The following is a 57,671-nucleotide window of genomic DNA, read 5'->3' on the forward strand; positions in this document are numbered from 1 at the left end:
GCTAAAGTTCGTTTGACTAATAAAATTGAGGTTATTGCTTATATCCCGGGTGAAGGTCACAACTTACAAGAGCACAGTATCGTATTGATTCGTGGTGGTCGTGTAAAAGATTTACCAGGTGTACGTTATCACATTGTACGTGGTGCATTAGATACTGCAGGTGTGAAAGATCGTAAACAATCCCGTTCTAAATACGGTACGAAAAAAGAAAAAGCTAAAAAATAATTCAATTAGTTATTACAGCTGAGTAAAGTTTATTTTAATCTTGAAGTAACAGCCTGTAGTAAATGTAAAAATTAAAAAAATGAGAAAACAACAAGCGAAGAAATTACCTTTGGCTCCAGATCCAAAGTTTAATGATAAATTAGTTACCCGTTTTGTAAACACTTTAATGTGGGAAGGTAAAAAAACAACTGCTTTCACTATATTTTATGATGCTTTGGATAAAGTATCTAAAATAACAAGCGAAGAAGGTTATGAAATTTGGAAAAAAGCATTACAAAATGTAACGCCTGCAGTAGAAGTACGTAGCCGTCGTATTGGTGGTGCCACGTTCCAAATCCCTTCTGAAGTTCGTCCAGATCGCAAAATTTCTTTATCTATGAAATGGTTGATCCGTTTTAGCCGTGAACGTAACGGTAAAACAATGGCCGATAAATTAGCTAATGAAATCGTTGCTGCCGCAAAAGGTGAAGGTGCTGCTTTCAAAAGAAAAGAAGATACACACCGTATGGCTGAAGCAAACAAAGCATTCGCCCACTTCAAAATCTAACTTAAACATTTTTCGGATATATATAAAGCCGTTCTATTTTAGAACGGCTTTTTTCGTGTCGCTATACCAATCACCTTTAGGCTATTTTACATCTAAATACTTCATCGCCAATAGCCAAAAATAAATAGAACATATATAAATTATATACCAATAGTTATAGTATATTTGCGACCACCTTTAACTAATAAATATATGAAAAAAATATTTTCACTCATAATTACGCTGTCACTTTTCCTGTACGGCACCCATGCACAGGAGCACCGCTGCGCCGCTACGGAAGCAAATGAATACCAAAAAAATATTGATCCCCAGTTTGCAAAATCCTTGGAATTACAAAAGCAACAATGGATCAACCATAATATGCAGGGTAAGAATAACCCCGCTGCACTTGTAATCAATGGTCCTAACGGACCGGAATACCAGGTTCCCATTGTATTCCACATCATTCATACCGGCCAGGCGATAGGTACTCCCCAAAACCCATCTGATGCAACGATCCAGGGTTTGGTAGATTATCTGAACGCCGTCTATGCAGCAACGTTACCGGCCAATCCGGCGGTAGGTAGCGGTGGCGTCAATATTCCTATTCGCTTTGTGTTGGCACAACGTACACCCACCTGTCAGGCCACAACCGGGGTCAACAGGGTTGACGGAAGCAGTTTGGCCGGCTATACCACCTATGGTGTACGCATGCAAGGGGCTACACAAGGCGCCCCTGAAACCTCGGTAAAAGCGTTAAGCAACTGGCGCAATGATATGTACATGAATATATGGATTGTAACCGGTATACAAGGTGCCGCTGCCAATGGTGGTAGTGTGGCCGGTTACGCTTACTTTCCCGGAGTTGGTTCCGATATTGATGGTGTCGTACTGCGTTACGACCAGACCCAATGGGCAATTGCACATGAATTAGGGCACTCTTTTGGGCTGTATCATACCTTTGAAGGCTCTTCCGGTCCAACAGTCTGCCCGGGCAACGCAAACTGTGTCGCTGATGGCGATATGGTCTGTGATACAGATCCACATGCTTTGGTATCAGGTTGTCCTACAGGAACCAATACCTGTACAAATAACCCCTATACTCCTGTAGTATATAATATAATGAACTACAGTTCCTGTCCTAACCGCTTTAGTGCAGGGCAAAAAGACCGGCTGATCTTTCAGCTGATCAACTTCAGAGGATCTTTACTGACTTCTTTAGGTGGTCTAGCTCCCGGAAGTTCGCCCGCTACAAATATTGCCGCCCCGGCACTTGCCTGTGTTCCTAATGCCATTACCAATATGAATACCGCGGATGTAGGACCACGCAATGTTAGTTTTGCGAATTTGAGCTATTACAGTACCGGATATACCAACGATTTTCACCAATTCTATATAGATAATACGACTAATGGCTGTATGAAAAACCAGCAGGTAGCCAATGTAACTGCCGGGAATACCTATACCCTCTCCATTGGTACCGGAGCAGCTAACCCGGAAAAGACGTATGCCTGGATCGACTGGAATAATGACGGAACTTTCCAGGCCGGCGAAAACGTTATGGCCATTTTTGCCACCACCGGTGGCGCCTTGGCTACAGCCAATATTGTAGTACCATCAACCGCAGTGTCCTGTACGCCGCTTAGAATGCGGATTGCCTCTGATTTCAACAGCGGCAGTGCTCCTTTAACGGCATGTGCCAACCCTGTCTATGGTCAGGTAGAAGATTTTACCGTAATTGTAGGGTATAACGCACCTGTAGCTACCATCAGTTCCACAACCAGTACCAATTGCTCCGGAAGTGCTCAATCATTTACGGCTACAGCTAGCAATGGCGGAACAGCTCCAAGCTATCAATGGAAAGTAAACGGGACCAACTCGGGCACTAATAACAGCTCTTTTTCTTATACGCCAAGCAATGGTGATGTGGTCACCTGTGTGGTCACCAGCAGCCTGACTTGCCTGACCAACACCAGTGATACCAGCAATGCCATTACCGTAACTGTAACCAATAGTGTAACACCTCTGATTACAGTGGCCGCAACTAATAACAATATCTGTTCCGGTACGACAATGAACTTTACCGCAACCGCGACAAATGGCGGTACGGCACCAAACTATCAATGGAAAGTAAACGGAACAAATACGGGCACTAACAGTAGCACCTTCTCTTATGTGCCGGCCAACGGAGACCTTGTTACCTGTACCCTGACCGGAAATGCTACCTGCGCCACAACAACAACGGCAAACAGTAACAGTATTACCGCGGTTGTAACCGGTAGTGTAACCCCTACGATAAGTATTGCCGCTGCCAATAATAATATCTGTGCTGGTACGACAATGAACTTTACCGCAACCGCGACCAATGGCGGTACTGCACCAAGCTATCAATGGAAAGTAAATGGTGCTAACTCAGGTACAAACAGCAACACATTCTCCTATGTGCCGGCCAACGGAGACCTTGTTACCTGTACCCTGACCGGAAATGCAACCTGCGCCACAACAACAACGGCAAACAGCAACAGTATTACCGCGGTTGTAACCGGTAGTGTAACCCCTACAATAAATATTGCTGCTGCTAATAATAATATCTGCACTGGTACGACAATGAACTTTACCGCAACCGCGACCAATGGCGGTACTGCACCAAGCTATCAATGGAAAGTAAATGGTGCTAACTCAGGTACAAACAGCAGCACATTCTCCTATGTGCCGGCCAACGGAGACCTTGTTACCTGTACCCTGACCGGAAATGCTACCTGCGCCACAACAACAACGGCAAACAGTAATAGTATTACCGCTGTTGTAACCGGTAGTGTAACCCCTAGTATAAGTATTGCCGCTGCCAATAATAATATCTGTGCTGGTACGACAATGAACTTTACCGCAACAGCAACCAATGGCGGTACTGCACCAGGCTATCAATGGAAAGTAAACGGGGCCAACTCGGGTACAAACAGTAATGCCTTCAGTTATGTACCTGCAAATGGCGATGTGGTGACTTGTGTGTTAACCAGCAACGCAAATTGCCTGTCTAGTCCAACGGCAACCAGTAGCAGCATTACGGCGATTGTAAGCAGTAGTGTTACGCCGCAGATAACGCTGGCAGTCACGAATAATAATATTTGTGCGGGTAAAACGATGAACTTTACGGCAACAGCAACGAACGGAGGAACCAGCCCTGCATATCAGTGGAAAGTAAACGGTGCAAACTCTGGCACTAACAGCAATGCTTTTGCTTATGTACCGGCCAATGGCGATGTAATCAGCTGTACACTGACCAGTAATGCCACTTGTGCGGCAACGACTACGGCAAACAGTAATAACATTACAGCAATTGTAAATCCAACCCTAACCGCTGCGGTGAGCCTTACGGCGAACCCCTCTTCCAATGCAACAATCGGCAACCCGATCATATATACAGCCAATGTTACGAATGCAACTGCGTATCAATTATTATGGTATGCAAACGGGATATTGGTACAAACTACCAATAGTCCTGTAAATACGTATACAAGACCGGCAGCAGCCAATCCGGATACAATACGTGCAACGTTAAAGGTAACAGGATGTTATACGGATACCGCATATACCTCAAGCTCAATTGTGGTGTCTAATAAAGGCACGGGTATTGATCAGTTGGCAACCGAATTAGGCTTACAAGTCTATCCTAACCCGGCAAGCCATATCGTATATATTGATGTTTCGAAGGGAAAATTAAGTGATCTGCAACTTATTAATAATATTGGCCAGGTGATGGAGCAATATACGGTCCGGAATAATAAGATGAGCATAGTGTTGCGTCAATATGCTGTGGGTATTTATCATCTTAAGTTGACGATCCGGTATAACGGCATTGATTATGTAATCATCCGGAAGGTCGTAAAAGAATAATTGAAAGTAATAGAAGTGGTATAAAAAGAGCGCGGTCAGATGTTGACCGCGCTCTTTTTATACCTTAATTATAAGGAATTATCTTACCAGACATATTGTTTCTTATTCATCAAAGTGGCTTCACCAGCGATGGTTTGCTCTCCTGAAGCGAGGTCAAATACTTCACATACATAAGTAGCTCTGTTTTTATCCGGAAAAATTTCCTTCACCGTGATCACCCCTTCATATTGTTTTCCAACAAACATGGGTCTCATCCATTTCATACTTTGCGCCATATATACCGTTCCCTCGGCATACCATAATGTTCCGAAAATACGGGTAAAAATACTGGCTCCTAAAAAGCCATGGATTATTCTCGTTCCAAAGATACTGTCCTTTCCTGCTTGCTCATCAATGTGCAAAGGATTGGTATCGCCACTCACTTTTGCATACATGTCTACTTCTTCTTGTGTATAGCTGAAGGGTTGCTTGAATTGGTCTCCTACTTTAAACATAGTTCATTTGATTTAGTGTACAATATTTACTAAATATATAATTTTTGCTATACAAAACAAAATCTGCAATAAATTTATTAAAAGGATAAAATACTACGTCACAGCTTGGCGTAGGTGGGTCATTTCTTTGTATTCTAAATAAAAAAACAAGGATTATGAACGCAACCTTCAATTATAACGCAAGCCAACATATTGGTATTCAAGAAGTACCGCAAATCGATAATTATTCCGATTTGATGAGTACGATTATCAGTGAATTTAATAACGACCTGCTGAGTTATGTGCAAATGCTATCGATTGCGGCGCAAGAAGTGCAGCTATTATTGATTGCCGTACAGAAAAACGGGAATAAAATCAATGTACCCCAACTGGCCAAGCGCAATATCAGGCTTGCCATACTCAACCAGTTAAATAAAATTGCGGCCTAAAGCAAAGAATGCTGTCAGTAGTTAAGCTGCTGACAGGGCCATATAAAAAGCGTTACGAATATTTGTTGCCTAATATTTCGTAACGCTTATATGTGGTATTCAAGAAGAATATTATTGCCGCCAGGTAGCCGGGCTTTCGCGCCATTGCAGCAATTGATCTAATTGTTCTTCTGAAATAATATTTTGTTTAATGCCAACTTCTGTCAAAGCATTATAATTACTAATGGTAAAGAAAGGTACACCGGCTTTTTCAAAAGCGATTTCCGCTTCGGCAAAACCATAGGTAAACAAGGCTGCCAATCCAATCACATCTGCACCCGCCTGGCGTAATGCCTCTACTGCTTCTAAACTACTTTTTCCCGTAGAGATCAGGTCTTCTACAACCACTACTTTTTGTCCCGGTTCTAAGACACCTTCTATCTGGTTGCCTAAGCCATGTCCTTTGGGTTTGGAACGCACGTAGATAAAAGGTAAACGTAACAGGTCTGCCGCTAAGGCACCATGTGGAATACCCGCAGTAGCCACCCCTGCAATAGATTCCGCATCGCCAAACTGATCCAGGATCAAATTGGCCAACTCGCTTTTTACATAATCACGCACATGCGGAAAGGAAAGCAGCTTGCGGTTATCACAATATACCGGCGATTTCCAACCGGAAGCCCAGGTAAACGGTTCATCAGCATTCAATTTTAATGCCTTAATTTGTAGTAGTTTTTCAGCAAAAATAGTAGCAGTACTCATGCCGCAAACTTACGTCAATTAACCGAAATATTTAAATAATTCCGCTTACCTTCGCTATATGTACTATATACAAAAAATATATATCAACAATAAACCGCTTATCCTTACAAACTCTGTAGAGCAATACAGGCAACAGTTTCCCGTAAGTAAAGGCTATGATCTTTTTATCGGTGCTTTTCACCGGAATTTCCGTTTGGCCAAAAAACATCTGGAAAATCCGATGTCGACGGGTATCATTATTGAAGATATAGATATAGATACGATACAAAAAGAACTCAATAATTACTTTCAGCCGATTACTGCCGGCGGTGGTGTGGTCCGTAATCCGGAAGGGGATGTTTTAATGATCTACAGAAGGGGAAAATGGGACTTGCCCAAAGGCAAGCTGGATGAAGGTGAAGAGATCAAGGACTGCGCGATAAGAGAGGTGATCGAAGAAACCGGATTACCAGAAGTATCGCTGGGCAAAGACATTTGCCAAACCTATCATATATATACTGAACGCAAAAAGGACATCATTAAAACGACCTACTGGTATCATATGTCGGTAAAGGATGCTTATGACCTTATCCCGCAAGCTGAAGAAAATATTGTTGAGGCGAAATGGGTACCGGTCGAAAAAATAAATGACTACCTGAAACTTTCATTTAATGGCATTAAGGATGTGCTGACAAGGGCCGAAGTACTTTCATGAATTGGAAAATAAAATCTTTTGAATCGCTCAGTAAGCAGGAACTGTATCAAATCCTGCAAGTAAGAAATGAAGTCTTTATTGTAGAACAGAAAACCTATTATCAGGATCTGGATGATAAAGATTTCGGTGCCATGCACCTGTTTCTGGAAGATGAACAACACGCTATACTTGCTTATTGCAGAATCATGCCCAAGGGCGTCACCTATGCAGAATGTTGTATTGGCAGGGTGCTGACCAAGCCGACTGCAAGACAGCATGGTTATGGCAGAGTGCTGTTTCAAAAAGCCCTGGATTTTATTGAACAGGAATGGCAGGAAAACAGCGTGCGCATTAGCGCTCAATGCTATCTGCAAACTTTTTATGCCTCCTTTGGCTTTGTGCCGATCGGTACCGAATACCTGGAAGATGACCTCCCCCATATCGAAATGCTGAAATCCTGATGGTTTCCCCATTTTAGTTTTATCTTTGCTGCTCAAATACAAATACGCTGAGAAGCGATAAGAATGACTGTAGAGCAATTAAAACTAATGCGGGACCGGCTCGCACACCTGAAACAATTTTTAAGAGTAGAAGACCGTACGGCTAAAGCAGACAGCGATTTTCAACTGTCGCTTGCTCCCGGCTTCTGGGAAGATGAAAGCCGTGCTACAGGCATTCTTAAAGAGATGAAAATTAATAAATACTGGGTAGGATTATATCAGGCTGCGGAAAGCAGCGTGGAGGATTTTGCCGTTTTATTTGATTTCTGGAAAGAACAGGAAGCAACGGAAGAAGAGGTAAGAACTTCTTTTGACAATGCCATACAAATACTCGATGATGTAGAATTTAAATCGACCTTAAACGAACCGGAAGATGAATTGACCGCAATGCTGCAAATCAATGCCGGTGCGGGTGGAACGGAGAGTCAGGATTGGGCAGAAATGCTGGCCAGGATGTATCGTATGTATGCACAAAAGCAAGGCTGGAGCGTTTCTGAAGTAGATTGGCAATGGGGCGACGGTGCCGGTATTAAGACCTGTACCTTACAAATAGAAGGTGCTTTTGCTTTCGGGCTGCTGAAGGGCGAAAGTGGTGTACATCGCCTGGTCCGTATTTCACCATTCGACAGTAATGCCCGCAGGCATACCAGTTTTGTTTCGGTAAATGTATATCCCCTTGTAGATGATACAATCCACATTGAGATCAATCCCGCAGATATTAAAATGGAAACCTCACGCAGTGGCGGTGCCGGTGGACAAAATGTAAATAAAGTAGAAACAAAGGTACAGCTCACCCACATTCCTACGGGAATTGTTGTTGTGTGTCAGCAAGATAGAAGCCAGTTGGGCAATAGAGAGCTGGCGATGCAGATGCTACGAAGCAAGTTGTATGAAATTGAATTGCAAAAACGCAATGCGGTAAGAGATGCGGCAAACGCTAATAAGAAAAAAATTGAATGGGGTTCCCAAATTCGTTCTTATGTGTTTCATCCTTATAAAATGATCAAAGACCATCGCACCGATTATGAGGTAGGTAATGTGCAACCCGTTATGGATGGTGATCTGGATGGTTTTATCAAAGCATACCTAATGTTGGGCAATGAATAAATGGACCAGACACAGTAAGATTGAATATGCCGGTTTAGCGGCACAACAAGACTTTCAGCTGCAACAGCTGAAGGTCTTGTTGCAATATGTATCTGTTCATTCTCCCTTTTATAAAAAACAGTTTAACCAATATGGTATTAGGATTGAAGACATTCAATCCCTTACTTACTTAGAACGAATACCCACTACTTCCAAAGAAGATATCCAGCAATATAACTGGGATTTTTTGTGTGTAGACAGGGCATCCATAGCAGAATATACGGCTACTTCCGGAACATTAGGTACTCCTGTGACCATTGCCTTAACGGCCAATGACCTGGAACGCCTTGCTTATAATGAATACTGTTCTTTTAAGCTGATGGAGGTCGGGGAACAGGATATTATACAGCTGATGCTTACACTGGATAAGCAATTTATGGCGGGCATGGCTTATTATAAAGGGGCACAGGAACTCAAAGCATCGGTCATCAGAACGGGGCCGGGATTACCGCAAATGCAGCTGGAAGTCATGCAGCGGCTACAGTCGGGCACTTTGGTCGCTGTACCCTCTTTTTTACTTAAGATGATCCACTATGCCCAGGAGCATCATATTGATGTGAATGCGCTGAGTGCCCGAAAAGTACTGGCCATAGGGGAAAGTATCCGAACAGAAGACTTAGAAGATAATATCCTGCTTCAACGCATCAAAAAGGACTGGAATATAGCCATATTCGGTACCTATGCTGCAACCGAAATGCAAACGGCATTTACAGAATGTACACAGCATCGGGGCGGGCACTTAAACACCGAATTACTTTATGTAGAATTATTGGATGAAGCTGGTAAGCAGGTACCGGCAGGCACTGTGGGAGAAGTAACAATTAGTACATTCGGTGTAGAAGGCATGCCGCTGCTTCGCTACAGAACCGGTGATCTGTGTAAAGGGTATTATGAGCCCTGCGCCTGTGGCAGAACGAGTATGCGCTTAGGACCGGTTACGGGTCGCAAGCAACAAATGATTAAGTACAAGGGGACGTCCGTTTATCCGCCTACCCTCTTTGAACTGCTTAATGGCTTGGATTTTATCGGGGAGTATGTAATCGAGTTATCGCTGGATGATACGGGACAGGATGACCTGATGCTTCACCTATACTTACCGGTAGCTGAGGCGATGGCCATGAGTAATTTAAAGCAAAGGTTACAAGCTAGCTTAAGGGTTATTCCAAAGATAAACATCTGTGACCAGGAAAGCATCGCCCGTATGCAGTTTCCCAACGGCTCCAGAAAACAACTTAAATTTATAGACCGCAGATATTAAAAAGGATCACCGATATTGGTGATCCTTTTTAATGAACGCTTTAGTTATGTATATCACCTTCATGCTTGTCTGCACGGATGATCAGGCGTATAGTAGGATCGTTGGTAACAAAACTCCACATCCAGCTGAAAAACAGTTTCACTTTATTTCTAAATCCGGCAATGGGCATAATATGGATCAATAACCAAGCCATCCAAGCCAGGAAACCTTTCATAAAGCTTTTGGGCAGGTCTACCACCGCTTTAAATTTGGAGATGATGGCCATACTCCCTTTATCGTTGTACGTAAATGATTTCAAGGCTCTCTGCTGCTTAATATTTTCCAGGTTTTTAGCAAGCAGCTTTCCCTGTTGAATGGCTACCTGAGCCAGTTGCGGATGTCCTTGCGCAAATGCGGCATCTGTCGTCTGATAACAGAGATCACCAATCGCAAAAATGTTTGTCGTTCCCTGAACCAAGTTGTGTTCATTGACTAAAATACGCCGGCTTCTGCCGATACTTTCGGCAGGCAAACCCGGTGCTTCTTTGGCAACCACTCCCGATACCCAAACTAAAGTATAGGTTGAGATGGTTTCTCCATTAGCTAAATAAACGACCTCATCTTTATAATCTTTTACGGCTACTGATAGTTTCACCGTTACGCCCAATTTGGTCAATTGTCTTAAGGCCTCTTGCTGCGATTTTACACTCATGGGGCCTAACAAACTATTGCCGGCATCGATTAAGTAAATCCTGGTGTGAATACCGTTTAATTCCGGATAATCTTTTTCTTTTACATGCCCTTCCATTTCTCCCAGCATACCGGCCACCTCTACACCAGTGGGGCCTCCACCTGAGATGACGATGGTCATGAGCTTCTGCCTTTCTACCGGATCGGTCGTTCTACATGCTTTTTCGAGATTGAGTAAAATGGTATTTCGGATTTTTAGCGCATCATTAATGTTTTTAAGTGGCAAAGCCTGTTCCCGTACATTCTGCATACCGAAAAAATTGGTTTCGGTACCCATTGCCAATACCAGATAATCGTAATCTAAGCGCCCTTGATCTGTTTCAATAAAATTTTCCGCTTGATTGATCTTGGTCAGGTTACCGTTAAAGAACCGAATATTGTTTTGTCCCTGAAACATTTTCCGGAACGGATAGCTGATATTAGATGGTTCTATAAATGCGGTGGCCACCTGATAAATAAGCGGCGGGAAGAAATTATAATTGTTTACATCTACCAATACCACTTCCATGTCTTCTTTTCCGGCAAGCGATTTCGCCAAATTAATCCCGGCAAAACCTCCCCCAACGATTACTACTCTCATAATTATTGCTGTTAATGTCTATGAATATGATAAAACACCAATCCAAGTTTAAAGATTATGTATCCATTTCCCTTAAAACCCGGATCTATGAATATTTATTCAATACCAACAAAAAAAGCAGGCATTCGCACAAATAGAATGTTGATTTAAAGGTGCTTGTATCGCCATTGAATAAACATCGCAAAGTTAGGTAGTCGCAGCGGAGTACGCGTTGATTTTGTACTATTATTTATGTTAAATATTCACTTGTGCCTTTAATTTCAACGATGCAAAATGCCGGCGGAATGTTCCGCCGGCATTTTAGTCTTATTTATTTTTGAAACAGGAATTTAGTGTAAATTGAATCTTATCGGTAAGGTCATGCGTACACTAACGGCATAGCCATTTTGCTTTCCTGCTTTCCACTTTGGAGCACTTCCGAGCACTCTTGCCGCTTCTTCATCACATCCGCCTCCAATGCCACGTATTATTTTTATCTCAGACAAGCTTCCGTCTTTAGCCACTACAAAACTGACATAAACCAATCCTGAAATCGGGGCTTCCCGGGCGGCAAGCGGGTATTTCAGATTTTCACTTAAATACTTTTTCCAGGCAGCAAGGCCACCAGGAAATTCCGGCATTTCCTCGGCAACATTGATCGGCTTTGTTTCCTCCTCTTTTGCAATGACGGTCTCTTTCTTTTCTCCCTTTTTGCTAAAGACTTCACCGGGTTCGCCATCTTTATTCAGGCTTTTATCCAGCGCAATAGCGGTACCATCTTTTAAACCTATATTATCCACCGGTCCGGCCAGGGCATCCTTATCCAGCATCTTCATAACAGGTTTATCAATCAATTTGTCTTTGACAATTGTCGGTGTGCTATGCTCTTGTGTCTTTGCCGTTTTACCGCCACGCGATGTGATTACTTCAGGCTCCTGTATCTTAGGCCGTTCAATTTTGACCTTCTTTAAAACATATGTAGTCGTATCGGTAATCTTGGGTTGCGTTGAAGCTATTGCTATTTTATTATTGCTTTTTATGGTAGACAGAAACACTGCTGTGAATATCATCAAACTCGCGATGGCAGCTGCTTTCAACATGCGTTGATTATAATTTTTACGAAGCTCGTAAGCACCGTATTTTTTATTCCTGTTTTCAAAAAGAAGATCGAGGTATCCATTTTGGTTTTGCGTATTCATCATTTCAGGATTTTATTATAAAACACATTTTTCATTTTTTTCCATAAATATTTTTCTATCTTACCCAAAGAAAATTGCTTTATGTATGCCGAAAACGATATTAACTATTGCGCAAAGCCCCTATGGGTTTACTTCTACGGATGATCAGGGAATCGTGACAAAAATGGATGTGCGACCAGAATTGGGCGGACATAATACGGGGAGCAGTCCCATGGTTATGTTGCTGCATGCCTTGGCGGGTTGTGCCAGTATTGATGTATTGATGATCTTGGGAAAGATGAAGCTGGAAGTATCAGACTATACGGTGACGGTCGAGGGGGAAAGAGAAAAGGATAAGGAGCCTGCGCTATGGCAACAGATACACATAACCTTTTCCCTGAAGGGAGCAGGCCTTGATGAAGCTCCTGTAAAACGAGCTATAGATTTGTCTCTGGACAAATACTGTTCTGTTGCCTTCACGCTAAGAGCTGCCGGCGCTCAGATTAGCTATGAACTCCTATTGGAATCATAATACTAATTGGGCCATTAATTTATCTACTGCATGTCCCATGTCTTGTGCATAACCGGGATGAATAGGTGAGCATTGCACCATCGTACTGCGGGTGGAACTGAGCCATCGAAAACGCAAAGCTTTATCTAGAGCTGCAATAGGCGATTTACAAGACTTAGCCCCTGTGGCAATGCGCTCAAAGCCGAGTAGATGTTGTTGTATTAAGTCTAAGTCCGTTTCGGGATCAAGTGCCTTTAGTTTTTCTATGGATAAATGTGTTTTACAGATCAGTACCTGCTCTTTTTTACAATACAGCAATACACCTGCATTAATGAACTCTCCGCGTTCTACACGAGGTACGATGCGGATGATTGCATACTCATATAATTGCCAGTCTTGCATCAATTGCCTGTTTTACAAATTTATCACTATGTACTAATCGTTGCTGCAGGAAATGATTGTATCCGTTTTTAATCTCTTCCAGGCTTCTTTCCGGTTCAGAAAGGCTGAGCCACTCTTCGGGAATCATATCTATAATTTTCGCAATAACACCTGGATTGATTAAGGATAATGCTTCTGTGGCTGCGGCTTGTAATGCATTGGCCTGGCTGAGCAATACATGGTCTTTGATCATCGCAAAAGGACTCTGAGCAAGGCTCTCCAAGCTATCCCAGTTATGATGAAAATATAAGGACGCGCCATGATCGATGAGCCATATATCTTTATTCCAAACCAGTAAATTAGTATTTTTAGCCGTACGGTCGATATTCATTAATAAAGCATCCAGCCATACAATTTTTGAGGCAACCAGCGGATCGATCTGATGTATTTCAGGATCAAAGGTAATAGAACCGCTTAAAAAATGAACACCAAGGTTCAAGCCAGTACTCGCTTTAAGCAAATCCTGAATTTCTTCGTCGGGTTCTGTACGCCCAAAGCCCTCCGCAAGATCTGCAAAGACCATTTCGGGCATATTTAAGCCCAGAACTCTGGCTAGTTCACCTCCTATAAAATCTGCAATCAGGGCTTTAAGTCCTTGTCCCGCGCCTCTGAATTTTAGCACATACAGGAAATCATCATCTCCTTCTGCAATAGCAGGCAATGAGCCACCTTCCCGCAAGGGGCTTATATATCTGATTACCTTAATATTTCTCATATCTTTTTTCTAAATAAAAACACTCATACGAAAGTACAAGTGTTCCTGATTATTATCAACGCTTAACAAGCATTTATATTACCATCTGTACCCTGCATCCCATAGATCATTAAACAATCTATGAAAAATAAAAGGGATACCCCTCAGGTCAATCACATTGTCAGACATTCTTTCGCCTCTCCATTTCATCCAAGTTTCATAGGCTTCATTGGGATTTATATCTTCACCAGTCTGTTGTATGAACGAAGCCATAATATCGATGGTTACGGTATTACCTGTCGTTTGCTCTGCTGCATAAGAAGAGGTGGCTGTTAGGCTAAGTGTTCCTGTCGTCGCTATAACAGTAAATAGACCCAGGAAAATAATTGATTTTTTCATCATCGTTTTTTTAAATTATAGAATTAACGAATATACAAAATAAATCACTTAAAAAAGAATTATCACTTCAAGGTCAGCATTCTAAATACCTCTTCCAGGCTTTTCGATTCTGTCTGTAAAGACTCTATCGCAATATCGTGCTGTAGAGACCATTGCATTAAAGCCTTACGTAACTGATCCGGTGCGGCAGTTTGTAAAGCCCATCGGTTATCGTCTAAAGCCCGTACTGACTCTAAACCTGATAAGTGTTGCAATTGTGCCGCCTCTATAGTTTTATTGAACTGAACGATTAAAGTATTTTTATTGTGTTGATGCTGTTGTATACTGTCCAGTGCATCATCGGCGACAATTTTACCGTCATTGATAATAATGACACGACTACACATGGCTTCGACTTCCTGCATAATATGTGTAGATAATAACACTGTTTTCTCTTTACCAATTTGCAGGATAAGATCCCTAATATCCGCCAGCTGATTAGGATCCAGACCACTGGTGGGTTCATCTAGAATCAGTACATCAGGATTATGGATCATTGCCTGTGCCAGACCTACCCGCTGCTTATATCCTTTGGACAGCTGTCCTAATTTTTTATTCACTTCCTTGGCCAAACCAGTCATGGCAATCATCTCTTCTACCCTACTGTTTTTATTGCTCAGTTGATGCACCCCTGCAGCAAAATGTAGATATTCCCGTACATACATATCGTAGTATAAGGGATTGCTTTCGGGCAGGTAGCCAACATGTTTCCGGACATCCAATACGTTTTTCTCAATATCAAAACCACATACAGTAGCCATTCCGGAAGTAGGAGGCACATAAGTAGTCAGCATTTTCATCGTGGTGGATTTACCGGCACCATTAGGCCCCAGAAAGCCCACGATACTGCCTTTCCCGATTTCAAAAGAGATATGATTAACGGCTAATTGTTCTCCGTATTTCCGTGTTAAGCCTTTAACAATGATAGACAATGTCTTTTATTTTTATGATATACGATTAATTGGCCAATCCTAATTCTTTAAAAGTATTGCCTTGATTAAGATCTCCTGTTTGGTAGCCTCTCTTGAACCAATACATTCTTTGCTGTGAGGTACCGTGTGTAAATGCATCGGGCACTACATATCCTTGCGCCTCAGACTGCAATTTGTCATCTCCAATTGCATTGGCCGCGGTCAATGCGGTTTCTAGATCGCCGGGTTCTAATATATTACGCATTTTCTGAGCCCGGTTGGCCCAAACACCTGCATAAAAATCTGCCTGTAATTCTAAAGCAACGGAATACTTGTTGTATTGTGCTTCACTAAGCCGGCCTCTTAATTGTTGTACTTTTTCAGAAGTCCCCATCAGGTTTTGGATATGATGCCCTACTTCGTGTGCAATCACATAAGCCACCGCAAAATTTCCGGGTGCCTTGAACTTTGTTCTTAATTCTTCACAAAAACTAAGGTCAATATATACTTTCGCATCTGCAGGGCAATAAAAAGGCCCCATTGCACGGGAACCTTGTCCGCAGGCAGTCTCTTCTGATCCGCTAAAAATACGCAATTTCGGTTTTTGATAGGTTGCTCCCGCCTGGTTGAAGACATCACTCCAAACATCTTCGGTACTGGCCAAAATAACACGTACCATTTTGGTCGTGCTGTCGTTTGGATCGACGGTTGTTGTTTGTTCGTAGCCCGAGCTTTGTTGCGCCTTATTGTTCATTACATCGCCCAGAATATTCGTAGGGCTTTTACCCATTAATAAACCGACAACTACAATAATAATTGTTCCCAAACCGCCACCTATAGCCAATTTCCCTCCTCCACTCATGCCACGGCTGTCTTCTACGTTATCGCTTTCGCGCTCCCCTCTCCAACGCATAAATAATAAGTTTTAATGATTTTTAAATATAGGTATAAATACGCTTATTCCAGGTATTCTGTAATAACTTATTCGTCAATATCGTACTCTTTTATCTTACGGTATAAGGTCCGTTCCGAAATGCCCAATTCATGTGCAGCATCTTTTCGTTTCCCCTTATGTTTTTGCAATGCTTTGGTAATCAATTCTCTCTCTTTATCAATAAGCGATAAGGACTCTTCCACTTCTTCATGAAGATCTAGTCCGTCTGTATTGTTTAGGATAACGGGTGCACCGGATGAAGCAGGATAATTGACATAATTATTTTCCTGTGCAGGCATCGGGTTATTGGCCGTTGCATAACTATGCGGCATGGCAAAACCTTCTGCTGCAATCGGCGCATTTGTTTTAGGCATACTATTACCGGTACCCTGCTGCTGTAGCAGTTCGAATAATAATTGCTTAATATCATTAGAATCTTTCCTCAGATCGAAAAACAGTTTATATAGTATTTCTCTTTCGGTATTACTGCTTGATGCATCGGAAGCATTATAAGATTTTACCGGTGCAGATTCCATTGCACTGGCCAGCATGGGCATTCTATTTCCCTGATTGGCTTTAGGTAAGAAATTACTTAATTTCTCCGCGTTTACAATCTTGTCGGTTGACAGTACGGATATTTGTTCTGCCATATTTTTCAATTCCCGAACATTGCCGGGCCATGGATAAGCAACTAATAGTTGTTTTGCCTCTTCATCTAACTGAATCGGATTGCTTTTATAACGCTCCGAAAAGTCGATAACGAATTTGCGAAAGAGCAAATATATATCTTCAAGACGCTCACGCAATGCAGGCACTCTTATGGGAACGGTATTTAAACGATAGTATAAGTCTTCTCTAAACTTACCTTCCTGTGTAAGCTTTAGAAGGTCTTTATTGGTAGCTGCGATCACACGCACATCTGCTTTTAAGACTTTTGAAGAGCCCACGCGTATAAACTCGCCTGTTTCTAACATACGCAATAAACGCGCCTGTGTACCTAAAGGCATTTCTCCAATCTCATCGAGAAAAATAGTACCTCCATTGACGGTTTCAAAATATCCTTTACGCTGATCGCTCGCGCTGGTGAAGGATCCTTTTTCATGTCCGAACAATTCAGAATCGATTGTTCCTTCCGGTATCGCGCCACAGTTTACGGCAATAAATGGATTATGTTTTCTAGAGGATAGATTATGTATGATCTGCGAAAAAATCTCTTTCCCTACGCCACTTTCCCCCATAATCAATACACTTAAATCGGTATTGGCAACTTGCGCGGCAACTTGTAAAGCGTAGTTCAATGCAGGGTCATTACCTATGATTCCGAATCTATTCTTTATTGATTGTAAATCCATGTTGGTTGGTTTAGAGGTTTATACAGCAACAATTTCGCCAATCAAAGTACCGCTGGTCGCATCGGTAACTTTGACAGTAGCATAATCTCCTTTCTGAAGATTATAGTCACCTTTCGGGAATACAATTACCCTACTTTGGCTGTTACGGCCAGACCAATGCTGATCGCTTCGCTTACTTGTGTTTTCTATAAGTACCTCATAGGTTTTACCGATGTCACTTTTAAATATGGCCGCACTCATCTTTCTTTGCAAAGCAATGACCTCATCCAGGCGACGGCTTTTCACCTCGTCTACTACATCATCAGCATAACGACGTGCCGCCAAGGTACCCGGTCTTTCGGAGTAAATATACATATAAGACAAATCGTAATTGCTATGTGCCATCACTTCTAAAGTCTCCTGATGATCTTCCTCTGTTTCTGTACAGAAACCACAAATAATATCGCAGGTAATAGCACAATCAGGCATTATCTCCCGGATACGGTCTACTTTCTTGATATACCATTCTTTGGTATAAGTCCTGTTCATGAGCTGTAATACCCTTGTAGAACCACTTTGTACGGGTAAATGTATATTCTTACAGATATTATCGTATTGCTTCATGGTGAACAATACTTCGTCTGTAATATCTTTTGGATGCGAAGTACTAAAACGTACCCTCAATTTGGGAGATACCAAGGCCACCATTTCCAGAAGGTTTGCAAAATTGGTTACCTCACTCGCATCGTCATTACTGTAATAGTAACTATCCACATTTTGACCTAAAAGCGTCACTTCTTTATAACCGTTATCAATCAAATCCTGTACTTCTCTGATAATGGATTTAGGGTCGCGGCTACGCTCTCGACCACGGGTAAAGGGTACCACACAGAACGTACACATATTGTTGCACCCTCTCATTATACTGACAAAGGAGCTCACGCCATTACTATCCAAACGAATCGGAGCAATATCGGCATAGGTTTCTTCCCTGCTCAACAATACATTCACCCCTTTTTGCCCTGTTTCTGCATCCGCTATCAGGTTGGGAAGTGTACGGTAAGCATCAGGCCCTATAACCAGATCTACTAATTTTTCTTCTTCCAGAAGTTTGGATTTTAAACGCTCTGCCATACAGCCAAGCACCCCAACCAACATTTCAGGTCTGTTCTTTTTCAGCCCTTTAAAATGTACCAGTCGGTTTCTAACGGTTTGCTCTGCTTTTTCCCTGATCGAACAGGTATTCACTAAAATAAGATTAGCTTCTTCAATAATTTTTGTCGCTCCAAAACCATTTTCATTTAAGATAGAGGCCACAATCTCACTATCATTAAAATTCATTGCACAACCGTAGCTCTCTATATAAAAATGCTTATTAAACGTTTTTTTGGCATCCAGTTGCCCCACAAAAGCCTCGCCTTGACGCGCTTCATCCATTGTCTTCCTATGAGTTTCTAACATATAATACTTTGTAATCGGCAAAGGTAATAAATACTGACAAATTTGCAGATAAATAAAAATTAAAAACCAAAATAAAAGACTAAATTTGTCTTGAATAAAAAAGTCAATAATGAAAAATATTATTAGACAAGCCCGCAAAGACAAAGGATGGACCATGAAAACATTGGCCCAACACCTTGCAATAGACCAGGCCTTGATTAGTAAATATGAGAAAGGCTTAAGAATACCTACAAAAGAGCAGATCCGCAACATAGCAGAAGTACTGGAAATAGACCAGGAAACCCTTCTTATTGCCTGGATGAAAGAACGCATATTAAATGAATATGCTACAGAACCTTATGTATTACAGGCATTGGTTGCTGCAGAAGACGAAGTAAAATATAGAAGTAAACAAGATAAGAGGACAATCTCCCGTAATCTTGAGGAAATTTTGGAGCAGATTGATCAGTTAAGAACTCATTTGAATACCTATAGAAAGTATGACAGTTTCCGCATTGCACAAGCACTGGAATTGGAATACACTTATGAAAGCAATCGTATTGAAGGCAACACCTTAACCTTAAGAGAGACCGATTTGGTGATCAATGAAGGATTGACCGTCTCGGGGAAGTCTATGAAAGAACATTTAGAGGCGATCAATCATCAGGAGGCCATTGTGTACATAAAGGAACTGATGGATAAGAAAACTACAATCACGCAAAAGGTCGTACTAAACATACATAACCTTATTTTACGAGGCATATATCCGGAAGAAGCGGGCAAATACCGCAGTATACAAGTGATGATCAAAGGAAGTACCCATATGCCTCCACAACCCTATCTTGTAGCCAAGCAAATGGAAGAATTATTTTTTTGGTATCATGAGCACAGACGGCAATTACATCCGGTATTGCTGGCTGCTGAAATGCATGAAAGATTAGTAACTATTCATCCTTTTATAGATGGTAATGGAAGAACGTCCCGTTTACTCATGAACCTGATATTATTACAACATGGCTACGTGATTGCTAATATCAAAGGCGATTATGATAACCGGATGGCTTATTATCAATCATTAGAAATGGCTCAGACGCAGCAACAAAAAGAAGATTTCCTAATATTTATAGCCGCCAATGAACAAAAAAGCCTTGAGCGTTATTTATCCATTATACAGCAAGACCAATAGTCATGCTACAATGCCCTCCTTGAAAATTAACTATTTTTCTATGGAGGGCACTTTGCATTTCCTTACTTAAATGTCTTCATCCACTGCCCAATGGTGGAAAATGGCAACTTCGCTTGCTTCAACTCTATAATATAATTATCCAAACGCGTAACCATTTTATCGCCGCAATTTCTGATTATAAATTTGGGTAAGCCATAGGATTTATCTGCAACACGTTCACAAAATTCCCAAGGATGAAAATATATATTTAGATAATTGTCTTTTTTATATGTATTTTTTGACATTTTCGTAAATAATCTCAGAGAAATATTACGAAAAGTAAGCCAAAAGAGGGGGAAACGCATATATGGTGTTACCGTAGAGGGAATCTGCAGGACGTTTTGATCCTGGTAGAAAGTACGGCTTGACTTAAAATGATTATATCTTCCGGGTATGAATGTAGGATTGATGGAACTATTATATTCATAACCGGCTTTTTCCACTTCTTTCTGGCATACCGGCTGCATTCTAGGCATTCTAAATCCCAAAACCTGCATGCCACTTAAGCGCTCCAATTCTTGTTTTGAGCGTAGTAAATCTGTTACATCAAATTTTGAATGATAATAGCTGTGCGATGCCAATTCGTGACCTTCGTTTTTAATCCTTTGAAGAATTTCCGGAGCATGCTGGGCAAAGGTTGCAGTTGTAAAGAATGTTCCTGAAATCTTATTCTTGGCCAAAATATCCAAAATACGATTACATCCTTCTGAAGAAATAGCTATCTGATGTTCAAAAGTAATATCACGCCCGTATTCTAAAGGCAAATCGAATTCTTCAATGTCAAAACTTAATAATATCATTTTGGTCTGTTTTAGTATATTCCGTATGCGTCAGCATTTCGTATATGATCTTAAGCCATATTAAAACACATGGCAGTGCCTTCAGTGAATATTGTCTTACTACAACTCTGGCCGCTTTTGGAAATAAATCTGTTGCAGATAAAGAGGTAAGCAGTATTGCAAAAATAACGAGTATAATATCCAAATTTGTATACTGCCTCTTTGAAACAAACCATACTGCTACACCAACAAAAGCAATAATATAAGTCGGGGATTCGGAACTGCTACTGAATATTACTGTAAAAATTAAAGTAGATGACAGTAATAACAGACGGAAACGCGCATTGCTATATAAACTGGTTTTAAAAAGAGGAATAGCATACAACAACATACCAATAAGTATGAAAGGTGTTTGGGAAATATGCCCGTTTCCCGTAATACGTCTGATCATTCCTACTAAGGAAATATCCTGCATAGTAATCAATGAAGCATTGGCCTCATTTTTATGCGCCAGATCTCCAAACCAAGTAACATACATTTCTGCAACGTAGTCTGCGCCCAGAAAAAGCATAGGCAGGAAAAATAAAAAAATAGCCCAAATGATCCCCCACAAAAGATATTGCCATTTTCTTTTAGTAAAGAGTAAAAAGGCAAGTGCGGTAATGCCATAAATTTTGGTTAGCGTTCCTAATACAATCGCAAAGGTTGTCTGCTTGGGTTTGTCTTGAAGGGTATAACTAAACGCAAGTAAGATAAGCCCTGTAATCGCCACGTTAAACTGGAAACCTAAGATCGCCGTAACTAATTCATTCAAGCAAAGCAACACTATGATTGATTGCCCTGTAGGTTTTATAGGTAGTTTATAAATACCCCATAGTAATATACCTACATTGGCTAGATTCCACAAAGTCATCCCGAACAGGTCGGGTAACAGAGCAAAAGGAGTATAAAGGATTGTAAAGAGAGGGCCGTAGTGAAAACTATCCAGGAATGCTCCCGAGTAGTCACGATATAGGTCATGATGATGTATTGCGTCCCAAAAACTTTTCTTAAATGTCAGGTGATTACCATACATACCGATATAATATTGTTTGCAAGAAACAACAATTGTAATCAGTAAACACAATGGTATGACAAAAGCGGGCTTCAATGCAAAACGGAGTTTTGCGTTGTTTGCTTTCATAGATTTTCTGCGGGTTTTCGGCAAATATATTGAAAATATAACAATAAAAAAAAGCTGTGATATTTGAATATCACAGCTTTTTTTTATTGTTATCGTCGGACTTATTCTCCAACTACATCAAATGTTAATTCCAGAACGTGGTCTTTACCAAAGTCAATTTGTGCTTTGTAAGAACCAGCTTCTTTAATTTCATCCAATATAGAAATACGACGACGATCGATTTCATATTGTTTTTGCTCACGGATAGCGCGGGCTAATTGGATAGAAGTAACTGATCCGAAGATTTTACCATTTTCGCCAATTTTAGCGGTTAATTTAACTGCTCCAGTTTCTAAAGCGGCTTTAACGCTAGCAATGTTAGCTAATAATTTTTCTTCTTTTTTAGCGATTTGTTTTTGACGCTCTTCCTGAATTTTAACGTTAGAAGCAGAAGCTTCGATAGCGTGTTTTTGAGGAATTAAAAAGTTACGAGCGTATCCCGGGCGAACCTCAACGATTTCGTGTGCACCACCCAAATTGTCTACGTCTTTTATTAAGATTACTTTCATTGTTTAAGATTTTTATTACTTTAATAAGTCCGTAACATAAGGTAAAATCGCCATCTGGCGTGCTTTTTTAATAGCATGACCTAATTTACGTTGGTATTTTAAAGAAGTCCCGGTAATACGACGAGGTAACATTTTACCTTGTTCATTTAAGAATTTTTTCAAAAATTCAGCATCTTTATAATCGATATACTTGATGCCTAATTTTTTGAAACGGCAGTATTTTTTTTGACGGTTCTCGATACGAGTACTGCTCAAGTATTTAATATCGTTATTTCTAGCCATTTTAATAAAATTGTGGTTTGAATAAATTTAGTTTACGAATAGCGCAATGTGCTTAATTAAGCTTTATTGCGTTTGCGAGTGTTATACTCCACCGCAAATTTGTTTAAGTGAGTCAACATATAGCGCATTACGTTTTCGTCACGGTTCAATTGAATTTCAATTTTAGCGTTAACGTCCGTAGGTGCTGTATACTCTACTACTGTGTACAAACCTGTGGTTTTCTTTTGAATAGGGTAAGCTAAAGAGCGAAGTCCCCAAGGATTTTCGTGAACCAATTCACCACCATTTTCTGCAATGATAGATGTGAACTTTTTCTGAGCAGCTTTGAAATCTTCCTCTGATAAGATCGGAGTGAAGATAATCATCAACTCATAGTTCTGAATGTTTGATGTTGCCATAAAAATGTTTTTTAATAAATAAAATAACCCGGATTATGCGTAAGGGCTGCAAATGGACATCTTTTAGTCGTCTAAAAGGTGGCCCTTATTTTTTCGGACTGCAAAGGTATTTAATTATTTCTAAATTGACAAATTTAAAATCCGCATTCTTTATGCCGGCTCTACAAGGGGCTTTACCTGTACCAAACCCGAAAAAAGATAATCTTTATTCGTTTTGATTTCTTTACACAGGTATCGGGTACGTCTTTTCTGTAACAAAAGAAAAACCCTCCCCTCTTTGGTCACAAAACGGGTATTGGGTATCAATGCTTCTACCAGTACCAGCCCTTCTATAAGTGGCTCATCAAAAGCCATTAAGGCTTTGTACAGCTTGGGATCGGCACAGGAAGATGCTTTAAGGTTTTTCAAAGAGGTATGCAGCGATTTCTCCAGATCAGCGGGAAACAAGTTTTTCCCGAGGTATTCCACCAGAATATTTTTATAAATATCCTGCCACTCTTTCCCGTGCGGGGCAATCCTGTTCTTGAACTGCACGTAGGCTTCCAAATGAGCCAATTCATGTAATAAAGTAATCAGAAAGGCATACGCATTCAAGTTTCCATTCACCGTTACGCGATGAAAAGGATGCGAAGGGATGGGCTGGCGATAATTACCCAGAATACTTCTTCGCTCCCGGGTAATGATCAACTGAATGGTATATTTTTTAAACCAGGGTATTACTTTTTCTAAAGTACCCTGAGGGAGGTATTTGCCAAAAGAATCAAAAGTTAGCTTTTCTTTAGCCATAGTGCAAACGGATTACTTTCCGCTCTTTCCTTTCCGGGATAGTACCACCGATTCTAAAATAGAATAAATGACATACATCCCTAAAAACATAAATACAGTAGGTTTAATTCCTTCTTTGCCATGCATATAAGCGTAACCGATAAACAATACCACGCACAAAAAGAAGCGCAACATAGTGCTCCCCATTTTGGCACGGATAAAAGCATTCGGATTATCATTCTTCAGGGCTCCGGTCACCATAAAATATGTTACTGCTGAAAGGATGGCCAATACGCCGTTCCCTACAAGCAATGCATTGATATCATAAACATTGGGTGTACTTGCATTAAATGCATAGATTAATCCGCAAATGGCCACAAATATGCCTACAACGATCAATAAGTATTTATTCATCTATAATTTATTTTAAAACCTGAAATACAATAAAGGCACAAATGTACGCTAAGCCAGACATATAAACGAATTGAATTACGGGCCATTTCCAACTTTTGGTCTCTCTTTTTACAATGGCCAGGGTACTCATACATTGCATCGCAAAAACATAGAAGACCAGGAGCGAGCTACCTGCTGCCAGGGTGTAGACGGGTGTTCCGTCTTTATGCTTTGCCTGCGCCATCTTCTCTTTCAGGGTCGATTCTTCTGCCTCGGCATTGCCAACGCTGTATAAGGTAGCAATAGTACCCACATAGGCTTCCCGGGCAGCGAAAGATGTAATTAAGGCAATACCGATCTTCCAATCATATCCTAAAGGTGCTATAAACGGCTCAATTGTTTTGCCCATAATACCGGCATAAGAATGTTCCAGTCTTTCGTGTGCCTGTTCTACCTTTTGTTCGTCCGTCAGTTTTCCATTCTGCGTTACTTTCAGCATTTCATACTTTTTGCTCACCGGATCCATACTCTTACCCGGGCCGTAGCTGGCCAATGCCCAAAGGATAACGGAAATCACCATAATGACCTTACCGGCATCTTTTACAAAAATCATGGCTTTTTCCGCCATTGTCTGTAAGGCATTTCCCCAACGGGGCGCTCTATATAAAGGTAATTCCATTAAAAACAGGCTTCCTTTGTCACTTTTCAGAATGATACTTAACACCTTTGATACGACTAAGGCCATAAAGAACCCGAGTAAATACAGGCCCATCATTACTAATCCTTGTAAGGAAATAAAACCGAGTACATAGCTTTTAGGAATGACCAGACTAATCAGAATGGTATATACGGGCAGCCTTGCAGAACAGCTCATTAAAGGGGTGATCAGTATGGCAATAAGCCTTTCCTTTTTATTTTCGATAATACGGGTCGCCATAATGGCTGGTATGGCGCAGGCTAATCCGCTGATCATGGGCATCGCTGCCCGTCCGTTCATGCCAACAGAGCGCATCAGCCTATCGGTCAGGAAACTGATTCTTGCCATATAGCCACTATCTTCCAGAAGGGTGATGAGGCCAAAAAGAATCGCAATTTGCGGTACAAATATTACTACCCCACCGATACCGGCGACCAATCCGTTTATGATCAAATTGCTCCACCAGGCTTCGGGCATTACCTCTCCTAACCATCCGGTCAGAGCACTAAAGCCACCATCGATCCAATCCATAGGATATGATGCCAGCCAGAAAATACTTTGAAACAGCAACATTAAGACTACAAATAAGATAAGATTACCCCATACTTTATGTAACAGGACCTTATCCAGTTTTGCCGTCAGGGAGGTTCTCCCCGAAGTATTGTCCTGAATTCTTATGGAAGATTGTATCAGGTGATCTATGGTCGCATAGCGATCCATCACCTCTGCTGCCTGTACTTTTGCTTTAGAAAATTGGTATTGCTTTTTAAGCGCCTCCATTTTGTTGTGTTGCTCTTCGGTCAAAAAGCTCAGGCGCTCTGTTGCGCAGGCAAGGTGTAAGGCCGCATAATCGTTGTCAATACCTGCAATTAATTTTAATTCGGGTAGAAATCCGGTGTTGAGCGCCGGAAATTTTACAAAATCCTCTTTTGGAATATGCTTGCCTTGCATAACCCCTAAGATGGCTTCTTTTAAAGGTTTTATCCCTTTTGATTCTCTCGGATTAATGTCAACAACGGGAATCCCCAGCATCCGGGACAGGATGTTTACATCTACTAAAATGCCTTTCTTTTGAGCAATATCCATCATGGTTAATGCCAAAACTACGGGCTTCTTCAAATCCATGATCTGGGAGCAGAACAAGAGGTTTCTTTTCAGATTAGTGGCATCTGCCACCACAATAGTGACATCGGGCACATCTTCTCCAGAAGGATTGATTAAGGTTTCGTAAGCCACATATTCATCTGCACTCTTGGGATATAAGCTATACGTACCCGGCAAATCGATCACCTTAGCTTTCGTGCCCTCGATCAAGCTCGTATAACCAATCTTCTTATCTACCGTTACTCCCGGGAAATTGCCTACCTTTTGATTCAAGCCTGTTAATACATTAAACAAAGACGTTTTACCACTGTTGGGATTTCCTGCAAGAGCTATATTCATTATGGTACTCAATTATTGTGGCTGCAAATATACGGCTTGATTTAGAAGGCAACAGCCGTTTGCTATAATTGTCAGCAAGATGTGACAAACTAAAATTATCTTAATATCACGGACAAAACCTTGATTTAGACTGCTTTTATGTAACTTAGATAGGGTAAATTCACGATCATACCACTTTATATTATGGAACACATTTTCAGAACCTTCCGGGATCTTATCGCACAGGAAAATTATGATGCCTTAGCAAATATGCCCCTCACGAAACCAGAACGTTTTAATTGGGTTAAAGAAGTTTTCGAAGACATCAATATAAAAGACAGTCCTGATGCCACAGCCTTGCTATGGACTGATGGTGTACACACCCACACTTATTCTTTCCGGCAAATGGGCATAGCCTGTAATCAATTACTCAATTTATTACGGGCACATGGATTAACTAAAGGAGATGTTATCCTTACGCAACTCTCCTTGCAGGTGATCAACTGGCAGGCTATTCTCTGCACAATAAAAGGTGGTTTCCGGATGATCCCGGCGGCTACCATACTCGGTACAAATGACATTAGCTATCGTTTTCAAAGACTTTTACCTAAAGCTGTTATTGCCGACCAGGACAATGCGGCTAAGATTGAGGCTGCAGAACAGCAGTCCGGCGTTCATATCAATGTGAAGATTATTGCAGAGGGACAAAGAGCCGGCTGGATCAGTATCAGCGAGATTCTGCAATACGATTCCACAGCTGCTGCTGCAGAGACCAGGTCCGATGATCCTTTATTTTTATTTTTCACCTCGGGCACGACCGGAATGCCCAAAGTGGTTACGCATACCCAATTTAGCTATCCGGTAGGCCATTTGACGACTGCCAGCTGGATCGGCATAAAGGCGGGAGACATTCATTATAATATTTCACAACCCGGTTGGGCCAAATTTACCTGGAGCAGTTTTTTCGCGCCATGGAGTGTAGGCGCGACTATTTTTGCCTATCATACGACCGGGCGGTTTCATGCACAAACGCAACTATCTCTTATTGCACAACACCGTATCAGCACTTTTTGTGCGCCACCAACAGTATTGCGTATGTTGATCGTAGAAGATCTTGGGGCTTACTCCTTTAGTTTCAGGAGTTGTGTGGCCGCCGGTGAGCCGCTAAACCCCGAGATTATTGAAGCATGGAAAAAAGGAACAGGCATACTGATCAGGGATGGTTTCGGGCAGACAGAAAGTACTTGTATGGTGGCCAATATGCCCAATAGCAAAGTGAAATTCGGCTCTATGGGCAAAGCTACTTTTTTATATGAAGTGATTATCGCAGATGACGCGGGCAATGAAATCCCGGTGAGTGAAGAGGGCAATATTTGTGTGCACACCGACAGGGATAAACCGAATGGGATTTTTCTGGAGTATCTTGATGAGCCCGAAAAAATGAATGCGGTCTTTAAACATGGCCTTTACTATACCGGAGATAAGGCTTATAAGGATGAAGAAGGCTATTTATGGTTTGTGGGCCGGGATGATGATGTGATAAAATCATCGGATTACAGAGTGGGCCCATTTGAAGTAGAAAGTGTACTCCTGGAGCATGAAGCCGTACTGGAATCTGCCGTGGTAGGCAGCCCTCATCCGGTTAAAGGATATGAAATCAAAGCATTTGTGGTGTTGGGTGCTGCCTATGAGCCCTCGGCAGAACTGGCTGGCGATTTGTTTTCTTTTGCCAAAGGGCAGCTGGCTCCTTACAAAATGCCCCGGGTCATTGAATTTGTGCAAGATCTTCCTAAAACGATCAGCGGCAAAATAAGAAGAGTAGAATTAAGGGCACTGGAGGCAGAACGCAAAGCAAAAAATACAGTACCGGATAATGAATACAGGCCTTAGACTGCCATACAAATAGCACGAAAGGTTTCTTATCAGGAAATCCTTTTTTGTTTATATAGAAACCGTTTCTCAATCAGATGGAACGACAACCAACCGGCGATCCAGCTGCAGATAAAGGATAGTAGCATGAGTGTACCTACTTCCTGAATGCCGATAGCAATAAGCATTTGTTGGATCGGATAGGCATAAATATAGGTTCCATAACTGATGTCTCCTATCTTTTTCCCGATCTGCAATGAGGGGTTGTACATCAAGCCAAAACTCAAAATAAGTAAAGGATAGAGCCATATGGCAATGGGCGCAATTAAAGTGGCTTTAAAAATACCCAGACCAACAAACAATAATAAGGAAGCAATAAATATCTGTTTGCAGTAAGGCTTCCAGACCTGTTGCCATTGTGCGAGTAAAACGCCGGTATAAAAGAAGGTAGTCAGGGAAAAGAAATTGCTTAAATGATATTGTAAGGCATCGGGTAGTAATGTCGGTTTATAGGTGAGTAAAAGATCGCCGGCCAGTAAAAAGCCATAGGCGATAAGGGTATAGCTTTTATGCCTCTTTAAGGGAATCAAAAAATACAGCAACATGCCTGCATAACACAGTACTTCGTAACGTAAGGTCCATAAAGAGCCATTGATCTCAGGCCGGTGATTTTGTCTAAATACACCAGGCAGAATATTATCAGAGGGAATCAGGAATATATTTTTGATCAGGTAGCTGTAAGTTTGCTTTTGGCTCAGGTAGTCTAATAATGGCAATTGTGTAAAAACAGCTCCTAATATAAAGGTAGCAAAGAGCACTACTGTTACCAATGCAGGAAAGATACGCCAGAACCGTTTCTTCACAAAAATTGCAAGGCTTGCAGAGTTGAGCACACTTTGATAAATCAAAAAACCGCTTAATACAAAAAAACCGCCTACCCCGATACCGGAAAAAATAATGCTACCGGTTAATCTGCGCAGCGGCTCCATGGCCTCGAGTCCCAACAAAGCATAACTGTGTGAGATGATCACGAAGGACGCGAGCAGTAGTCTTAAAAAATCGAAATTATTACGGTGTGTCTGTTGTGGTGCCAATAGTTACAGGATGAGTGCCAAAAATAAAGAATAGTCTTATAAAAACAAATGCCGGCAAGAATTTGCCGGCATTTGTGGATAATCATATAAACGGAAAACTTACGCTTTCATTGTTTTTGAGTATTTGTTACGTTCGTTTTCGTCCAAATAAATTTTACGAATACGAATGCTTTGAGGTGTACACTCGATACACTCATCTTGTTGGATATACTCCATACATTCTTCAAGGCTCAATTGAATCTTCGGAGCGATGTTTGCTGCACCATCGGTACCGCTTGAACGCATGTTGGTCAATTTTTTACCTTCGATAACGTTTACACTCAAATCACCTGGTTTGATGTGCTCAGCCAGGATCTGACCTGCATAAACCTCTTCACCCGGATCGATGAAGAAAGAACCACGATCTTGTAATTTATCGATAGAATATCCTGTAGAAGTACCGCCTTGTTTTGCAATCAGTACCCCATTATTACGACCAGGAATAGCCCCTTTCCAAGGTTTGTATTCAGAGAAGTTATGCGCCATCACCGCTTCACCAGCTGTAGCGGTAAGCATTTGAGAACGTAAACCGATCAAACCACGAGAAGGCATATCAAATTCAAGGTGTTGCATGGTACCTTTAGATTCCATGATCAACATTTCGCCTTTACGCATGGTAACTAGGTTGATTACTTTGCTGGCAAATTCATCCGGAACGTCAACTACCAAATTCTCAAATGGCTCACATTTCTGACCATTAATTTCTTTAGTAATTACCTGAGGTTGACCAATTGTCAACTCATATCCTTCACGACGCATGGTTTCTACCAATACAGAAAGGTGAAGAATACCACGGCCATATACTAAGAATTTATCGGCATCATCCGTGTCTTTAACACGCAATGCAAGGTTTTTTTCTAATTCTTTGTACAAACGATCACGTAAGTTACGGCTCGTTACGAATTTACCTTCACGACCAAAGAACGGTGAGTTATTAATGCTAAACTGCATGTTCATGGTAGGCTCATCGATAGCTATAACCGGTAATGCTTCAGGATTTTCATAATCGGCAATCGTTTCTCCAATCTGGAAATCTTCAATTCCTACTACGGCACAAATATCTCCTGCTTTTACTTCTGTAACTTTCTTTTTACCCATACCTTCAAATACGTAAAGCTCTTTTACTTTACCTCTTACAAGGCTACCGTCAAGCTTACATAATTGAATGTTTTGTCCTTCTTTAATCACACCACGAGCCACACGACCTACCGCGATACGACCCAAGAAAGAAGAGTAATCCAATGAAGTGATTTGCATTTGAACCGTACCTTCAGAAACTGCAGGCTCTGGTACATATTGCAAAACAGCATCCAATAAAGGATTAATGTTTTCAGTTTGTGTCAATGAAGTATTGTACCAACCTTGTTTGGCAGAACCATACAAAGTAGGGAAATTCAATTGATCTTCGGTTGCATCTAATTGGAAGAATAGATCAAAAACCTTATCGTGAACCTCATCAGGACGACAGTTTGGTTTATCTACCTTGTTGATCACAACTATCGGACGTAAACCTAAAGCCAATGCTTTTTGTAATACGAAACGTGTTTGAGGCATAGGCCCTTCAAAGGCATCAACCAAAAGCAGTACACCATCAGCCATTTTCAATACGCGTTCTACCTCACCACCAAAATCGGCGTGACCAGGGGTATCGATAACGTTAATCTTTGTACCGTTATATATAACAGAGATATTCTTACTTAAGATGGTGATCCCACGCTCACGCTCTAAATCGTTGTTATCCATAATCAACTCACCAGTCTCCTGGTTGTCGCGGAATACTTGTGTCGCATGGATAATTTTATCCACCAAAGATGTTTTTCCGTGGTCAACGTGCGCAATGATGGCAATATTACGTATGTTCATTTATTATAAAATTTTCTATTTTAAGGCTGCAAAGGTAGTATTAATATTTAGAAATTTTATGATTAATCCTAAAATATGGATTATTAATAGATTAAATTTGTCGAACATTTCTATTTTACAGACAAAAAACGGAATAAAAACCTAATGATTCCGTACATCGCTTATGAAGGAATCGTATTTCAGCAGGTTAAGAAAACACAGTAAAAGGCTATATATCTTTGTCGTTATATATGCTATAGGTTCTATATTAATGATCCAATCTCGGGTGAACCCTTATATGTTTTTTGAAATGACGCCTGTATTTACCTGGGGTATGTTTTCTACAAATATTGATGCGGCTCCTGAAAAGAATTATGTTTTTTATGATTTGAAATATAATGGCAAAACCTTTAACCTGCCTACGGCTCAGGATCATTGGAAAATTTTCTTTAGCTATACCATTCCAAATTACGACAATATCAAGGCTAACGGTTATGAAGATCCGCTAAATAGCAAATATGCCGCTGTGCTCCAAAAGCTGCATATCGATCCGGCTTTTGCAAGCCATATCAGTAATAAAAGGAATGACGTACAGCGCTATCCGCAATGGCTGAAACGATATATGGAAAATAATACCGGTGAACAAATAACGCATTTGGAAGTAACGAAACGTTGGGTAAAATTTGATGCAGGCGGAATATTACAAGTAGACAGCAGTAAAATAATCATTAATGAGTAAAGAGATACACATCACGATAGAAAAGCAAAGACTGATCATCACAAGGTTTGTGATGATTTATTGCATCTTGTGTTTGCTCTTAAGGGCAATGGCCCATACCTTACCGTCCCAACTTGCGCAACCGGTATTGACAAGGGCCGGCTACAACATTGCCCATATCCTCTACAGAGCCTCCGGCATAGGGGAATGGCTCACACAATATCCTTTTACGGCACAACTGTTCAATGTTTTTCTTTTTGGCGCAGCGGCTTTACTGGCTGTGTTTCCGAGGAAAAATTATTTCGCGGTCTTGTTTAGCATATTGTTGCTTTTATTCATCATTACGACCAATATCTACGTCAATTTTAACCAGCATTATCTCTTTTTGCTATGGCTGGCAACGCTTCCGTTCTGTATGCGTTCCGATCGGTCTTTCGCGCTTTTATGGGAAGGATTACGCTTCTATGCCTGTTGGGTATATGGCTCTACGTTTATTTTAAAATTAATAAACGGTGCGATGTGGCAATGGGATTATGGATTGCAAACCATGAAAGAGCAAGTGGCTGAATATGTATTTTTAAATCCGGGGTCTACCCTGACGATGGCTTACTCCTGGTTAATTCAACATGGCACTCTGGTCAATATCGGGCAGAAATTTGTTTTTCTGGCAGAAGGTATGTTCCTGATCGGCTTTTTCACCCGGAAATATGATCGCTTTTTGATCTTTATGGGACTGTTTATTTTTATCAGCACTGCTCTGTTTGCCAATGTATTCTTTATTGAACAACTGGGCATTTTGATCGTAGCACTGCTACCGCTAAAGGAGTGGGATAAAATAAATAACCGGTTTAGAAGGTCTAAACCGGCTGTATTATAAATATTTCTTTATCATCGCTTCAAAGGACTGTTCGGTTCTTTTGCAAAATGATTGAAGACCATTTTATCTAGAAATCCCGGTAAGAATTTACTTAAAAAGACGGTTAGTTTTCCCTGTCCGGTCATGACGATGGTTCGTTTTCGCTTTTCCACACCATCCAAAATGATACGGGCGCAGGTTTCCGAACTCATTAATTTACTTTCATCCAGAGGTGTTTCTTTCTGTGCGGAACCGTCTGCAGCCAAGGCGGTGTTCCGAATATTAGATGCGGTAAAACCCGGTGCTACCCACATTACATTTACATCTTTATACAGCAATTCTGTACGTAAGGATTCCATAAAGCCCTGCATCGCAAATTTAGAAGACGAGTAGCCGGTACGCCCCGGCAAACCCCGGTAGCCCGCTATGGAAGATACGCCGACAATCGTTCCTTTATGTTTTATGATACTGTCTAAGGCCGCCTTTGTGGTGCACACGGTACCCCAATAATTGACGTCCATTAACTCTCTGAGTACTTTAAGATCGAGGTCTTGAAACAAAGCACGCATACTGCTTCCGGCATTGTTGATCAAGACATCTACCCTACCCCATTGGGCAATCGTGGCCTCGATAAAGGAATTACAATCCGATTCTTTAGAAACATCTGCGGCAAGCAATAACAGTCTTTCATGCTGCGGGAAACTCCCTTTTAGCTTTTCCAAGTTCCGGGCACATACGGCTACGAAAGCCCCTCTGTTTAATGCATCCAGCGCTAAGGCTCTGCCAATACCGGAAGAGGCCCCTGTAATTGCTACTACTTTATCTGTAAACGTCATCTGTTTTATTTGTGCCTCAAAATTAGTTTATTTACGATTTACAGAAAGAGAAATTGTGCTCTTTTGTATAAAAAAAACGTGCAAAACAGAATTGTTTTGCACGTTATCATTAAAGTATATAGATTACTCCGGTTTGCTATTATTTTCGGCTTCGATATGTTGTGGTTTATATTGTTGCCTTTTTTCTTCTTTGTATTGCTCATGCAATTTTTCTTCACGGTCGGTTTCCTGATCGTAGGCTCTGATAATATGTTTAACCAGTCTGTGGCGTACAACATCATCACCGGTCAGTTCAATAAAGCTGATCCCTTCAATATTTTTCAGGATGCGGTTTGCTTTTGCCAATCCTGATTTTTGATTTTTTGGTAAATCGACTTGCGACATATCACCGGTAATAATCGCCTTAGCGGACGGTCCGATACGGGTCAAAAACATTTTCAGTTGCAGATCGGTGGTATTTTGGGCTTCATCCAGGATAATATAACAATTATCCAGGGTACGGCCTCTCATATAGGCCAGCGGCGCAATCTCGATAATCCTGTTGGCCATATAATAGCTGAGCTTGTCCGGAGGGATCATATCATCCAATGCATCGTATAAGGGACGCAAATACGGGTCAATTTTTTCTTTAAGGTCTCCGGGAAGAAATCCCAGGTTCTCACCTGCCTCTACAGCAGGCCTGGTCAAGACGATCTTTTTTACAGACTTATTCTTCAGCGCCCTTACTGCCAAGGCAACTGCCGTATATGTTTTACCGGTACCTGCGGGTCCTATAGCGAAAATTATATCGCTTTTATCCGCTATAGCTACCATCAACTTTTGGTTTTTGGTTTTCGCTTTGATAACCTTACCATTGTTTCCAAAAACAATGATATTATTATCTGAGTCTATATCCAGTATGCTGGTAGGCGCGCCATCATCAACGTTGCCATCTGCATCGCCTAAAATAGTAGAAAAGTAGTCTTCCGAAAGATGTCCGTTTTTTTCAAGGTATTGTACAATCAAGCCAATTTTATCCTTTGCAAGTGCCACTTCATCCGGGTGACCTACAATCTTTAGCTGGGATCCTCTGGATAATATCTTTAACAGGGGAAAACGCTTTTTGATCAGGTCGAACTTGTTATTATTTACACCAAAAAATTCTATGGGGTTTACCGATTCCAGGTTAATGATTTGTTCTGTCAAAGTATTATATATTTAGTTAGTTTAAAAATACAATTTCTTTTTCAAGAATGGCATTAAGTAAATGATAAATTAAAAAGGCTGNNCAGCCTTTTTAATTTATCATTTTGTACCGAGGTTACAATACATCACCGTATCGTTGCTTAAGCCAACTGTATAATCATATATTTTTTGTCTTTCGATCTGATCGCAATAATATATGGCATCCGTTTTGGTTGCTTTTTTTATGGTTGTATCCGCTTTGCTGTAGGTCGCATTGTTAAAACTTACACAAGTACAGGAATAATCTCTCTTACAGGACTGCAAAAAGGTAAAGGCAACCAGGGTTAATATTATCAATAATAGTGGATTTTTCTTCATTGGATAAAATTAAGGAATATCCCTGATATATGAAACACAAAAGCTGCTCAGAAAAGCAGCTTTTGATCAAAAAAGTTTACATCTTTCTATTTAAGAAAACAGGAAGTATTGGCAAAGCCATTGGCAATCATCCTGGTTTGCAGCGTATCGCAGGATGCATCAGCATCTACTTTGGTAATACTGGGCAGTCCAGAATGCACGGTACTTTTTGTTCCGTTCTCGTCATAAGAACATTCACAAGTGAAGATTTTTTTAGTACAAGAAAAGAATCCTATTGTACTCAATACTAAAACGGCAGTAATTACTTTCTTCATGATTAAATATTAAGATTATTGGTTTATAAATATCATTTTTTCACTAAAGGCTAATTACCCTTCACACCACCACTATCTGCCGGAATTCTGTTTCTTTCCCCGCAAAACAAGTGTTACGCCTCCAAACTTTGTGCAATCATTTCGGCTATATCTAATACTTGTACACTATCTTCTTTTTCTGCATTTTTCACCCCATCCATCAACATGGTGGTACAGAAAGGACAGTTCGCCGCGATAATATGCGCTCCGGTTGCCACCGCTTCTTTGCTTCTGTCAAAGTTAATGCGGGTATCTCCCGGCTCATCTTCTTTAAACATTTGGGCACCACCGGCACCGCAACATAAACCATTGGATTTACAACGTTTCATTTCTACCAGCTCCACATCCATAGCCTCCAAAACGGCTCTGGGCGCTTCGTATATATTATTGGCCCTGCCTAAATAGCAGCTATCGTGATAGGTTATTTTTTTTCCTTTAAAAGCACCACCGTCTTTAACTACGATTTTACCTTCGTTGATCAGCTGTTGCAGAAAAGTAGCATGGTGTATGACTTCATATTCGCCCCCTAAGGCCGGATACTCGTTTTTAATCGTATTGAAACAGTGCGGACAGGCCGTGACGATTTTCTTAATCCCATAACCGTTTAATAATTGAATATTATTATAGGCCATCATCTGAAACAGGAATTCATTACCCGATCTGCGTGCCGGATCGCCGGTACACATTTCTTCTTTACCTAAAATAGCAAACTGAATACCTACTTTATTTAATATCTGTACAAATGCTTTTGTTATTCTTTGTGCGCGCTGATCGAAACTACCGGCACAGCCCACCCAAAACAACACTTCTGGCTCCGTTCCTTCAGCCATATATTCGGCCATTGTTTTTACCGTCATTCTCTTCCTAATTTTATATGTAAAATTACTATTCTATTTTATCTGCTATACTAATTTTCGCATAGCGCTTACATTACCTAAATGCAACAGGTCATGATGAGAGCAACATTCTAATACCGTCTCCATATTGTCCATCACAAAACCAAAGGTCATAGTTTGATAAGGTTTTATGGTTTTAAAGACGCCATGATCATAATCTGAACGGATCTCTTCCAGTGAGCGCTGTAATCTGTCCTTCAATAGGTCTATTTCCGCTGCTGTAATCAATCCTTCTGGCTTGCTTCCATTCTTATATTTATCCATCCATTCAATAGACCGCTCTGGTTGTACGCCCGTTCTGTGATAACACAGAATTTCTGTGCTTACTACAATATGCCCTAAATGCCAGGCAATATTATTATTAAAATGGGCAGGTATGGTATTCAATTGTTCAATAGTCAAACTATCTACTAATTGTGCAAATTTTTGTCTGGTTATGGTTGCAAATACAAATAAATCGTGCATGATATGTTTTATCTTTAATTATGTACCCAGGCATCCCGGTCATCCGGACTCATTTTCCATGGGGCCATATTATTTTCAATATTTGTAGACATCTGCATCCATTCCTGAGGCACATCACCTTCTTCCATATATAGGTTTCTACGCAATTCCAAAATGATGTTCAAAGGATTGATACTTACCGGGCAAGCTTCCACACAGGCATTACAGCTGGTACAAGCCCTTAGCTCTTCGGTCGTAATATAATCATGTAGCAAGGCTTTTCCATCTTCTACAAAAGTTTTATTCGCATCCACGTTTTTGCCCACTTCTTCCAGGCGATCGCGTGTATCCATCATGATCTTACGCGGCGATAATTTTTTACCCGTAATGTTTGCCGGACAGTTGGTGGTACAACGACCGCATTCGGTACAGGCATAGGCATCCATGAGGCTTTTCCAGCTCAGGTCCATAACATCTTTGGCACCGAAACGTGCAGGTGCCGCATCAGCAGGCACTTCCGTTGGTGCTTTTTCCGGCTCCATCATGTACAAAACCTCTTGCTGAATGTCGGTCATATTATGCATCTTACCAGCCGGCTCTAAGGCAGCGTAGTAGGCATTAGGAAATGCTAAGACAATATGTAAATGTTTTGAATAAGGCAGGTAGTTCAGGAAGGCCAGAATACCTACAATGTGTATCCACCAAGCACTGCGCTCGATCGCAATTAAAGATGTCTCGCTTAAACCAGAGAATAAAGGTGCAATGTATTGGGAGATCCAGAAAGGACCTGTTTGCATATAATGTTCTGAGCCCATCTGTTGCAGGTTATAATCACAGGCATTCATGATGAGCAGCAAAGACATTAGCACCACTTCTGTAATCAGAATGAGGTTGGCATCGGTTTTGGGCCATCCTCCACTCAATTCACCGGTAGTAAGGCGTTTGATTTTTAAGACGTTTCTTCTGATCAGGAAGATGACGCAGGATACCAGTACGGTAAACGCCAGCAACTCAAAGAAACCGACTAATATGGGGTATATGCTGCTGATATAAGGAGCGAATAAACGGTGGGTACCTAGAATACCATCCAGCATAATCTCCAGCATTTCTACATTGATGATCAGAAAGCCGGCATATACAAAGAAGTGCAGTATGGCCGGGGTCATGCGTTTAAACATCTTTTTCTGCCCCAGGGCAAGCAACAATACATTTTTCCAGCGAAGTCCGGCAGCGCCGCCAAAGGTTTCTTCTTTACCTAAATTGATATTGCGCCTGATCGACATGATCTTTTTGTAGAATATAAAAGAAGCAAAGCCCAATACTATAATGAAAAGAATCTGTTGTATAATGTGCAGCATACGGTGTCCTATTAATTTTATTTATCTATGGATACCGCGTGGGAAAGATACGTAGTAGCCCATGAGACCTTGCGAAAATACATTAGTTTTCTAAACTACAAAAGCATTTGTCACATTAATGTCAAACATTTTACAATGAACAATAATTTTGTAGTTTAGAATTTACCTATACCTTTGTTTCCTAAATTATTTTTTTGAGCTGTGAGCGCACCATCTAAAAAGCTATCGTTAGCAGGTATTATTATTGCATTGGGTATTGTCTACGGAGATATCGGTACTTCTCCCCTTTATACCATGAGTGCTATTGTACGGGGAAGGGTTATTGACGAGTTGCTGGTGGTGGGAGGCGTATCTCTTATTATCTGGACCTTAACGATACAAACGACGATTAAATATGTCTGGCTCACCCTAAGGGCCGACAATAACGGAGAAGGGGGCATCTTCTCGCTCTACGCTTTGGTGCGGCGGCATTCCAAATGGATTGTCATTATCGGGATGATTGGGGGAGCGGCTTTACTGGCCGATGGGCTCATCACCCCACCTATTACCATAACCTCCGCGATCGAAGGCTTAAAACAGTCTCAAAGTACCACAATCAATATTGTCATTGCGATTCTTGCATTGGTCTTTTTCATGCAGCAATTTGGTACCAAATCGATCGGAAAACTGTTTGGACCGGTTATGTTTATCTGGTTTATTATGATGGCCTTGATTGGTCTGATTCATATCGGCGATGATGCGGCCATTTTCAAAGCAATCAATCCATACTATGGCATTCAGTTGCTGATCACAGAACCTAAAGGCTTTTGGATCTTAGGAGCGGTATTCTTGTGTACTACCGGAGCGGAGGCACTTTATTCTGATCTGGGACACTGTGGTAAGGAAAACATCCGCGTATCATGGATTTTCGTAAAAATATGCCTTATCCTGAACTATATCGGACAGGGTGCCTGGTTGCTTCATAACTATAGTGGTAAAGTATTACCCAAAGAGATTAACCCATTTTTCCAGATCATTCCGGAACAATACCGGACTATCGGTATCCTTGTGGCTACGTTTGCGGCTATTATTGCTTCTCAGGCCTTGATTTCCGGGGCATTCTCTCTGGTGAGCGAAGCCATTAAAATGAATTTATGGCCTAAGCTAAAAATCAATTATCCTACTACAGAACGCGGACAGTTGTATATCCCTGCGATTAACTGGGGCTTGTTTGCCGGCTGTTGTATGATCGTGTTTTATTTTGGTAATTCAGAAAGTATGGAGGGTGCCTATGGCCTTTCCATTACCCTGACAATGATCATGACCTCTACCCTGTTTGCCTTTTATCTATATACCAGAAGGGTGTCTATGGTCTTGATTTTCCTTTATCTGGCCATCTATTTTACTATAGAATTCTCTTTCTTTATTGCCAATCTCGATAAGTTTGAGCATGGAGGTAAGGTAACTTTGGTGATTGCTGTTTTTCTGTTTGGGATCATGTACGTATGGTATCGTGCCCGCAAGATCAAGAACCGTTACGTTGAGTTTGTCAAACTGGAAGATTATGTACCTATTATTCAGGACCTGTCTAATGACCGTTCTATTCCTAAATATGCGACGCACCTGGTATACCTGACGAGTGCCGATGTAAAGAAAGAGATTGAACATAAGATTATCTACTCCATCTTATACAAAAAACCTAAACGAGCCGATATCTACTGGTTTGTGCATGTACATGTATTGGATGAGCCTTATACGACCGAATACTCGGTACATACGATTATTCCTAATGAGATCATCCGTATCGAATTCCGTTTAGGATTCCGTGTGGAGCAAAAAGTACAATTGATGTTCCGCAAGGTGGTTGAAGACCTGGTTGCGAACAAAGAGGTGAATATCGTAAGCCGTTATGAATCTTTGAGCAAGAACAATGTACGGGGCGATTTCAGGTTTATCGTATTAGAAAAATTCTTATCAAGGGACAACCAGCTGTCTCTGTTTGAGAAAATGGTGATGAGAGGCTATTTTATCTTAAAAAATATAAGCTTATCTGAAGAAAAAGGCTTCGGACTGGATCCTTCTGATGTAACGATAGAGAAATTCCCATTAATCGTTTCCCCGGCCTCCAATATCAATTTAAAAAGAATAGATTAAACTTTATAAAGCAAGCGCAGTGAGTGTATTTTATGCGATCAACGATCTTCCCAGATTTAAGAACCCTGTCCTAACGATTGGTTCTTTTGACGGGGTGCATCAGGGACATCAGAAGATTATCAGGAATGTAGCCGATACCGCAAAAAAAGTGAATGGAGAAAGCATCCTCATTACTTTTGAGCCGCATCCCAGAAAAATCATCCAACCGGGGCAAGCTTTAGGTTTATTGTCGTCTTTAGAAGAGAAGATTGAGCGCATTACCCAAGAGGGGATCGACCACATTGTAGTGGTTCCTTTTTCCAGAGATTTTTCTATGATGAGTGCGGAGGATTATGTCTTAAACTTCTTATACAACACTTTTCTACCTCATACGATTATCATTGGCTATGATCACCATTTTGGCCATAACCGTTCGGGTAATATCGGTACATTAAAAGAGATGCTTCCTGCTGCAGTACAGGTTATCGAAATTGAAGAGCAGCTCATTCAGGAAGCTGATGTCAGTTCCACAAAAATCAGGAAAGCGATTACTAAAGGGAATATTGCCGAAGCAACTGCCATGCTGGGCAGGACCTATGGCTTTGAAGCGGTGGTCGTACACGGCAATAAAATCGGCAGAACAATCGGTTATCCTACGGCCAACCTGCAACCTACTTATTCGGATATCTTAATTCCGGGCATTGGCATTTATGCTGTAAAAGTGCATTATAAAGACACGGTATACCAGGGTATGATGAGCATCGGCAAACGACCTACGGTTACCGATGATAATATCATTGCAATTGAAGTGAATATCCTGGATTTCCAGCAGGATATTTATGGCGAAAAGCTGTATGTAGAGTTTATCGCTTATGTGCGGGGCGAAGAAAAATTTGATGGCTTAGAAAGCCTGAAAGCGCAGATTGCACAGGATGAAGTGGATATCCGAAAATTACTCTCTACCGACACACCTACTTAGATCAAATATTAAAAAGATACTTTTTACTCCGGGCATGGTACGAAAAGGAATTATCTTCCTTTCCGAAAAGCAAGAAGCGATTAGGCATGCCTACAAAAATCCTCAATGTTTCAGTACCTGCTGAATCAGCCGGATCATTACCCGGAAAGCCATATCAGGATAAGCAATCTGATTGACCGTACCGGCTACATACAATTCCTGCTCTCGATTACAATAAGCCAAAGCACCGGATAAGCCTGAATGCCCGTATAAATCGGGGATGCCGCCCAAGGGATTCAAAACCCATGGAAGCTTGAACCGTTGAATACCAATACCGGCCCGCATCGGGTAAAAAATCCTGTTCCATACTTTTAATTGATCGATCGATACTCCGGAAAATAAGCGTCCTTTAAAAAAGGCCTCTGTAAAGACCAGTAAGTCTTTGGAAGTAGACACCATTCCCCCATCTGCACGGGCAGAAGCGATGCCATTAGGAATATGTAAGGTCCTTTGTTTATAATATAGCGCTTGCGGCCGCGTATCTTTTGCATCCTCAAATACATAAGTATCTGTCAAGCCCAAAGGGACACAAATCATTTCTGCACAACAGTCCGCAAAGCTTTTATAACAAATCGTTTCTATGATCTGGCCCAAGAGCTGAAAATTGGTATCGGAATAGGCCGCTTTCCCTTTGGTATCGGGGGCAAACCGGGGCTTTAATTCCTGGCTATAGGTAATCACTTCCTGTAGTCCCCAATAGCGGTCAATACCACTGGTCAGGTCTTTTTGTAAACTGATGCTTCTCCGGTTTTTCTGGGTAAAATAATCCGGTAGCCCGGAAGTATGCGACAGCAGTTGCTTAATGGTAATCTCGCGGCTATGATCTCTACCCTTAAAGTAATGAAGATCTCTAAGCAGACCATCATCAAGATAATGTTCAATAGGATCATCTAATTGTAATAATCCTTTATCCTGCAGTTGTAAGATGATTGCCGTTACAAAGAGTTTTGTGGTGCTCCCAAGAAAGTATTGGCTTCCGGCTTCAAAAGTGCCGCTATGGCCTTCCCAGCTGTATTCCTTATATTTTATTGCAAAAGAGCTTCCAAATACTTTTTGATGATCAACAATACTATCCAGTATCTTTTGCATTTTATGGGGGAAATTAGGGGCTAAATTTTATTCAATTTTCGAGCTCCCTACAGGTCCACCACCCCATTCGACCAACACAAATCCTTTGCGTGGGGTTCGGGGTAATAACTGCTTTGGGAGCATGGGCTTTTTTCCATCGTACGGCATAAATTCCATGAATATTCTAATCATGGTTTCCGGTTTAGGCTGTACCTCGAGTGTAGAAGTATGGTCGATATTATCATTGACCCAGAAATGAATAAAGTTCCGTTCGCTTCTATTCAATTGGGGTAACCAATAGACAATAAAGTCATTTGTCTCGGTTTCGTTAAGGCCCAGCAAAGATAGCTGCTCCTGTAAGAATGCAATGTTATCTTTTCGGGACACATAGAATCCCTCTTTATAATCAAAGTGCTTTTTAGAGAAGTTCGTTTTCCCATCCCAAAAGAGATAACTATAATTTCGGTTATCTGCTATGTTTTTTAATTTTCCTTCCGGTGTGGCGATAACCTTCCAGCCCTCTTCATAGGGTGGAAAGGTATTTAAAACAGTGCCTTTAAAGTGATGTTTAACACTGACGGTGGTCGTTTGTTCGGGATAGAGGTAAATAGCCGGTTTTAAAACTTCAATACCGGGAAGATCATTTTCTAAAATAACATCAATAGAATCCTGACCGATTTTTGCGATTTCCAATACACTTTGTTCCTCTCTGGAACGGAACGCTATATACTTATATTTTTTTAGTTGAGTTTCATCCAGCTTAATCTAGAATGCAGATTGTGTCGCAGTATAAAGCGAATGCCCCGATCGCTGATCTTTTCTTCTCAAAAGAAGTACTTTATAGTCCTGTATTTCAAGCGCATCTTCCAACATTGTCGTACCTGCGGTTTCAAATACACCATTTAGTTTATATACTTTCCCGACAATTTGTTTATCCTGTGCGCTGCATATAAAGGGCATCAAAAGTAATGCCCAAAGTAATAATTTGTTATGCATAAGAATACTATAATGGTTTTAGCCTAAATCCAACCTCAATTGATCTTTAAGCTGTTTGAGTAAAGGATTTTGCGCCACCATCATATCAAACAATTCTGTTTTGGAGATAGATTGCAATTTAGGGGCTTGTTTTTCCGCACCGGGGTCTAGTTGTGCCAATACCCTAAGGTCTTTATTATGGGTTTCCTGCTTACAATAATCCCGAAACAGGTCGATATTGCCCACAACATAAATCAGGCTGATATTACTGTTACATAGGACCATCATTTCCTCAGGACTATTAAGTATGATCCTGGCATTGGACAAATTGGTGGCTTGTAAGAGCTTATCAGAATCGTTTTTTAATTTTTCGATATAGGCCGCATACAGTTGTTCCGCCAAGGCTTGCGTCATTACAATTGTTTCTTGTGGAACAACTGTACTGGCGGCTTGCGCCTGTAATTGCTCCAAAAAGCCTTTACCTAACTTGGGTTTTGGAGGTCCGATAGGTGGTGGGGTTGATGCAATGGCGTCCGCAGCCGCAGGAGCAGCGGATGCTACCGGTGTTGTTTTTACCGTAGCTTCTGTCGGGGTTGGTAACTCCGGTTGTTTTTCAGGACTTACTTCTTGCCTTTTTGCTTGTGGTGCTTCTACAGGGGCAGAAGGCACAACAGGCTCAGCTATAGGACTGGGATATTTTTTTTTTGCATCTTCTGTAAGGGAAGATGTATCGAAAACATTGTTGAGGTAGCAGAGTTTAATAAAGGTAACTTCGAGATGCAGTCGCTTGTTCAGTGTTGTTTTGTAATTGATCTCGGCATCATTCAGGATATTCAGCGCGGAAACCAGGTACTCCAAAGAAACCATTTGCGCTTTTTCAAAGAACATGCGTTTATGTGTTTCCGGAATATCCAGCAACATGGTCATTTTACTGTCTTTACACAACAAAAGATCTCTTAAGTGTTCTGCAAAACCGTTAATGATCGCATCTCCTTCAAATCCGCGTTGATACACTGATTCCAGTTGCAATAATACACTGGCCACATCGGTGCTCATGACGGCATCTAATTGTTTAAAATAAAAGCTGGCATCTAAGAGGTTCAGGTGCTCTACGGTTTGCTCATAAGTGAGGTTACCATTACTAAAGCTGGAGATCCGATCCATGATAGAAAGGGCATCCCGCATACATCCTTCACTTTTTTGAGCGATAATATGCAGTCCGGCTTCTTCTGCACTCAGGTTTTCTTTGGTACAAATATCATTCAGGTGGGCAACGATATCGTTGGTCTGAATTCTTTTAAAATCAAAAATCTGACAACGGGATAAAATCGTGGGTAAGATTTTATGTTTTTCTGTAGTAGCCAGGATAAAGATCGCATACGGTGGTGGCTCTTCCAGGGTTTTCAGAAAAGCGTTAAATGCCGCAGCACTTAACATGTGTACCTCATCAATGATATATACTTTGTATTTACCAATTTGGGGTGCAAAGCGTACCTGTTCTGTCAGGGAACGAATATCATCTACCGAGTTATTGGACGCCGCATCCAGCTCGAATACGTTAAAAGAACTATTTTCGTTAAAGGTAACACAAGTCTCACAGGTACCGCAAGCCTCTGTATCGGCTGTTGGCCGCTCACAGTTGATGGTCTTAGCCAGAATACGTGCACAGGTGGTCTTCCCTACACCCCGCGGACCACAAAACAAATAGGCATGTGCCAGATGATTTGATTTGATCGCATTTTTCAGCGTAGTGGTGATATGAGACTGCCCAACGACGGTGTCAAAAGTCTGAGGGCGGTATTTACGGGCAGAAACTAAGTATTGTGCTGACATTAATATTAAGAGTCAAAATTCAAGTGTAGAAATACACATTGTATCTCTTTCATCCTGCAATTTCTGTCATTTTACGGAATTTACAAAATAGCATTTACTCTCGGTAACACATGCGAAGGGGAAATACAAATTGATTGTATTTCCCCTTCGCTAATATAAAATGCTTTATGCCTGTTTTATGCGCAAAGGCGCTTAAAAAGGAACGGTTGTTTGTACCCGCAATTGTGGATATTTAACCCCCAGCTTGTATAAAAACTGATTAGCAATCACAAAATTTTCTACTTGCCTTTGACTGCTCATGGTCATCATATTGCCACCGGTTGTAGCTTGATTAAACATAAGTGTTGAATATAATTCCAGCACTACATCGTCGCCATCGGTCGGCAGGTGTAAAGAATAGGATTTTAACTCGAAGCCTGCAAATTTGGCCTGCGCTTTCGCCATAGTGCTCAACGCTTTTTCTTCGATACGGGCATTTTGCATCCTTGAAGCATCGAAAATCAGGTGTTTGGATACTTCCCCTTCTGTATCGGTATCCAGAAGGTGTACCGCACCTTGACTCAGTATAAGGTATTTGGGTGTCTGAACGGTTGTGAAGCGTACAGTACCTAATGTAGCAATGCCTTTCAAGGCATCTTTGGCTACATCTTTAGCCTGGTCTTTCCCGGTGTATTGGGCATTGGCATAGGTAAATGCTTCTATAGGTTCGCCGGAAAGCTGCTCTTGTATAAATCCGAAATCCTTTGCCAGCAAATTATCTTTGTATACATCTGCCTGTAGGGCTTCCTGTTGCAAATCCAGGTTTTGAAAGACGTCTTTTAATTTTTTACGCCTTTGGTAAGAAAAGAAAAAGAAAGCGGCATAAATGATGACCATAAACAGGATCACGTAGATTACAGTATTATTCATAAAATGTATTTTTTGGTTTTTTTTAAACAGTTTGAGGTTTTACCGGCGATTTTTTAGATGGCATCATGCCCCATATAATAAAGATGATTAATAATCCGGCAACGATCTTACCGCCGTATTGGGTGTAAAAACCGAGTTTATTCAGCTCGCTTTTATCCAGCTTATTTTCAGCTAAGATCTCCTGCAGCTCCTGGTCAGATAATTCGTAAGCCGTTTTATCCACTTCATTATAACCTACCAGTTTAGGCTCTTGTATAATCCAAAGGGGTAAGAACCAAGCGATGTTGAATTCCTTATGATAGGTCGCCAAGTCCATATATTGGCTCTGGGTAGACATCATGGTTGACCCTTTTTTAACAAGATATGCCTCGGTATCGGGAAGATCCGCAACTTTAGAGAGGACATCCCGTTCGCCAAAGGGGATTTTAAGGCGTGCTTCTGCTTTTTGGGTACAACCAAACGTAATCAAGGTAATGGTTACAAAAGATAAAATTTTTCTCGTCATGCAATTGTGTGTTTTTAAATAGAAAATCAGGTTATAACGAAGGTACAGTATATAAGACAAAAACCCATCGCATAATACGATGGGTTTCTATCTTTTACACAATAATTTACAATTTTATGAATTTTCCTTCAAAAACATTGCCTGTCGATCCACTCACATGAATCAAATAGGTACCGGCAGATAGATTGCCTACTTCCAGCGTATACCGATCGGCATTGCGCATATTTTCAGACAAGATCACTTTTCCTGTAGCATCCACTACGGTAATCAAAGCATCTGTTGTGTTAGCAAAGCGTACTTGTACGGTACCACCCTTAGCCGGATTAGGGAATACACTGATCGCATCTGCTGCGTTCCCGTTATTGATTACCACGACACCAGACTGTGTTTTCGCACCATCAACATCTACCTGATTTAATTTATAATAGCTTTTAGCATGTGTTGTACTATGCGCAAAAGTATAAGCCAGTTGTTGTACACTATGACCATCTTTAGCCAAAGTATTTACAAAGCCAATGGGTTGATAATTGATTCCGTCGGTTGCATACAGCACTTCGAAACCACGGTTATTATGCTCCATTGCTGTAGTCCAGGATAATACATTCTGTGCTTCTTTTCTGTTTCCTGTAAAAGACAGGAGCTGAACAGGTAATGGTGTAGATCCGCTTCCGATGGTGAAAGGACTAAAGGCTGATACACCGGCAACTGTTACGGTACCTGCTGTTGCGGTACCATTGGCCGTACCGCCTAAAGATTCCCAGGCACTATTACCACTATTAAAATGTGCCAGTCTTACATCAGAAACATTTGCCACATTAGAGCTGCTGCCCCATGTTAAGGTCACATCTGCATTGGCCGTACCGGTACGGTTAATATCCCAGTATTCATTATTGCTCACCGATTGTAAAGGGCTATTTACGCTGGTATTGCTGTATGGAGTATTAAAGTATTCTACATTAAATGCAGTGGCAGCAGTGCTGTTAGGCACAATCGTGACCGGACGATAAACACCCGCTTTACCCACAGGCAAAGTAAATGAATTGGTGGTATTGGTATTTTTAACGACAGGGCCATCAATATAGGCAGTAGCACTACCTCCGGTAATGGTTGCGGCATTATCAATGGTCAACAGCGCTGCTGCTCCTGTTGTAACGACACCAGAGGCGAAATCTGCTTTTTTCGTAATCGTGCTTGCCGCCGTTAAGCTCACATCACCATTATATACCGCACTTACAAGTGTACCTGAAGGCATCTGAAGACTAGTCGTTGTCGCATTTCCTATAATTTGTATATCATCGATACCAAATTCATCTCTGGAACCGCTAGATGATCCTGATGGTGCAAAACTCCATCTTATATACGCATAATTATTATTGGCTACCGGCGATGCAGACAGATCAATATCAACTGCTTTAAAGTTTTTCTCTGCAACAGGACTTCCTGAGGCCGTAGTCGGAGACGTTTCGGTTAAACCGGCAATGTCCACAAAAGCACTACCTGTAGAGTATCCTAAGGATACTGCAGTAGCCCTTCCCTGATCGTTGTATACATATAGGTTATAGGCAACACTTAAGCTGGTTAAGGGAGCACCGGTCTTGTTTTGTATTTTTAAAATAACGGCTCCGGGTTCGTATACACTTCCGGTAGGTTGAATACCAATTGCTTGTCCTCCGTTAATATTCATGGAATACATACCACTCGGGCCTGATCCCGGGTTTGCCTGTGCACTGCCTACCGTAACATTGAAGGTAGGTGGTGTAGACGGTAAAGTAGCAGCGGAATTGGTAAAGTACCAGGCATTCGAATTTAAAGTACCGTTATTACCGGTGGTATTGGATGATCCGTTAAAAGCACCATTATTAACCCCCGATACCGTATTATCAAAGTCTATTGTATAAGCCGTGTTTGCCGCGGCAACCTGCAATCCTTCCGGAGGAGGTATCAAAGTTGTAAAATCTGTAGTAGCAGCCGGGTTGAGGTAATAACGGCCTGTAGCACAATTATATTCATATACGGCCAGAAAATATTGTGTACCGGCAGTAAGCGCGGTAATCGTACCTGCATTAGTGGCGGTACCATTGTATACCACTTGCTCTCCGCTGCCACTGTACGCCAGACTGGCACTTGGATTGCTGCCGTCTGCTATATTGGTAAATGTATTGGTCGTATTAATCTTTACAACCCTTCCGACACCTCCGGTACCCGCAGTTACGTTAACCGTTGCGCTATTCAAAGCCGGGGTAATCGTACCAAAGCCAGCTTGTGCAGCAGGTGCACCGGTACAGGGTGTTAAGGTGTTAAATTGTGTGCCGGTCGCAGGATTTAAATAATAACGACCTGTGGTACAATTATATTCATATACTGCAAGGTAATACGTTGTCGCGCTGTTTAACCCGGTAATGACGCCTACCGAGGTAGCTGTACCATTATAAACGACTTGTTCACCACCGCCATAAGCCAATGCAGCCGTCGGATTTTCTCCGTCGATCATATCGGTAAAAGTATTAACCGTGTTGATTTTCACAACTCTGCCGGAACCACCGGTTCCTGCAGTCACATTAACCGTGGCACTATTTAAGTCTGGCGTAATGGTACCAAAATTAGCTTGTGCGGTAGGAACACCCGTACAGGCACCTGAACTCCAGGACATGGAGAAATCATCCACACTTAATCCGGTACTGTTAGAGGTAGATTTTACCCATCTCAAAGACAACTCAGAATTATTAGGAATATTTACGGCAATCGTTGCGGTTTTTGCCTGGCGGTTACTGCTATTGTTACCATCGATAGGACCAGCAGTTCCGGTATTAATCGGTGCAAAGTCCAATGCCGTATTAGCCGTCCAGCTACCCGTTGTAATATCGGTAATTGCAGATGCGCTGATCTGGTATCCGAATACCAAACCGTTCGCACTGGAATTCAATCTCCACTGCTCTCCTGTATAGGAAATCGTAAGGGAAGTAATGGTATTACCTGTAGTATTTTTAAACCGTACGCCGACATAAGCGGTTATCGTACCATTGGAAATCGCTCCCAAAGAGCGATCGGTCTGGCTGGCCGCACCAAAATGATAACATGCTCCAGAATTGGTATTACCATTATTAGGATTACAGGCCGGTCCTGGATTAATGTACCAGCCCGATAAAGTGCTGTTATTGGTAAAGGTACCTGTAGTAGGATTAATCGTATTAAAGTCCTGGGAATACGTCCCCACCGCAGTCAGGTTGACCTGAGCGAAACCCATACAACTAATGAACATTAATAAAAGGAAAATGTTGATTTTCTTCATATACTTTATTTAATAATAAAGAACAAAGCTAATGGTATTTATATATATAAATATCATACACTCGGTTATTAAATTGTAAATAAAAAGTATATAAAAAAGCTTCGATCATAAATAGATCGAAGCTTAACTATATGATAATATTGCTAATTACTGATTATCCATAATCGGTTTTAAGAACATAAAAAACACCGCTCCTAAAACGATCAAACCAATAACAATCGTTAATAAAGTAATGGTTCTTTTATAACCCTCGTTCACGATTTTCAGTTTATGAATCTCGCTGGCATTATTGATTACGTTTTCGATTCTGGAGAAAGCACTTTCTCCTTTTACGATATAATCGAATGCCCCGTATTTCATTGTATCTACAGCCACATCGATTTTATCCTGACCCGACAGCATGATAATCTGCGTTTCCGGATGTTTATCCTTCATTTCCTTAAGCACGTCTACCCCGTTTTTTGCATCAGCAAGATGCGCATTAAGGTGGTAATCAAGCACTACAATCTCAGGATTTAAATGCATTTGTGCCATGGCATCTTCGCCATTATCGAATATCTTTATTTCGTAGGTATACCGTTCTGTCAAAAAGTCTTTCAACATTTCGTTTTGAATAGGCTCATCGTCTACTAAAAATACGTAACGTTTGTCTGAAAGTGCCATATGTAATTTGTTTTGTTGTAATTTTCCCCGAATATATAGCGCATTTTGTTAAAATGCAAGTTTAAAACTATTATTTCTTATAGATGTGCTTAGGAAATAATCAATGCAGCCATATTCAATGGGCTGATTATACCCTCCTGAGGCAGCTCTATTTCCATCGTTTGCGGCATATCTACACTATTGGGATATTTATTGATCCCGATCCAGGTACGCGCTCCCGATTTATATTTTTCTAATAGAATCCCGGCTTGCGTCTGAATATCTGCTGTCGTTAATCCTTTATCAAAAGCCGCTAAAAAGCCACCCGTATTTTCGATATGCTTGAAATAAGCCCAGGCTTGTTCGCCAAATTGCATCGTCAATGTATCAAGATAGTGACTGCCATTGGCGACATCGGCTACCTGATGCAGGTAACTTTCTTCTTTCATCAACAATTGTTCATTAATGCTCATACGCTTGCTAAAAGCGTCTTTCCCTTTAGAAAAACCTTCATCAAAAGGCAGTATATACAAGGCATCTGCCCCACCCAGAACGGCGGCCATACCAGCCAGGGTATCTCTCAATAAGTTGTTATACGCATCAAAAGGGGCTTTATAAAGTGTACCGGTTTGTACCTGTAAGATAACTTCAGGCGCAATTTCATATTGGGCAAGCAATAAATCGATCAGCTGCCGCAAGGCTCTTAATTTAGCAATCTCTTCAAAGAATGCTGTCCCCACAGAAACGGTGATGTGGATTTGCTTTATAGCATCAAGGCTATTTTGATCGGCCAGGGTTTGAACATATTCATTCAGCTGCGCTGTGATTAATCCAAGCTGGGTAGTGCTATTCGCACCGGCATTATAATAAATACTTCCATCTGCGACGATCTGTCCCTTATGTAGGGTTGCGACACCATAGGCCTCAAATGCCGCTTTATAAGTCTGTTCTCCGGAAGCGACATAATCGGCAAGCGGATCGTAACCAGCGAGGGTCAGCGAGGAGGTCGTGTCTGTTGCAGATAAATATGCAGACAAGTCAAGGACTTCTTTAGCAGTCCCACTCTTTAATTTAAAAAAGCTATAAATATAAGGTAGTTCAATTCCTTGTAATAAAGCAGCCCAATCGGTATCTGCCCCGGTACATTCAAAAATTAGGCCGCTGGCACCGGTAGACAGTGCATTTAAGGCTTGTTCGTTAGCAGCTTTCTCATCCCTTACCACTACTTTTTCCAGAATACTCCAATCGGCATGGTTAAATGCGGGTGCGGATGATTCTTTTACTTCGTAAGTATAAAAAGGATTGATCGTGATACCATTATCATCTACAACACTCAGTTGCTCAAAGGTAATTCCTTTCAGATCTTTCTCTAATCGACTTTTCCAGTTATCAGCAGTAGCGGTATCAAAACCAACTAAAATATCTTCCATGTTCAATATAATAATTAGGCAATAAATTTATTCTTCAATTCGGGGCTTGGTATCCAGCAAGCCTCTTTTTTACCATACCATTTATAACGGTTGCGGGCAATGAATCCATAAACGGCATCTCTCAGCAATTTAGGGATAATCATAAATCCATATAGCAAGGGATACAGGCCTTTTAACCGTCTGGCGATGCATAATGCCGCCGAGGATTGGGTATAGATACGCCCTTGTTCTACTAAAACAATACTATCGGTATGGATGTTGCTTTGTTGTAACACCTGAGCCCCTATTTCCGATTGTAACGAAGCAAACCGAAAATAGTCTTTGGTATCATTTCTGATTATCAATTGTACGCTACTGCTACACAAATTGCAAACGCCATCAAATAAAACAAGCGCTTTACCGGATGGGATTACCGGGTTCATTTCGCGTTTTCTTTAGCGAGCATCAATTGCCAGTTCCAGGCTGTTTCCATCATAGCGGTAATGTTGTATTTCGGGTCCCAACCCAATTGGGTGCGTGCTTTGGTATTATCGGCATACACTTTAATTACATCTCCCGGTCTGCGCGGGCCAATGATATAGTTCAGCTTCTTACCCGATATTTTTTCAAATGCATGGATCAGTTCCAATACGGTAACCCCCTCGCCCGTTCCTAAATTAAAGATAGAACAAGGTTCCGGCAGTGCATCTGCCAGTGATTTTTCTATGGCTAAAGTATGGGCATGTGCGATATCCATTACATGAATATAATCGCGTACACAGGAACCGTCTTTGGTATCATAATCATCGCCAAAAACCGTCATTTCTGCACGAATGCCGGCAGCGGTTTGGGTTACGATGGGTACTATATTTTCCGGGCGCTGGTTCATCTCCCCGATCAGGGTAGATTCATGTGCCCCTACAGGATTGAAATAACGTAATAAAACTATTTTAAATCCTGGATTTCCCTTTACAAAATCGGCACAAATCCCTTCTCCCATTTGCTTGGTAGCGGCATAAGGAGACTCTGCTTCTTTTAAGGGTGCTGCTTCCGTGACAGGAAGGGTATCGGCATTCCCATATACAGAGCAGGAAGAAGAAAACACAATATTTTTAACCCCGTATGCCTGGGCGCACTCTAAAATATTGATCAGGGAACCGATATTGTTTTTATAATACATCAAAGGCTCCTGAACCGATTCCGGAACGGATTTGTAAGCTGCAAAATGTATAATCCCCTCAATATCCGGATGGGCTTCAAAGATGGTACGGGTAGCCGTCGCATCACTAAGGTCTACTTCAAAATTCTGAATCGGTCTGCCTAACAATTGGGCTACCCTATCGTTCATTTCTCCATAACCACGGGATAAATTATCGGCCGAAATGACTTCAAAACCATTATTGACTAAATCGACAATGGTATGACTTCCTATATATCCGCAGCCGCCGGTAACTAATATTTTGCGCATTTTTCCTATTAAATAGTAACACACAAATATACGACATTAAAAAATCNNGATTTTTTAATGTCGTATATTTAATATCAGCGCTTAGCGAATAGGCTGATTTAAAGGGTCAAGGCTACTTATTAATCACATAAAGATGATCGGCTCTCTTTTCCACTGTTGCCAGTTTGGCTGAGGTCAATTCTTTAATGCCTTTATCCCATTTTTTACCGGATAAGCCGCTGTTTGCTTTTAAGGTATCTAATAGCAGTTCCGTTTCCTTTTCTAAAATGCCTTTAATAATTTTCGCATCATCCGATAATGCAACCACATCGGCTTCAAATTTTTCGGGTCTCATCTGCGGGAAGAACAACACATCTTGTATAGAAGCCTGATTGGTCAGCAACATACACAAACGGTCGATACCGATACCGATACCGGAAGTTGGTGGCATTCCATATTCAAGTGCTCTTAAGAAATCATGGTCAATAAACATGGCTTCATCATCACCACGCTCCATCAATTTCATTTGTTCTTCAAAACGCTGACGCTGATCTACCGGATCGTTCAACTCTGAATAAGCATTGGCAATTTCCTTACCATTGATCATTAACTCAAAACGCTCTACCAAACCTTCTTTTGTACGGTGTTTTTTAGTCAGGGGAGACATTTCGATCGGATAATCGATGATGAAGGTCGGTTGATAATAAGTATGTTCCGAGGTTTCTCCAAAGATCTCATCGATCAGTTTACCTTTTCCGATGTTCGGATCAACAGTTATATTCAGGTCTTTACACACTTGGCGCAGACCGGCTTCATCCATTTCGCTGATATCAATTCCCGTGTTTTCTTTAACGGACTCAAAGATAGAAATACGTTTGAAGGGGGCTTTAAAGCTGATGATTTTATCTCCTACAGGAACATCTGTCGTTCCGTGTACCGCCATGGCCATTTTCTCGAACAATTGTTCGGTAATTTCCATCATCCAGTAATAATCTTTATAGGCCGTATACCATTCCAGCACGGTAAACTCCGGATTGTGGGTACGATCCATTCCTTCGTTACGGAAGTTACGGCTAAACTCATATACCCAGTCAAAACCGCCTACAATCAGGCGTTTCAGGTACAATTCGTTGGCGATACGCAAATAATAAGGCACATCAAGGGCATTATGATGCGTGGCAAAGGGTCTTGCCGCAGCACCCCCGGGAATGTTTTGGAGTACCGGTGTATCTACTTCTATCGCGCCCTGTGCATTTAAGAATTCCCGAATGGTATTCATAATAACAGTACGCTGTAAAAAAGTCTCTTTAATATGCGGATTGACGATCAGGTCGGCATAACGCTGACGATAACGAAACTCAGGGTCTGTTACTTCATCAAATACATTGCCTTCCTCATCGCGTTTTACAACCGGTAAGGGTTTCAGGGATTTGGACAATAGGGTAAATTCTTGCGCATGTACCGAGATTTCTCCTTTCATGGTTGCAAAAACATATCCTTTGATACCGATAATATCGCCCAAATCGATGCCTTTAATGGCTACATCCCAAAGACGGGTATCTTCTTCGGTACAGATTTCTTCTTTCTTTAAGTAAATTTGAATAATGCCCTTACTATCCTGAATTTTCAGAAAACCCGCCTTTCCCTTGTTATTCACACTCATTACACGACCGGCTACACATACGCTGGCTAACTCGTCCTTCTTATCTTCGGAGAATTGCTGCTTTATATCGGCTGAATAGTGCGAAACGGGATACAAAGGTGCAGGATAGGCTTCTATGCCTGCATTAGCGAGGGCCGTCAGTTTTTCTCTGCGGACCAGCTCTTGCTCTGAAAATTGATGTAAATGCATAATGTATTTAAATGTATATAAAATTTCTACTAAAAAGATTTGCAAAGATAATTGTATTCTATTATTAAAACGATTATCTATATTTTTTAGGGTCGATGAGTAGCTGCCGGGTTTCCCAGGTCTCCCCCACCTTATTTACAAACTGATAAGTTCTGATCATTTTTCTTTCCTGTAAGCTGGCCGTACCAAACAATACATCGGGTTTTGGACAAGAACTGTAGCGATCCAATTTAGGACGATCTGGTTCCATTGCTGAAATTCAGTTTTCATATGAGATAATTGACAGCAAACCAACAGGGATAAAAAGAGCATGCGCGTTATAAGGCTATATTTATGAAATTAAAAAGCAGGCTACCGAAAGAAGCCTGCTTTGAAATATGATAAAAGAAAAACTTAGATCGTCATGATTTCTTTTTCTCTGTCTTTACAAGCTTCTTCTACTTTCTCAATATTCTTATCGGTTAAGCCCTGAACGCGACTTTCGGCTTCTTTAGCCGCATCTTCGCTCAAGCCATCCTTTTGGAGCTTCTTTATGGTTTCAATCGCATCACGACGATTGCTTCTCACAGCAATCTTTGCGGTTTCGCCTTCTACATTTACTCTTTTCACCAATTCTTTACGACGCTCTTCTGTCAATGGTGGTAAGAACAAACGAATCACCTCACCATCATTTTGGGGTGTCAAACCGATATTGGCCATCATAATAGAACGTTCGATCGGGCTGATCATATTCTTTTCCCAAGGCTGAATAGAAATGGTTCTTACATCGGGCACAGTTACATTCGCCACCTGACTGATCGGTGTCGGAGAGCCATAATAGTCTACAGTAATTCCGTCGATCATGTTCGGAGCAGCCTTACCGGCGCGAATTTTCAACAATTCCGTATCTAAATGCGCTAAAGCTTTTTTCATATTTGAAGCTGCAAGATCTACCGCTTCGTCTAATAATTCAATCATCGTTTTTATTTTGTAAAATGAAGGTCAGGGTCACTTTATTGGTCACAAAAATAATGAATGCGTTCCAATAAAGAAAGTTTTTATCTGTAACAGACCAACATCCGTTCATTATCGTTCAAATCTTTATACAAATCGGTCTTCCATCCATTGCGATTGTACAAGTCTTGTGTATCGTGGGCAAAGCTTTGGTTCAGCTCTAAAAATACTGCACCATCTTTACGCAAATATTTGTGGGCAAAGGTTTCTATTTTCCGGTAAAATTGCTGTGGGTCATTATCGCTTACAAACAAGGCCAGGTGCGGTTCCCGACTGAGTACATGTGTGTGCATCGCTTCTTTTTCCGGAAGGGTAATATAGGGTGGATTACTCACTACGAGGTCAAAGGTCCCTAAAGCTTCCCAGGAAGCCTCTTCCAAAAAGTCTGCCCGGACAAAAGTAACGGTGGCTCCCAGCGATGCTGCATTGCGCCGAGCAACAACAAGGGCTTCTTCCGAAATATCAAGACCTGTAACCTGGCTTTGTGCGACTTTCTTTTGCAAGGCAATACTGATACAACCACTTCCTGTACCTACTTCCAGTATCCGTACCGGTTCTGTAGCAGAATATTTATGGTCGATATATGCCAATACTTTTTGTACAAGTTCTTCTGTTTCCGGACGGGGAATCAATACGGCTTCATCAACATAAAAGGGGTATCCATAAAAATAGCTTTCTCCCAAGACATATTGCACGGGCCGATGCTGCTGCAACTCTTCAAGATAACGATGCATTGTCGCTTCCTGAGCAGCAGTCAGGAGTTGATCTTTTTGTAACCGCATTGCCGTGGGCGCCAAACCCGTTATGGATTCTAAGAGCCATTGGGCAATGATTTCCGCCTCTGAGGGCTCATAAATAGCCGCCAAGGCATTACTGATAAAATAGATACTTTCTTGTATGCTCATAGCGGGTCTTCAGATACTGATAAATAGTGACGTTTACCGATGATGTTGGCCTGTTTGCTACCTTATTTGATGCAGCAAAACCCAATTGTATTTAGGGCAAAGGATTATTATTTTTTGCGTATTC

Annotated in this window: 57 protein-coding genes and 1 pseudogene; 15 read left to right on the plus strand and 43 right to left on the minus strand. The window is 41.2% G+C overall.

What is annotated here, in order from left to right; translation table 11 throughout:
* The 3 genes from rpsL to DBR32_RS05205 all read left to right on the plus strand — a co-directional run.
* Positions 1-225 (plus strand): 30S ribosomal protein S12 (gene rpsL / locus DBR32_RS15705; RefSeq protein WP_233559667.1); only part of this gene is annotated, 225 nt, incomplete at its 5' end.
* A 79-nt stretch (positions 226-304) separates the two neighbouring features.
* The gene (rpsG, locus tag DBR32_RS05200; RefSeq protein ID WP_124635245.1) at positions 305-772 is read left to right on the plus strand and encodes a 30S ribosomal protein S7; all 468 of its coding nucleotides are present in this window, start codon (positions 305-307) and stop codon (positions 770-772) included.
* A 192-nt stretch (positions 773-964) separates the two neighbouring features.
* The gene (locus DBR32_RS05205; protein WP_124635246.1) at positions 965-4,645 is read left to right on the plus strand and encodes a GEVED domain-containing protein; all 3,681 of its coding nucleotides are present in this window, start codon (positions 965-967) and stop codon (positions 4,643-4,645) included.
* Positions 4,646-4,728: 83 nt separating this feature from the next.
* Here DBR32_RS05205 and DBR32_RS05210 read toward each other — a convergent pair whose 3' ends face one another.
* Positions 4,729-5,139 (minus strand): MaoC family dehydratase, encoded by a 411-nt coding sequence (locus DBR32_RS05210; protein WP_124635247.1) that lies wholly within the window; start codon positions 5,137-5,139, stop codon positions 4,729-4,731.
* A gap of 155 nt (positions 5,140-5,294) precedes the next feature.
* On the opposite strand from DBR32_RS05210, the gene DBR32_RS05215 reads away from it, so the two are divergent.
* Positions 5,295-5,567 carry a hypothetical protein gene (locus tag DBR32_RS05215; protein WP_124635248.1) on the plus strand — a complete coding sequence of 91 codons (273 nt, stop codon included), beginning with the start codon at positions 5,295-5,297 and terminating at the stop codon, positions 5,565-5,567.
* A 111-nt stretch (positions 5,568-5,678) separates the two neighbouring features.
* Here the strand turns inward: DBR32_RS05215 and pyrE are convergent, their stop codons facing one another.
* On the minus strand, positions 5,679-6,308 hold the full coding sequence (gene pyrE, locus DBR32_RS05220) for an orotate phosphoribosyltransferase (protein ID WP_124635249.1): 630 nt from the start codon (positions 6,306-6,308) through the stop codon (positions 5,679-5,681).
* A gap of 58 nt (positions 6,309-6,366) precedes the next feature.
* Here pyrE and DBR32_RS05225 point away from each other — a divergent pair, with 58 nt between their 5' ends.
* The 4 genes from DBR32_RS05225 to DBR32_RS05240 all read left to right on the plus strand — a co-directional run bounded on the left by DBR32_RS05225 (position 6,367) and on the right by DBR32_RS05240 (position 9,885).
* Positions 6,367-7,002: an NUDIX hydrolase gene (locus DBR32_RS05225; RefSeq protein WP_124635250.1), complete on the plus strand. Its 636-nt coding sequence runs from the start codon at positions 6,367-6,369 to the stop codon at positions 7,000-7,002.
* Positions 6,999-7,442: a GNAT family N-acetyltransferase gene (locus DBR32_RS05230; protein ID WP_124635251.1), complete on the plus strand. Its 444-nt coding sequence runs from the start codon at positions 6,999-7,001 to the stop codon at positions 7,440-7,442. Before DBR32_RS05225 ends, DBR32_RS05230 begins: the two co-directional genes overlap by 4 nt.
* Positions 7,443-7,505: 63 nt before the next feature.
* Positions 7,506-8,588, plus strand: a complete 1,083-nt coding sequence (prfB, locus tag DBR32_RS05235) for a peptide chain release factor 2 (RefSeq protein WP_124635252.1) — start codon at positions 7,506-7,508, stop codon at positions 8,586-8,588.
* Positions 8,581-9,885: a phenylacetate--CoA ligase family protein gene (locus tag DBR32_RS05240; protein WP_124635253.1), complete on the plus strand. Its 1,305-nt coding sequence runs from the start codon at positions 8,581-8,583 to the stop codon at positions 9,883-9,885. Before prfB ends, DBR32_RS05240 begins: the two co-directional genes overlap by 8 nt.
* A gap of 40 nt (positions 9,886-9,925) precedes the next feature.
* Here the strand turns inward: DBR32_RS05240 and DBR32_RS05245 are convergent, their stop codons facing one another.
* Positions 9,926-11,194 carry an NAD(P)/FAD-dependent oxidoreductase gene (locus DBR32_RS05245; RefSeq protein WP_124635254.1) on the minus strand — a complete coding sequence of 423 codons (1,269 nt, stop codon included), beginning with the start codon at positions 11,192-11,194 and terminating at the stop codon, positions 9,926-9,928.
* A 329-nt stretch (positions 11,195-11,523) separates the two neighbouring features.
* Positions 11,524-12,375: an energy transducer TonB gene (locus DBR32_RS05250; protein ID WP_124635255.1), complete on the minus strand. Its 852-nt coding sequence runs from the start codon at positions 12,373-12,375 to the stop codon at positions 11,524-11,526.
* A gap of 82 nt (positions 12,376-12,457) precedes the next feature.
* On the opposite strand from DBR32_RS05250, the gene DBR32_RS05255 reads away from it, so the two are divergent.
* Complete coding sequence (locus tag DBR32_RS05255) at positions 12,458-12,883, plus strand: OsmC family protein (protein WP_124635256.1); 426 nt, start codon at positions 12,458-12,460, stop codon at positions 12,881-12,883.
* Here DBR32_RS05255 and DBR32_RS05260 read toward each other — a convergent pair.
* The 7 genes from DBR32_RS05260 to miaB all read right to left on the minus strand — a co-directional run bounded on the left by DBR32_RS05260 (position 12,878) and on the right by miaB (position 19,072).
* Positions 12,878-13,264 carry a DUF3037 domain-containing protein gene (locus tag DBR32_RS05260; RefSeq protein WP_124635257.1) on the minus strand — a complete coding sequence of 129 codons (387 nt, stop codon included), beginning with the start codon at positions 13,262-13,264 and terminating at the stop codon, positions 12,878-12,880. The genes DBR32_RS05255 and DBR32_RS05260 overlap by 6 nt on opposite strands.
* The gene (locus DBR32_RS05265) at positions 13,242-14,018 is read right to left on the minus strand and encodes a HipA family kinase (protein WP_124635258.1); all 777 of its coding nucleotides are present in this window, start codon (positions 14,016-14,018) and stop codon (positions 13,242-13,244) included. The genes DBR32_RS05260 and DBR32_RS05265 overlap by 23 nt, the downstream gene beginning before the upstream one ends.
* A gap of 78 nt (positions 14,019-14,096) precedes the next feature.
* Positions 14,097-14,399 (minus strand): hypothetical protein, encoded by a 303-nt coding sequence (locus DBR32_RS05270; protein ID WP_124635259.1) that lies wholly within the window; start codon positions 14,397-14,399, stop codon positions 14,097-14,099.
* 59 nt (positions 14,400-14,458) lie between these two features.
* On the minus strand, positions 14,459-15,367 hold the full coding sequence (gene gldA / locus DBR32_RS05275) for a gliding motility-associated ABC transporter ATP-binding subunit GldA (RefSeq protein ID WP_124635260.1): 909 nt from the start codon (positions 15,365-15,367) through the stop codon (positions 14,459-14,461).
* A 25-nt stretch (positions 15,368-15,392) separates the two neighbouring features.
* The gene (locus DBR32_RS05280; RefSeq protein ID WP_124635261.1) at positions 15,393-16,259 is read right to left on the minus strand and encodes a neutral zinc metallopeptidase; all 867 of its coding nucleotides are present in this window, start codon (positions 16,257-16,259) and stop codon (positions 15,393-15,395) included.
* Positions 16,260-16,327: 68 nt separating this feature from the next.
* Entirely contained in the window at positions 16,328-17,632 is a 1,305-nt protein-coding gene (locus DBR32_RS05285; protein ID WP_124635262.1) for a sigma-54-dependent Fis family transcriptional regulator, read from the minus strand.
* Between the two features lie 18 nt (positions 17,633-17,650).
* Positions 17,651-19,072, minus strand: coding sequence for a tRNA (N6-isopentenyl adenosine(37)-C2)-methylthiotransferase MiaB (gene miaB, locus DBR32_RS05290; RefSeq protein WP_124635263.1), 1,422 nt, complete (start codon positions 19,070-19,072; stop codon positions 17,651-17,653).
* Between the two features lie 109 nt (positions 19,073-19,181).
* On the opposite strand from miaB, the gene DBR32_RS05295 reads away from it, so the two are divergent.
* Entirely contained in the window at positions 19,182-20,237 is a 1,056-nt protein-coding gene (locus DBR32_RS05295) for a Fic family protein (protein WP_124635264.1), read from the plus strand.
* A 62-nt stretch (positions 20,238-20,299) separates the two neighbouring features.
* On the opposite strand, the gene DBR32_RS05300 is transcribed toward DBR32_RS05295, so the two are convergent.
* From DBR32_RS05300 to feoB, 8 genes are all read right to left on the minus strand, one after another.
* Positions 20,300-21,076: a polysaccharide deacetylase family protein gene (locus DBR32_RS05300; protein WP_124635265.1), complete on the minus strand. Its 777-nt coding sequence runs from the start codon at positions 21,074-21,076 to the stop codon at positions 20,300-20,302.
* Positions 21,057-22,238: a glycosyltransferase family 87 protein gene (locus DBR32_RS05305; RefSeq protein WP_124635266.1), complete on the minus strand. Its 1,182-nt coding sequence runs from the start codon at positions 22,236-22,238 to the stop codon at positions 21,057-21,059. The genes DBR32_RS05300 and DBR32_RS05305 overlap by 20 nt, the downstream gene beginning before the upstream one ends.
* A 101-nt stretch (positions 22,239-22,339) precedes the next feature.
* Positions 22,340-22,786, minus strand: coding sequence for a 50S ribosomal protein L9 (rplI, locus tag DBR32_RS05310; RefSeq protein WP_124635267.1), 447 nt, complete (start codon positions 22,784-22,786; stop codon positions 22,340-22,342).
* Between the two features lie 15 nt (positions 22,787-22,801).
* Positions 22,802-23,068, minus strand: coding sequence for a 30S ribosomal protein S18 (gene rpsR, locus DBR32_RS05315; protein WP_124635268.1), 267 nt, complete (start codon positions 23,066-23,068; stop codon positions 22,802-22,804).
* A 56-nt stretch (positions 23,069-23,124) separates the two neighbouring features.
* Positions 23,125-23,466: a 30S ribosomal protein S6 gene (gene rpsF / locus DBR32_RS05320; protein WP_233559668.1), complete on the minus strand. Its 342-nt coding sequence runs from the start codon at positions 23,464-23,466 to the stop codon at positions 23,125-23,127.
* Between the two features lie 150 nt (positions 23,467-23,616).
* The gene (locus tag DBR32_RS05325; RefSeq protein ID WP_124635269.1) at positions 23,617-24,252 is read right to left on the minus strand and encodes a SprT-like domain-containing protein; all 636 of its coding nucleotides are present in this window, start codon (positions 24,250-24,252) and stop codon (positions 23,617-23,619) included.
* Between the two features lie 12 nt (positions 24,253-24,264).
* Positions 24,265-24,645 carry a hypothetical protein gene (locus DBR32_RS05330; protein WP_124635270.1) on the minus strand — a complete coding sequence of 127 codons (381 nt, stop codon included), beginning with the start codon at positions 24,643-24,645 and terminating at the stop codon, positions 24,265-24,267.
* 7 nt (positions 24,646-24,652) lie between these two features.
* A complete protein-coding gene (gene feoB / locus DBR32_RS05335) occupies positions 24,653-26,764 on the minus strand; it encodes a ferrous iron transport protein B (RefSeq protein ID WP_124635271.1) in 2,112 nt (703 codons plus the stop codon).
* A 183-nt stretch (positions 26,765-26,947) separates the two neighbouring features.
* Between feoB and DBR32_RS05340 the strand changes: the two genes are divergently transcribed.
* Positions 26,948-28,633: an AMP-binding protein gene (locus DBR32_RS05340; RefSeq protein WP_124635272.1), complete on the plus strand. Its 1,686-nt coding sequence runs from the start codon at positions 26,948-26,950 to the stop codon at positions 28,631-28,633.
* 32 nt (positions 28,634-28,665) lie between these two features.
* Here the strand turns inward: DBR32_RS05340 and DBR32_RS05345 are convergent, their stop codons facing one another.
* Together DBR32_RS05345 and typA are read right to left on the minus strand one after the other, a co-directional pair.
* On the minus strand, positions 28,666-29,706 hold the full coding sequence (locus DBR32_RS05345) for an acyltransferase (RefSeq protein WP_124635273.1): 1,041 nt from the start codon (positions 29,704-29,706) through the stop codon (positions 28,666-28,668).
* Between the two features lie 99 nt (positions 29,707-29,805).
* Positions 29,806-31,608, minus strand: coding sequence for a translational GTPase TypA (gene typA, locus DBR32_RS05350; RefSeq protein ID WP_124635274.1), 1,803 nt, complete (start codon positions 31,606-31,608; stop codon positions 29,806-29,808).
* A gap of 250 nt (positions 31,609-31,858) precedes the next feature.
* On the opposite strand from typA, the gene DBR32_RS05355 reads away from it, so the two are divergent.
* Together DBR32_RS05355 and DBR32_RS05360 are read left to right on the plus strand one after the other, a co-directional pair.
* Positions 31,859-32,326, plus strand: coding sequence for a hypothetical protein (locus DBR32_RS05355; RefSeq protein ID WP_124635275.1), 468 nt, complete (start codon positions 31,859-31,861; stop codon positions 32,324-32,326).
* Positions 32,319-33,182, plus strand: coding sequence for a hypothetical protein (locus DBR32_RS05360; RefSeq protein ID WP_124635276.1), 864 nt, complete (start codon positions 32,319-32,321; stop codon positions 33,180-33,182). Before DBR32_RS05355 ends, DBR32_RS05360 begins: the two co-directional genes overlap by 8 nt.
* An 11-nt stretch (positions 33,183-33,193) precedes the next feature.
* Here the strand turns inward: DBR32_RS05360 and DBR32_RS05365 are convergent, their stop codons facing one another.
* The 7 genes from DBR32_RS05365 to DBR32_RS05395 all read right to left on the minus strand — a co-directional run bounded on the left by DBR32_RS05365 (position 33,194) and on the right by DBR32_RS05395 (position 38,590).
* Positions 33,194-33,997, minus strand: a complete 804-nt coding sequence (locus DBR32_RS05365) for an SDR family oxidoreductase (protein ID WP_124635277.1) — start codon at positions 33,995-33,997, stop codon at positions 33,194-33,196.
* Between the two features lie 123 nt (positions 33,998-34,120).
* Complete coding sequence (locus DBR32_RS05370) at positions 34,121-35,182, minus strand: PhoH family protein (RefSeq protein ID WP_124635278.1); 1,062 nt, start codon at positions 35,180-35,182, stop codon at positions 34,121-34,123.
* Between the two features lie 99 nt (positions 35,183-35,281).
* A complete protein-coding gene (locus tag DBR32_RS05375) occupies positions 35,282-35,539 on the minus strand; it encodes a hypothetical protein (RefSeq protein WP_124635279.1) in 258 nt (85 codons plus the stop codon).
* 86 nt (positions 35,540-35,625) lie between these two features.
* A complete protein-coding gene (locus DBR32_RS05380) occupies positions 35,626-35,853 on the minus strand; it encodes a hypothetical protein (RefSeq protein WP_124635280.1) in 228 nt (75 codons plus the stop codon).
* Between the two features lie 113 nt (positions 35,854-35,966).
* A complete protein-coding gene (locus DBR32_RS05385; RefSeq protein WP_124635281.1) occupies positions 35,967-36,749 on the minus strand; it encodes a (Fe-S)-binding protein in 783 nt (260 codons plus the stop codon).
* Positions 36,750-36,794: 45 nt separating this feature from the next.
* Positions 36,795-37,253, minus strand: a complete 459-nt coding sequence (locus tag DBR32_RS05390; protein WP_124635282.1) for a DinB family protein — start codon at positions 37,251-37,253, stop codon at positions 36,795-36,797.
* A gap of 14 nt (positions 37,254-37,267) precedes the next feature.
* Positions 37,268-38,590: a (Fe-S)-binding protein gene (locus DBR32_RS05395; protein ID WP_233559669.1), complete on the minus strand. Its 1,323-nt coding sequence runs from the start codon at positions 38,588-38,590 to the stop codon at positions 37,268-37,270.
* A 201-nt stretch (positions 38,591-38,791) separates the two neighbouring features.
* Here DBR32_RS05395 and DBR32_RS05400 point away from each other — a divergent pair, with 201 nt between their 5' ends.
* Positions 38,792-40,723: a KUP/HAK/KT family potassium transporter gene (locus tag DBR32_RS05400; protein WP_124635283.1), complete on the plus strand. Its 1,932-nt coding sequence runs from the start codon at positions 38,792-38,794 to the stop codon at positions 40,721-40,723.
* 19 nt (positions 40,724-40,742) lie between these two features.
* Positions 40,743-41,681 (plus strand): bifunctional riboflavin kinase/FAD synthetase, encoded by a 939-nt coding sequence (locus DBR32_RS05405; RefSeq protein ID WP_124635284.1) that lies wholly within the window; start codon positions 40,743-40,745, stop codon positions 41,679-41,681.
* A gap of 102 nt (positions 41,682-41,783) precedes the next feature.
* Here the strand turns inward: DBR32_RS05405 and DBR32_RS05410 are convergent, their stop codons facing one another.
* From DBR32_RS05410 to prmC, 15 genes and pseudogenes are all read right to left on the minus strand, one after another.
* A complete protein-coding gene (locus DBR32_RS05410; protein WP_124635285.1) occupies positions 41,784-42,809 on the minus strand; it encodes a serine hydrolase in 1,026 nt (341 codons plus the stop codon).
* A gap of 27 nt (positions 42,810-42,836) precedes the next feature.
* On the minus strand, positions 42,837-43,481 hold the full coding sequence (locus tag DBR32_RS05415; RefSeq protein ID WP_124635286.1) for a hypothetical protein: 645 nt from the start codon (positions 43,479-43,481) through the stop codon (positions 42,837-42,839).
* Between the two features lie 72 nt (positions 43,482-43,553).
* Positions 43,554-43,784, minus strand: coding sequence for a hypothetical protein (locus tag DBR32_RS05420; protein WP_124635287.1), 231 nt, complete (start codon positions 43,782-43,784; stop codon positions 43,554-43,556).
* A gap of 18 nt (positions 43,785-43,802) precedes the next feature.
* Positions 43,803-45,596 (minus strand): DNA polymerase III subunit gamma/tau, encoded by a 1,794-nt coding sequence (gene dnaX / locus DBR32_RS05425; RefSeq protein ID WP_124635288.1) that lies wholly within the window; start codon positions 45,594-45,596, stop codon positions 43,803-43,805.
* A gap of 192 nt (positions 45,597-45,788) precedes the next feature.
* Positions 45,789-46,505 (minus strand): hypothetical protein, encoded by a 717-nt coding sequence (locus DBR32_RS05430; RefSeq protein ID WP_124635289.1) that lies wholly within the window; start codon positions 46,503-46,505, stop codon positions 45,789-45,791.
* A 22-nt stretch (positions 46,506-46,527) separates the two neighbouring features.
* On the minus strand, positions 46,528-47,010 hold the full coding sequence (locus DBR32_RS05435; RefSeq protein ID WP_124635290.1) for a hypothetical protein: 483 nt from the start codon (positions 47,008-47,010) through the stop codon (positions 46,528-46,530).
* 106 nt (positions 47,011-47,116) lie between these two features.
* Positions 47,117-50,299: a T9SS type A sorting domain-containing protein gene (locus DBR32_RS05440; protein ID WP_124635291.1), complete on the minus strand. Its 3,183-nt coding sequence runs from the start codon at positions 50,297-50,299 to the stop codon at positions 47,117-47,119.
* Positions 50,300-50,446: 147 nt separating this feature from the next.
* Positions 50,447-50,962 carry a response regulator gene (locus DBR32_RS05445; RefSeq protein WP_124635292.1) on the minus strand — a complete coding sequence of 172 codons (516 nt, stop codon included), beginning with the start codon at positions 50,960-50,962 and terminating at the stop codon, positions 50,447-50,449.
* 89 nt (positions 50,963-51,051) lie between these two features.
* Entirely contained in the window at positions 51,052-52,371 is a 1,320-nt protein-coding gene (locus tag DBR32_RS05450) for a methylmalonyl-CoA mutase family protein (protein WP_124635293.1), read from the minus strand.
* 14 nt (positions 52,372-52,385) lie between these two features.
* Positions 52,386-52,793: a thiol-disulfide oxidoreductase DCC family protein gene (locus DBR32_RS05455; protein ID WP_124635294.1), complete on the minus strand. Its 408-nt coding sequence runs from the start codon at positions 52,791-52,793 to the stop codon at positions 52,386-52,388.
* A complete protein-coding gene (gene galE, locus DBR32_RS05460; RefSeq protein WP_124635295.1) occupies positions 52,790-53,818 on the minus strand; it encodes a UDP-glucose 4-epimerase GalE in 1,029 nt (342 codons plus the stop codon). Before galE ends, DBR32_RS05455 begins: the two co-directional genes overlap by 4 nt.
* A gap of 322 nt (positions 53,819-54,140) precedes the next feature.
* Positions 54,141-55,649: pseudogene (gene lysS, locus DBR32_RS05465) on the minus strand (lysine--tRNA ligase); the annotation flags it as partial.
* Positions 55,650-55,722: 73 nt separating this feature from the next.
* Positions 55,723-55,899 carry a hypothetical protein gene (locus DBR32_RS15565; RefSeq protein WP_158605916.1) on the minus strand — a complete coding sequence of 59 codons (177 nt, stop codon included), beginning with the start codon at positions 55,897-55,899 and terminating at the stop codon, positions 55,723-55,725.
* A 143-nt stretch (positions 55,900-56,042) separates the two neighbouring features.
* Entirely contained in the window at positions 56,043-56,606 is a 564-nt protein-coding gene (gene frr, locus DBR32_RS05470) for a ribosome recycling factor (protein WP_124635297.1), read from the minus strand.
* A gap of 80 nt (positions 56,607-56,686) precedes the next feature.
* Positions 56,687-57,547 carry a peptide chain release factor N(5)-glutamine methyltransferase gene (gene prmC, locus DBR32_RS05475; protein ID WP_124635298.1) on the minus strand — a complete coding sequence of 287 codons (861 nt, stop codon included), beginning with the start codon at positions 57,545-57,547 and terminating at the stop codon, positions 56,687-56,689.
* Between the last annotated feature and the right edge of the window lie 124 nt (positions 57,548-57,671).

Source organism: Taibaiella sp. KBW10 (assembly GCF_003852495.1).
Classification (GTDB): domain Bacteria; phylum Bacteroidota; class Bacteroidia; order Chitinophagales; family Chitinophagaceae; genus Edaphocola.

What these genes read in the sequence shown, in the direction of transcription:
- rpsG (WP_124635245.1), top strand. Translation starts at nt 305, where the DNA reads ATGAGAAAACAACAAGCGAAGAAATTACCTTTGGCTCCAGATCCAAAG.
- DBR32_RS05205 (WP_124635246.1), top strand. Translation starts at nt 965, where the DNA reads ATGAAAAAAATATTTTCACTCATAATTACGCTGTCACTTTTCCTGTAC.
- DBR32_RS05210 (WP_124635247.1), bottom strand. Translation starts at nt 5,139, where the DNA reads ATGTTTAAAGTAGGAGACCAATTCAAGCAACCCTTCAGCTATACACAA.
- DBR32_RS05215 (WP_124635248.1), top strand. Translation starts at nt 5,295, where the DNA reads ATGAACGCAACCTTCAATTATAACGCAAGCCAACATATTGGTATTCAA.
- pyrE (WP_124635249.1), bottom strand. Translation starts at nt 6,308, where the DNA reads ATGAGTACTGCTACTATTTTTGCTGAAAAACTACTACAAATTAAGGCA.
- DBR32_RS05225 (WP_124635250.1), top strand. Translation starts at nt 6,367, where the DNA reads ATGTACTATATACAAAAAATATATATCAACAATAAACCGCTTATCCTT.
- DBR32_RS05230 (WP_124635251.1), top strand. Translation starts at nt 6,999, where the DNA reads ATGAATTGGAAAATAAAATCTTTTGAATCGCTCAGTAAGCAGGAACTG.
- prfB (WP_124635252.1), top strand. Translation starts at nt 7,506, where the DNA reads ATGACTGTAGAGCAATTAAAACTAATGCGGGACCGGCTCGCACACCTG.
- DBR32_RS05240 (WP_124635253.1), top strand. Translation starts at nt 8,581, where the DNA reads ATGAATAAATGGACCAGACACAGTAAGATTGAATATGCCGGTTTAGCG.
- DBR32_RS05245 (WP_124635254.1), bottom strand. Translation starts at nt 11,194, where the DNA reads ATGAGAGTAGTAATCGTTGGGGGAGGTTTTGCCGGGATTAATTTGGCG.
- DBR32_RS05250 (WP_124635255.1), bottom strand. Translation starts at nt 12,375, where the DNA reads ATGATGAATACGCAAAACCAAAATGGATACCTCGATCTTCTTTTTGAA.
- DBR32_RS05255 (WP_124635256.1), top strand. Translation starts at nt 12,458, where the DNA reads ATGCCGAAAACGATATTAACTATTGCGCAAAGCCCCTATGGGTTTACT.
- DBR32_RS05260 (WP_124635257.1), bottom strand. Translation starts at nt 13,264, where the DNA reads ATGCAAGACTGGCAATTATATGAGTATGCAATCATCCGCATCGTACCT.
- DBR32_RS05265 (WP_124635258.1), bottom strand. Translation starts at nt 14,018, where the DNA reads ATGAGAAATATTAAGGTAATCAGATATATAAGCCCCTTGCGGGAAGGT.
- DBR32_RS05270 (WP_124635259.1), bottom strand. Translation starts at nt 14,399, where the DNA reads ATGATGAAAAAATCAATTATTTTCCTGGGTCTATTTACTGTTATAGCG.
- DBR32_RS05280 (WP_124635261.1), bottom strand. Translation starts at nt 16,259, where the DNA reads ATGCGTTGGAGAGGGGAGCGCGAAAGCGATAACGTAGAAGACAGCCGT.
- DBR32_RS05285 (WP_124635262.1), bottom strand. Translation starts at nt 17,632, where the DNA reads ATGGATTTACAATCAATAAAGAATAGATTCGGAATCATAGGTAATGAC.
- miaB (WP_124635263.1), bottom strand. Translation starts at nt 19,072, where the DNA reads ATGTTAGAAACTCATAGGAAGACAATGGATGAAGCGCGTCAAGGCGAG.
- DBR32_RS05295 (WP_124635264.1), top strand. Translation starts at nt 19,182, where the DNA reads ATGAAAAATATTATTAGACAAGCCCGCAAAGACAAAGGATGGACCATG.
- DBR32_RS05300 (WP_124635265.1), bottom strand. Translation starts at nt 21,076, where the DNA reads ATGATATTATTAAGTTTTGACATTGAAGAATTCGATTTGCCTTTAGAA.
- DBR32_RS05305 (WP_124635266.1), bottom strand. Translation starts at nt 22,238, where the DNA reads ATGAAAGCAAACAACGCAAAACTCCGTTTTGCATTGAAGCCCGCTTTT.
- rplI (WP_124635267.1), bottom strand. Translation starts at nt 22,786, where the DNA reads ATGAAAGTAATCTTAATAAAAGACGTAGACAATTTGGGTGGTGCACAC.
- rpsR (WP_124635268.1), bottom strand. Translation starts at nt 23,068, where the DNA reads ATGGCTAGAAATAACGATATTAAATACTTGAGCAGTACTCGTATCGAG.
- rpsF (WP_233559668.1), bottom strand. Translation starts at nt 23,466, where the DNA reads ATGGCAACATCAAACATTCAGAACTATGAGTTGATGATTATCTTCACT.
- DBR32_RS05325 (WP_124635269.1), bottom strand. Translation starts at nt 24,252, where the DNA reads ATGGCTAAAGAAAAGCTAACTTTTGATTCTTTTGGCAAATACCTCCCT.
- DBR32_RS05330 (WP_124635270.1), bottom strand. Translation starts at nt 24,645, where the DNA reads ATGAATAAATACTTATTGATCGTTGTAGGCATATTTGTGGCCATTTGC.
- feoB (WP_124635271.1), bottom strand. Translation starts at nt 26,764, where the DNA reads ATGAATATAGCTCTTGCAGGAAATCCCAACAGTGGTAAAACGTCTTTG.
- DBR32_RS05340 (WP_124635272.1), top strand. Translation starts at nt 26,948, where the DNA reads ATGGAACACATTTTCAGAACCTTCCGGGATCTTATCGCACAGGAAAAT.
- typA (WP_124635274.1), bottom strand. Translation starts at nt 31,608, where the DNA reads ATGAACATACGTAATATTGCCATCATTGCGCACGTTGACCACGGAAAA.
- DBR32_RS05355 (WP_124635275.1), top strand. Translation starts at nt 31,859, where the DNA reads ATGATCCAATCTCGGGTGAACCCTTATATGTTTTTTGAAATGACGCCT.
- DBR32_RS05360 (WP_124635276.1), top strand. Translation starts at nt 32,319, where the DNA reads ATGAGTAAAGAGATACACATCACGATAGAAAAGCAAAGACTGATCATC.
- DBR32_RS05365 (WP_124635277.1), bottom strand. Translation starts at nt 33,997, where the DNA reads ATGACGTTTACAGATAAAGTAGTAGCAATTACAGGGGCCTCTTCCGGT.
- DBR32_RS05375 (WP_124635279.1), bottom strand. Translation starts at nt 35,539, where the DNA reads ATGAAGAAAAATCCACTATTATTGATAATATTAACCCTGGTTGCCTTT.
- DBR32_RS05380 (WP_124635280.1), bottom strand. Translation starts at nt 35,853, where the DNA reads ATGAAGAAAGTAATTACTGCCGTTTTAGTATTGAGTACAATAGGATTC.
- DBR32_RS05385 (WP_124635281.1), bottom strand. Translation starts at nt 36,749, where the DNA reads ATGACGGTAAAAACAATGGCCGAATATATGGCTGAAGGAACGGAGCCA.
- DBR32_RS05390 (WP_124635282.1), bottom strand. Translation starts at nt 37,253, where the DNA reads ATGCACGATTTATTTGTATTTGCAACCATAACCAGACAAAAATTTGCA.
- DBR32_RS05395 (WP_233559669.1), bottom strand. Translation starts at nt 38,590, where the DNA reads ATGCTGCACATTATACAACAGATTCTTTTCATTATAGTATTGGGCTTT.
- DBR32_RS05410 (WP_124635285.1), bottom strand. Translation starts at nt 42,809, where the DNA reads ATGCAAAAGATACTGGATAGTATTGTTGATCATCAAAAAGTATTTGGA.
- DBR32_RS05420 (WP_124635287.1), bottom strand. Translation starts at nt 43,784, where the DNA reads ATGCATAACAAATTATTACTTTGGGCATTACTTTTGATGCCCTTTATA.
- dnaX (WP_124635288.1), bottom strand. Translation starts at nt 45,596, where the DNA reads ATGTCAGCACAATACTTAGTTTCTGCCCGTAAATACCGCCCTCAGACT.
- DBR32_RS05430 (WP_124635289.1), bottom strand. Translation starts at nt 46,505, where the DNA reads ATGAATAATACTGTAATCTACGTGATCCTGTTTATGGTCATCATTTAT.
- DBR32_RS05435 (WP_124635290.1), bottom strand. Translation starts at nt 47,010, where the DNA reads ATGACGAGAAAAATTTTATCTTTTGTAACCATTACCTTGATTACGTTT.
- DBR32_RS05440 (WP_124635291.1), bottom strand. Translation starts at nt 50,299, where the DNA reads ATGAAGAAAATCAACATTTTCCTTTTATTAATGTTCATTAGTTGTATG.
- DBR32_RS05445 (WP_124635292.1), bottom strand. Translation starts at nt 50,962, where the DNA reads ATGGCACTTTCAGACAAACGTTACGTATTTTTAGTAGACGATGAGCCT.
- DBR32_RS05450 (WP_124635293.1), bottom strand. Translation starts at nt 52,371, where the DNA reads ATGGAAGATATTTTAGTTGGTTTTGATACCGCTACTGCTGATAACTGG.
- DBR32_RS05455 (WP_124635294.1), bottom strand. Translation starts at nt 52,793, where the DNA reads ATGAACCCGGTAATCCCATCCGGTAAAGCGCTTGTTTTATTTGATGGC.
- galE (WP_124635295.1), bottom strand. Translation starts at nt 53,818, where the DNA reads ATGCGCAAAATATTAGTTACCGGCGGCTGCGGATATATAGGAAGTCAT.
- DBR32_RS15565 (WP_158605916.1), bottom strand. Translation starts at nt 55,899, where the DNA reads ATGGAACCAGATCGTCCTAAATTGGATCGCTACAGTTCTTGTCCAAAA.
- frr (WP_124635297.1), bottom strand. Translation starts at nt 56,606, where the DNA reads ATGATTGAATTATTAGACGAAGCGGTAGATCTTGCAGCTTCAAATATG.
- prmC (WP_124635298.1), bottom strand. Translation starts at nt 57,547, where the DNA reads ATGAGCATACAAGAAAGTATCTATTTTATCAGTAATGCCTTGGCGGCT.